Origin of the sequence: Rhodococcus sp. BL-253-APC-6A1W (assembly GCF_012843405.1) — a bacterium.
Taxonomy (GTDB): Bacteria; Actinomycetota; Actinomycetes; order Mycobacteriales; family Mycobacteriaceae; genus Rhodococcus.
In genome coordinates this window covers 114,107-171,777 of the sequence record NZ_JABAFB010000007.1, presented here as the reverse complement: position 1 = coordinate 171,777, position 57,671 = coordinate 114,107, and the positions used below count along the sequence as shown (strand labels likewise).

The 57,671-nt window shown below is 67.9% G+C and carries 52 protein-coding genes and 1 tRNA gene (2 of these 53 running past the window's edge); 21 read left to right on the top strand and 32 right to left on the bottom strand.

The features are described 5' to 3' along the window. Positions 1-530, top strand: partial view of an AI-2E family transporter gene (locus tag HF877_RS12875; protein ID WP_240952345.1) — the end only. The gene continues 697 nt to the left of window position 1, outside the view; only the last 530 of its 1,227 coding nucleotides appear in the window; its start codon lies off the left edge, out of view; it ends in the stop codon at positions 528-530. Positions 531-546: 16 nt separating this feature from the next. On the opposite strand, the gene HF877_RS12870 is transcribed toward HF877_RS12875, so the two are convergent. Together HF877_RS12870 and HF877_RS12865 are read right to left on the bottom strand one after the other, a co-directional pair. Beyond that, on the bottom strand, positions 547-3,525 hold the full coding sequence (locus HF877_RS12870; RefSeq protein ID WP_169621558.1) for an SMC family ATPase: 2,979 nt from the start codon (positions 3,523-3,525) through the stop codon (positions 547-549). Next, positions 3,522-4,706, bottom strand: a complete 1,185-nt coding sequence (locus HF877_RS12865; protein WP_169621557.1) for an exonuclease SbcCD subunit D — start codon at positions 4,704-4,706, stop codon at positions 3,522-3,524. The genes HF877_RS12870 and HF877_RS12865 overlap by 4 nt, the downstream gene beginning before the upstream one ends. Positions 4,707-4,784: 78 nt before the next feature. Here HF877_RS12865 and HF877_RS12860 point away from each other — a divergent pair, with 78 nt between their 5' ends. Both HF877_RS12860 and HF877_RS12855 read left to right on the top strand, forming a co-directional pair. Beyond that, the gene (locus HF877_RS12860; RefSeq protein WP_169621556.1) at positions 4,785-5,948 is read left to right on the top strand and encodes a DNA recombination protein RmuC; all 1,164 of its coding nucleotides are present in this window, start codon (positions 4,785-4,787) and stop codon (positions 5,946-5,948) included. 24 nt (positions 5,949-5,972) lie between these two features. Further along, positions 5,973-6,896: a DUF6542 domain-containing protein gene (locus HF877_RS12855; RefSeq protein WP_169621555.1), complete on the top strand. Its 924-nt coding sequence runs from the start codon at positions 5,973-5,975 to the stop codon at positions 6,894-6,896. Between the two features lie 33 nt (positions 6,897-6,929). On the opposite strand, the gene HF877_RS12850 is transcribed toward HF877_RS12855, so the two are convergent. After that, positions 6,930-7,928 (bottom strand): 4-hydroxy-3-methylbut-2-enyl diphosphate reductase, encoded by a 999-nt coding sequence (locus tag HF877_RS12850; protein ID WP_169621554.1) that lies wholly within the window; start codon positions 7,926-7,928, stop codon positions 6,930-6,932. 78 nt (positions 7,929-8,006) lie between these two features. Here HF877_RS12850 and HF877_RS12845 point away from each other — a divergent pair, with 78 nt between their 5' ends. The 3 genes from HF877_RS12845 to HF877_RS12835 are packed head-to-tail and all read left to right on the top strand — an operon-like array spanning position 8,007 to position 10,215. Then, a complete protein-coding gene (locus tag HF877_RS12845; RefSeq protein ID WP_169621553.1) occupies positions 8,007-8,690 on the top strand; it encodes a lipid droplet-associated protein in 684 nt (227 codons plus the stop codon). Continuing rightward, positions 8,687-9,934, top strand: a complete 1,248-nt coding sequence (xseA, locus tag HF877_RS12840) for an exodeoxyribonuclease VII large subunit (protein WP_169621552.1) — start codon at positions 8,687-8,689, stop codon at positions 9,932-9,934. Before HF877_RS12845 ends, xseA begins: the two co-directional genes overlap by 4 nt. A 26-nt stretch (positions 9,935-9,960) precedes the next feature. Then, positions 9,961-10,215, top strand: coding sequence for an exodeoxyribonuclease VII small subunit (locus HF877_RS12835; protein ID WP_346765138.1), 255 nt, complete (start codon positions 9,961-9,963; stop codon positions 10,213-10,215). Positions 10,216-10,221: 6 nt separating this feature from the next. Here the strand turns inward: HF877_RS12835 and HF877_RS12830 are convergent, their stop codons facing one another. Further along, on the bottom strand, positions 10,222-10,791 hold the full coding sequence (locus HF877_RS12830; protein ID WP_169621550.1) for a DUF4245 domain-containing protein: 570 nt from the start codon (positions 10,789-10,791) through the stop codon (positions 10,222-10,224). Between the two features lie 183 nt (positions 10,792-10,974). Between HF877_RS12830 and glpX the strand changes: the two genes are divergently transcribed. Continuing rightward, positions 10,975-12,012, top strand: coding sequence for a class II fructose-bisphosphatase (glpX, locus tag HF877_RS12825; RefSeq protein ID WP_169621549.1), 1,038 nt, complete (start codon positions 10,975-10,977; stop codon positions 12,010-12,012). A gap of 84 nt (positions 12,013-12,096) precedes the next feature. After that, entirely contained in the window at positions 12,097-13,515 is a 1,419-nt protein-coding gene (locus tag HF877_RS12820) for a class II fumarate hydratase (RefSeq protein WP_169621548.1), read from the top strand. A gap of 21 nt (positions 13,516-13,536) precedes the next feature. On the opposite strand, the gene HF877_RS12815 is transcribed toward HF877_RS12820, so the two are convergent. After that, positions 13,537-14,136, bottom strand: coding sequence for an esterase (locus HF877_RS12815; RefSeq protein WP_169621547.1), 600 nt, complete (start codon positions 14,134-14,136; stop codon positions 13,537-13,539). Between the two features lie 229 nt (positions 14,137-14,365). On the opposite strand from HF877_RS12815, the gene HF877_RS12810 reads away from it, so the two are divergent. Together HF877_RS12810 and HF877_RS12805 are read left to right on the top strand one after the other, a co-directional pair. Continuing rightward, a complete protein-coding gene (locus HF877_RS12810) occupies positions 14,366-14,809 on the top strand; it encodes a limonene-1,2-epoxide hydrolase family protein (protein ID WP_169621546.1) in 444 nt (147 codons plus the stop codon). A gap of 51 nt (positions 14,810-14,860) precedes the next feature. After that, positions 14,861-15,292 carry a carboxymuconolactone decarboxylase family protein gene (locus HF877_RS12805; RefSeq protein WP_169621545.1) on the top strand — a complete coding sequence of 144 codons (432 nt, stop codon included), beginning with the start codon at positions 14,861-14,863 and terminating at the stop codon, positions 15,290-15,292. An 87-nt stretch (positions 15,293-15,379) separates the two neighbouring features. On the opposite strand, the gene HF877_RS12800 is transcribed toward HF877_RS12805, so the two are convergent. The 3 genes from HF877_RS12800 to HF877_RS12790 form a co-directional block, all read right to left on the bottom strand. Next, positions 15,380-16,660 (bottom strand): PhoH family protein, encoded by a 1,281-nt coding sequence (locus HF877_RS12800; RefSeq protein WP_169621709.1) that lies wholly within the window; start codon positions 16,658-16,660, stop codon positions 15,380-15,382. A 329-nt stretch (positions 16,661-16,989) separates the two neighbouring features. Beyond that, positions 16,990-18,285 (bottom strand): serine hydroxymethyltransferase, encoded by a 1,296-nt coding sequence (gene glyA, locus HF877_RS12795; protein WP_169621544.1) that lies wholly within the window; start codon positions 18,283-18,285, stop codon positions 16,990-16,992. 94 nt (positions 18,286-18,379) lie between these two features. Next, positions 18,380-19,570 (bottom strand): DUF885 domain-containing protein, encoded by a 1,191-nt coding sequence (locus HF877_RS12790; RefSeq protein ID WP_169621543.1) that lies wholly within the window; start codon positions 19,568-19,570, stop codon positions 18,380-18,382. Between the two features lie 174 nt (positions 19,571-19,744). On the opposite strand from HF877_RS12790, the gene coaA reads away from it, so the two are divergent. Further along, positions 19,745-20,677, top strand: a complete 933-nt coding sequence (gene coaA, locus HF877_RS12785; protein WP_169621542.1) for a type I pantothenate kinase — start codon at positions 19,745-19,747, stop codon at positions 20,675-20,677. 17 nt (positions 20,678-20,694) lie between these two features. On the opposite strand, the gene HF877_RS12780 is transcribed toward coaA, so the two are convergent. After that, positions 20,695-21,462 (bottom strand): isoprenyl transferase, encoded by a 768-nt coding sequence (locus HF877_RS12780; RefSeq protein ID WP_169621541.1) that lies wholly within the window; start codon positions 21,460-21,462, stop codon positions 20,695-20,697. A gap of 159 nt (positions 21,463-21,621) precedes the next feature. Between HF877_RS12780 and HF877_RS12775 the strand changes: the two genes are divergently transcribed. Continuing rightward, positions 21,622-22,293 (top strand): hemolysin III family protein, encoded by a 672-nt coding sequence (locus HF877_RS12775; RefSeq protein ID WP_169621540.1) that lies wholly within the window; start codon positions 21,622-21,624, stop codon positions 22,291-22,293. Positions 22,294-22,368: 75 nt separating this feature from the next. Then, positions 22,369-23,298, top strand: a complete 930-nt coding sequence (locus tag HF877_RS12770; protein WP_169621539.1) for a mechanosensitive ion channel domain-containing protein — start codon at positions 22,369-22,371, stop codon at positions 23,296-23,298. A gap of 48 nt (positions 23,299-23,346) precedes the next feature. Here HF877_RS12770 and HF877_RS12765 read toward each other — a convergent pair whose 3' ends face one another. After that, positions 23,347-25,431, bottom strand: a complete 2,085-nt coding sequence (locus tag HF877_RS12765; RefSeq protein ID WP_169621538.1) for an ABC transporter permease — start codon at positions 25,429-25,431, stop codon at positions 23,347-23,349. Positions 25,432-25,576: 145 nt separating this feature from the next. On the opposite strand from HF877_RS12765, the gene HF877_RS12760 reads away from it, so the two are divergent. Then, positions 25,577-26,272, top strand: a complete 696-nt coding sequence (locus HF877_RS12760) for a TetR family transcriptional regulator (RefSeq protein ID WP_346765137.1) — start codon at positions 25,577-25,579, stop codon at positions 26,270-26,272. Between the two features lie 19 nt (positions 26,273-26,291). Here the strand turns inward: HF877_RS12760 and HF877_RS12755 are convergent, their stop codons facing one another. The 3 genes from HF877_RS12755 to mca are packed head-to-tail and all read right to left on the bottom strand — an operon-like array spanning position 26,292 to position 29,519. After that, positions 26,292-28,286 carry a thioredoxin domain-containing protein gene (locus tag HF877_RS12755; protein WP_169621537.1) on the bottom strand — a complete coding sequence of 665 codons (1,995 nt, stop codon included), beginning with the start codon at positions 28,284-28,286 and terminating at the stop codon, positions 26,292-26,294. Positions 28,287-28,320: 34 nt separating this feature from the next. After that, a complete protein-coding gene (locus HF877_RS21350; RefSeq protein ID WP_240952340.1) occupies positions 28,321-28,662 on the bottom strand; it encodes a hypothetical protein in 342 nt (113 codons plus the stop codon). Next, positions 28,659-29,519 carry a mycothiol conjugate amidase Mca gene (gene mca, locus HF877_RS12745; RefSeq protein WP_169621707.1) on the bottom strand — a complete coding sequence of 287 codons (861 nt, stop codon included), beginning with the start codon at positions 29,517-29,519 and terminating at the stop codon, positions 28,659-28,661. The genes HF877_RS21350 and mca overlap by 4 nt, the downstream gene beginning before the upstream one ends. A 180-nt stretch (positions 29,520-29,699) precedes the next feature. Here mca and HF877_RS12740 point away from each other — a divergent pair, with 180 nt between their 5' ends. Both HF877_RS12740 and greA read left to right on the top strand, forming a co-directional pair. Next, on the top strand, positions 29,700-30,128 hold the full coding sequence (locus HF877_RS12740; protein WP_169621536.1) for a DUF4307 domain-containing protein: 429 nt from the start codon (positions 29,700-29,702) through the stop codon (positions 30,126-30,128). A 226-nt stretch (positions 30,129-30,354) separates the two neighbouring features. Then, entirely contained in the window at positions 30,355-30,849 is a 495-nt protein-coding gene (gene greA / locus HF877_RS12735) for a transcription elongation factor GreA (RefSeq protein ID WP_072700355.1), read from the top strand. A gap of 75 nt (positions 30,850-30,924) precedes the next feature. Here greA and HF877_RS12730 read toward each other — a convergent pair whose 3' ends face one another. The 7 genes from HF877_RS12730 to HF877_RS21345 form a co-directional block, all read right to left on the bottom strand. Then, entirely contained in the window at positions 30,925-32,283 is a 1,359-nt protein-coding gene (locus HF877_RS12730) for an NlpC/P60 family protein (RefSeq protein ID WP_169621535.1), read from the bottom strand. Between the two features lie 150 nt (positions 32,284-32,433). Then, positions 32,434-34,344: an SEC-C domain-containing protein gene (locus HF877_RS12725; RefSeq protein ID WP_346765136.1), complete on the bottom strand. Its 1,911-nt coding sequence runs from the start codon at positions 34,342-34,344 to the stop codon at positions 32,434-32,436. Positions 34,345-34,452: 108 nt separating this feature from the next. After that, positions 34,453-35,604, bottom strand: a complete 1,152-nt coding sequence (locus HF877_RS12720) for a cystathionine gamma-synthase (RefSeq protein ID WP_169621534.1) — start codon at positions 35,602-35,604, stop codon at positions 34,453-34,455. A 14-nt stretch (positions 35,605-35,618) separates the two neighbouring features. Continuing rightward, the gene (locus HF877_RS12715; protein ID WP_169621533.1) at positions 35,619-37,004 is read right to left on the bottom strand and encodes a cystathionine beta-synthase; all 1,386 of its coding nucleotides are present in this window, start codon (positions 37,002-37,004) and stop codon (positions 35,619-35,621) included. 110 nt (positions 37,005-37,114) lie between these two features. Beyond that, on the bottom strand, positions 37,115-37,966 hold the full coding sequence (locus HF877_RS12710) for a Bax inhibitor-1/YccA family protein (protein WP_169621532.1): 852 nt from the start codon (positions 37,964-37,966) through the stop codon (positions 37,115-37,117). A 118-nt stretch (positions 37,967-38,084) separates the two neighbouring features. Continuing rightward, positions 38,085-39,212, bottom strand: a complete 1,128-nt coding sequence (locus HF877_RS12705) for a methyltransferase (RefSeq protein ID WP_346765135.1) — start codon at positions 39,210-39,212, stop codon at positions 38,085-38,087. Further along, a complete protein-coding gene (locus HF877_RS21345) occupies positions 39,206-39,565 on the bottom strand; it encodes a hypothetical protein (RefSeq protein WP_240952338.1) in 360 nt (119 codons plus the stop codon). The genes HF877_RS12705 and HF877_RS21345 overlap by 7 nt, the downstream gene beginning before the upstream one ends. A gap of 161 nt (positions 39,566-39,726) precedes the next feature. Here HF877_RS21345 and HF877_RS12700 point away from each other — a divergent pair, with 161 nt between their 5' ends. Together HF877_RS12700 and HF877_RS12695 are read left to right on the top strand one after the other, a co-directional pair. After that, on the top strand, positions 39,727-43,212 hold the full coding sequence (locus HF877_RS12700; RefSeq protein ID WP_169621530.1) for a serine/threonine-protein kinase: 3,486 nt from the start codon (positions 39,727-39,729) through the stop codon (positions 43,210-43,212). 115 nt (positions 43,213-43,327) lie between these two features. Then, positions 43,328-44,347 carry a magnesium transporter CorA family protein gene (locus HF877_RS12695; RefSeq protein WP_169621529.1) on the top strand — a complete coding sequence of 340 codons (1,020 nt, stop codon included), beginning with the start codon at positions 43,328-43,330 and terminating at the stop codon, positions 44,345-44,347. Positions 44,348-44,374: 27 nt separating this feature from the next. Here HF877_RS12695 and HF877_RS12690 read toward each other — a convergent pair whose 3' ends face one another. Beyond that, positions 44,375-44,536, bottom strand: coding sequence for a hypothetical protein (locus HF877_RS12690; RefSeq protein ID WP_169621528.1), 162 nt, complete (start codon positions 44,534-44,536; stop codon positions 44,375-44,377). 138 nt (positions 44,537-44,674) lie between these two features. On the opposite strand from HF877_RS12690, the gene HF877_RS12685 reads away from it, so the two are divergent. Beyond that, complete coding sequence (locus tag HF877_RS12685; RefSeq protein WP_169621527.1) at positions 44,675-44,875, top strand: CsbD family protein; 201 nt, start codon at positions 44,675-44,677, stop codon at positions 44,873-44,875. Positions 44,876-44,947: 72 nt separating this feature from the next. On the opposite strand, the gene HF877_RS12680 is transcribed toward HF877_RS12685, so the two are convergent. After that, positions 44,948-45,139: a hypothetical protein gene (locus HF877_RS12680; protein ID WP_169621526.1), complete on the bottom strand. Its 192-nt coding sequence runs from the start codon at positions 45,137-45,139 to the stop codon at positions 44,948-44,950. Between the two features lie 327 nt (positions 45,140-45,466). Continuing rightward, positions 45,467-47,287, bottom strand: a complete 1,821-nt coding sequence (locus HF877_RS12675) for a hypothetical protein (RefSeq protein ID WP_240952335.1) — start codon at positions 47,285-47,287, stop codon at positions 45,467-45,469. 1,150 nt (positions 47,288-48,437) lie between these two features. Here HF877_RS12675 and HF877_RS12670 point away from each other — a divergent pair. Beyond that, entirely contained in the window at positions 48,438-49,184 is a 747-nt protein-coding gene (locus HF877_RS12670; protein ID WP_169621525.1) for a GAF and ANTAR domain-containing protein, read from the top strand. Between the two features lie 163 nt (positions 49,185-49,347). On the opposite strand, the gene HF877_RS12665 is transcribed toward HF877_RS12670, so the two are convergent. Continuing rightward, positions 49,348-51,006: a sensor histidine kinase gene (locus tag HF877_RS12665; RefSeq protein ID WP_169621524.1), complete on the bottom strand. Its 1,659-nt coding sequence runs from the start codon at positions 51,004-51,006 to the stop codon at positions 49,348-49,350. A 385-nt stretch (positions 51,007-51,391) separates the two neighbouring features. Between HF877_RS12665 and HF877_RS21170 the strand changes: the two genes are divergently transcribed. Next, complete coding sequence (locus HF877_RS21170) at positions 51,392-51,946, top strand: hypothetical protein (RefSeq protein WP_206037047.1); 555 nt, start codon at positions 51,392-51,394, stop codon at positions 51,944-51,946. Positions 51,947-52,287: 341 nt separating this feature from the next. Here HF877_RS21170 and HF877_RS12650 read toward each other — a convergent pair. The 8 genes from HF877_RS12650 to HF877_RS12615 all read right to left on the bottom strand — a co-directional run. Continuing rightward, positions 52,288-52,361, bottom strand: a tRNA-Leu gene (locus HF877_RS12650). 12 nt (positions 52,362-52,373) lie between these two features. Next, positions 52,374-53,321: a Ppx/GppA phosphatase family protein gene (locus HF877_RS12645; protein WP_169621705.1), complete on the bottom strand. Its 948-nt coding sequence runs from the start codon at positions 53,319-53,321 to the stop codon at positions 52,374-52,376. A gap of 2 nt (positions 53,322-53,323) precedes the next feature. Next, on the bottom strand, positions 53,324-53,851 hold the full coding sequence (locus tag HF877_RS12640; RefSeq protein WP_169621523.1) for a DUF501 domain-containing protein: 528 nt from the start codon (positions 53,849-53,851) through the stop codon (positions 53,324-53,326). Beyond that, positions 53,848-54,555: a septum formation initiator family protein gene (locus tag HF877_RS12635; RefSeq protein ID WP_169621522.1), complete on the bottom strand. Its 708-nt coding sequence runs from the start codon at positions 54,553-54,555 to the stop codon at positions 53,848-53,850. The genes HF877_RS12640 and HF877_RS12635 overlap by 4 nt, the downstream gene beginning before the upstream one ends. A gap of 8 nt (positions 54,556-54,563) precedes the next feature. Next, positions 54,564-55,850 carry a phosphopyruvate hydratase gene (gene eno, locus HF877_RS12630; protein ID WP_169621521.1) on the bottom strand — a complete coding sequence of 429 codons (1,287 nt, stop codon included), beginning with the start codon at positions 55,848-55,850 and terminating at the stop codon, positions 54,564-54,566. Between the two features lie 139 nt (positions 55,851-55,989). After that, complete coding sequence (locus HF877_RS12625) at positions 55,990-56,751, bottom strand: lytic murein transglycosylase (RefSeq protein ID WP_169621520.1); 762 nt, start codon at positions 56,749-56,751, stop codon at positions 55,990-55,992. 47 nt (positions 56,752-56,798) lie between these two features. Beyond that, positions 56,799-56,993, bottom strand: coding sequence for a sugar transferase (locus tag HF877_RS12620; protein WP_206038763.1), 195 nt, complete (start codon positions 56,991-56,993; stop codon positions 56,799-56,801). Between the two features lie 236 nt (positions 56,994-57,229). After that, positions 57,230-57,671, bottom strand: partial view of an EAL domain-containing protein gene (locus tag HF877_RS12615; protein ID WP_169621704.1) — the 3' portion only. The gene runs 1,325 nt beyond the window's last position; the window shows 442 of its 1,767 coding nt (coding positions 1,326-1,767); its start codon lies beyond the right edge, outside the window; its stop codon occupies positions 57,230-57,232.

Here is a 57,671-nt window from a genome sequence, read left to right as displayed (position 1 = left end):
TTCGCACCCAGGCCGTCGTGAGCCTCATCGACGCGGTGTTCATCGGCATCGGCCTGGTGATCCTCGGTGTACCGCTCGCGCCGGTGCTGGCGATCCTCACGTTCATCGGTGGATTCGTCCCGATCGTGGGTGCCTTCGTTGCCGGTGCCCTGGCCGTGCTGGTCGCGCTCGTCGCCAACGGGTTCACCACGGCTCTCATCGTGCTGGCACTCATCATTGCGGTGCAGCAGATCGAGGGGAACGTCCTGCAGCCCGTTCTCCAGTCGCGGAGCATGAATCTGCACGCGGCCGTGGTGCTGCTCGCGGTCACTGCCGGATCGTCGCTGTTCGGCATCGTCGGTGCGTTCCTGGCGGTGCCGGTGGCTGCGGTCGCCGCCGTCGTGATCCGCTACATCGGCGAGCAGATCGACAGTCGCTCGGCCGAAGTCGATCCGGACGACGCGACGAAAGCTCTGCCCGCTCCCGGCGACGCCTCGGCGCCCGATCCGAACGCCTCCACCGGGCCGGAGCCCGAGCCGGATCAGAAGTGACGGACGCTCCTGCGGGTCAGCTCGCGACCTGAACAGTGGATCCCGACCGGCCGCGGATGACGTGCAGCCGGCTCGGGATCCGCTGCCGCATCTCGTCGACGTGGCTCACCACCCCGACGACCCGGCCGCCGGCGCGCAATTCGTCGAGCACCCCCATCACCGCATCCAGAGAGTCCGCGTCGAGGGTGCCGAACCCTTCGTCGATGAACATCGTGTCGAGGACCACTCCGCCGGCTTCCGCTGCGACGACGTCCGCGAGCCCGAGGGCCAGCGCCAGCGACGCCTGAAACGACTCACCTCCGGACAGGGTTTTCGTCGACCTGACCACGCCGGTGTATTCGTCGTGGATGTCGAGCCCCAGGCCACCGCGTCGACCACGGGTGTCGGCCGCGTCGGAGTGCACGAACTCGTACCGGCCGCCCGACATCCTGCGCAGTCTCTCCGACGCGGCCTCCGCCACCTCCTCGAGACGCGCCGCGAGGACATACGAGCGCAGCGACATCTTCTTGGCATTGGAGCCGCCACCGGCCACGACGTCCGCGAGGTCGGCGAGTTCGGCCTGCTCGTCGCGGAGAGGGACGAGTTTCGCGTACGCCTGCTCGAGACGCGCCGTGTAGGCGTCGATGTCGAGGTACCGGCGGGCCGCCTCGGTGGCGGCAGCGTGCGCCCGGTCGAGCGCGGCAGCGCCCGCGGCGACCGCTGCCCGCGCCCCGGGCACATCGGCCGTCTCGTCTCCGGTGAGAACGGCTATCGCAGGCTCGGCGAGCGTGGCCTGCGCGACCGCCCGTTCGTTGTCGGCCGCTCGGAGCACACGATCGATCTCGTCGATCCGCTCCCCCGGCCGAAGTGCCGCACGTGCGGCGTCGAGGTCGGCGAAACCGGCCTCGGTCGCGGCGGCGAGCGCCGCCGCGGACCGCTGCTCGGCGACCTTCCTGGCATGGGAGGCCGTCGAGCGCGCGTCGAGCAGCGCGGTCGCGGCGGCGGCGAGCTCAGCCGCCCGGCGACGCCTCGGCGTGAGGGAGTCGGCATCACCGACCGCAGCGGTGATGCGGTTGCGGACCTCCGCGGCCTCGGCGGAGAGCACCGCGGTGCGGCGGTCCAGGTCTGCGAGTTCGGCCTCGACGCGGCGGATTCGTTCGTCGAGGTCGGTGGCGAGACGGTGCAGTTCGTCGACCGCGGCGCGACGCCGCACCAGATGTTCGGCGAGCGCTTTCGCCGCGTCGTGTGCGTAAACCGCGTCGGCGTGACGGACGGTGAGATCCTCGACCGGAACGTCGCCGCAACGCTGACGCAGCACCGCAACGGCCCCGGAGATCTCGGTTGCCGCGGTCCGCGCGTCGGCGAGCGCTCGCTCCGCGCGCTGTTCCGCAGCCTGTGCGGCGGCCTCGTCGTTCTTCGTGACCGTGTCCGGCGCCGGGACGGCGGGAGCGGGATGCTCTGTGGCACCGCAGACTTCGCACGGCTCGCCGGCCGTGAGCCGGGCCGCCAGTTCGGCGGCCATTCCCTCGATGCGGCGACGCCGGATGTCGAGATGCGTGTCGCGGGCGTCGTTGAACGCCGAATGCAACGTCAGCACCCGTTGCTGTGCTCGCTCGAGGTCGGTGCCGAGCGCGGCGAGTTCGACTGCGGCACCGAGAGAATCAGCGGCGCGGTCGCGGGCGGAGACAAGTCCCGGGACGGACGCGGCAGCCTGCTCCGACTCACTGACCGCGGCGGCCGCGGCAGCGAGCCGGTCGGGTAACGCAGCGCGCTCGGCGACCAGTGTCGTGTGGTTGTCGCCGAGGGCGCGGCGCCGCTCGGCCACGCGACCCAGGTCCGCCTCGATCGTTGCCACCCGCCGATGCTGCTCGAGCAGATCGTCGAGCCGCGCAACCTCCGCCGACCACTGTTCGCACCGGGGCCGGATCACGGCGCGGTCGGTGTCTGCGGGAACGTCACCGATCTCTGCCAGCAGTGCCCGGCCTTCGTCGTGTTCCTCGAGCGGAGCGCGGGCAGCGCGCGCCGCGTGGGCAGCAGCCTCCGCGTCCGCGACGGCCCGCGCCGCATCGAGATCGACGACCGAGACCGGAACCGCACGGCGCGCGGCGTCGCGCTCGCTGCGCAACCGCTGCCGATCGGGTTCGGAGGCCGTCAGCGTGTCGAGCACTGTGAGGGCGCCGGTGCGGCGATGCAAATTCTGTTCCAGCGCGACGGCGGTGTCGAGCGCGCGGCGGTTCTCCGCGTCGACTTCTCGGGCGCGTTCGAGGACCGCAGCGGCGGCATCGCGAGTGTCGGCGGCTTCGGCGGACAGTCGGTGTGCCCACTCGACCGGGTCCGCGTCGGCTCCCGCCTCGATACCCGCGGCGGCGGCCACCTTCGCGGCCAGAAGATCGACCGTTTTCTGTTGTTCGGCAAGGAGTTTGCCGCCCGTGCCGCGGCGGTCGCGGAACCACTGCTCGACATCCCCGAAGCGGGTCGTGTCGAACAGTCGCTCGAGCAGCTTGCCGCGCTCGTCGCTGCCCGCGCGCAGGAACTTCGCGAACTCACCCTGCGGCAGAAGCACCACCTGGAAGAACTGTTCGGCGCTCATCCCCAGCAAGCCCTTGACGGCGTCACCGATGTCGGGGATCCGGGACAGGTTCTCGCCCTGCCCGTCGAGCCAGGTCAGTGTCGCCTTGGCCTGCTGCTTGACGGTGCCGGTGCCCCGCATCTTGGGACGTTCGTATTCGGGACTGCGTTCGAGGACGATCCGCCGACCCGAGATGGTGGCTTCGAGCCGCACCCGCGGTGCGACACCGGCCGGAGCGTGGTCGGAGAGGAGGCGCCGGCCGTCGGCGCGGGCCCCGGGAACGGTGCCGTACAAGGCGAAGGCCACAGCGTCGAGGATCGATGTCTTGCCCGCGCCCGTCTGTCCGTGGAGGAGAAACAAGCCGTCGGAGCCGAGCTCGTCGAAGTCGATCTCGACGGTGCCGGCGAACGGGCCGAACGCCGTGACCTCGAGCGTGTGGAGTCTCACGCGGGCACATCCGTCCGGGCGCGGTCGGCGCCGGGCAGTACGTCGCCGACGCCCTGCTTGCGGTCGGCGTCGCGCAACGCCTGGCCGATCCACCCGAGCTCACGAGCCGACGGTGCGGAGCGCACGTCGCCGAGGAACGCCTCGGCGATCTGCACGTCGCTGCGACCGCGCACCTTGTCTCGGTAGGTGCCTTCGGAGAAGGACGCGGGACGCTGCCACTCGACGTGTACGGCGTGCGGGAACCGTTCCTGCAGTTTGCGCATCGCGTCGAGGGGACGGACCGGGTCGGTGAGTGTGGCCGAGACGTAGTGCTCGGTCGCTTCGGCGTAGGCGGGATCGCCGAGCAGCGTGTCGAGCGTGCCCGTCAACTTGGTCAGCGGCCGGACCACCGGCAGGTCGATGCGTTCGACGGACCGGAGACCGGTCTCGTCGAGGTCGGCGATCCACACCGCTTTGCGGTGGGTGCGTTCACCGAAGGAATAGGGCAGCGGAGATCCGGAGTACCGGACGTGCTCCGCGACGGTCTGCGGCGAATGCAGATGCCCGAGTGCCACGTAGTCGGCGCCGGCGAACGACGCGGCAGAAACCGTCTCGACACCACCGACGGAGATCGATCGTTCGGACCCGGTCGGCTCGGCACCGACCACGAACGCGTGCGCGAGCACCACGGTGCGCCCTCCACGCTGCGCGGCGTCCTCCCGCACGCGGCGCATCGCGGCATCCAGGATCTCCTGGTGCGAACGCGCTGTGGGCACACCGAGTTCGGCGCGGGTGATCTCGGGCTCGAGATACGGAAGGCCGTAGAACGCGACCGGACCGTGCCGGTCCTCCAGGACGACGGGGTGCTCGATCTGCGACACCCGGGTGATCAGGTGCAGACCGCCGTGCGCGGCGAACGCTGCTCCGGCTCCGAGCCGCACCGGCGAATCGTGGTTGCCCGAGGTGGCGACGATGACCGCACCGGCCGCGCGGATGGCCTCGAAGCCCGCATTGCACACCGCGACCGCGTCGGAACTCGGGATCGAACGGTCGTAGACGTCGCCGGGCACGACGACCACATCGATGTCCTGCTCGGCGACGAGGCCTGCGATCGCGTCGAGGGCACGACGCTGGTCTGCGAGAAGGTCGACACCGTGGAAGGTGCGCCCGATGTGCCAGTCGGAGGTGTGCAGGATGCGCATGGACACCGACGGTAGAGCAGCGTTCCGACACCGCCGGGTTCCGGGCGGGTGTCGGACGGATGCGGCATCATGCGCCACATGACCGCACTCACGGCACTCGGACTGCTCGTGGCCCTCGTTCTCGGCGCCGTTCTCGGGTGGCTCGCCCGCGCTTCGCGCGACGGTGAACGTGCGGCGCGGGCCGAGTCCGAGCTCGCCGCGTTGCGCGGGAACGAAGCACAGCTGAGGCAGTCGCTGGCCGCGGTGAGCGAGGACGCCGCACGGCGCCAGTCCGGTGCGATCGGCGAGCAGGTGTCGCGTCTGGTGGATCCGCTGCACGACGCGGTGGGCGCCCTGGCCCGGCAGGTCGAGCAGGTCGAGCGGAGCCGCGTGCACGCGTATGCCGGGCTCTCCGAGCAGGTCGAAGGGATGCACCGGGTGTCGCAGCTGCTCTCCACCCGGACGCAACAGCTCGTCACCGCGCTCCGGGCACCGCAGGTTCGCGGACGCTGGGGTGAGATCCAGCTCGAGCGCGTCGTCGAACTCGCCGGGATGGTCCGGCACTGCGATTTCGACACGCAGGTCGGCAAGGACGGTGTGCGCCCCGACCTCGTCGTCTACCTGGCGGGCGGCAAACAGATCGTGGTCGATGCGAAGGTGCCGTTCGCCGCCTACCTCGATGCCGCCGAAGCCGATGATCCCGCCGAGCGCACCAAGCACCTGACCCGCCACGCGCGCCAGCTACGCACCCACGTGGACCAGTTGTCCGCCAAGGCCTACTGGGAGTCGTTCGACCCCAGCCCCGAGTTCGTCGTGCTGTTCGTCCCGGGCGATCCGTTTCTCGATGCCGCGCTGGGCGCCGCTCCCGATCTGCTCGAGTACGCCTTCGCGCGGAACGTCATCCTCTCGACCCCCACGACGCTCGTGGCGCTGTTGCGCACCATCGCGCATACCTGGAGGCAGGAGGCGCTGTCCCGCGACGCCGCGACGATCCACCGGCTGGGCCGCGAGTTGTATCAGCGTCTGGGCGCGGTCGGTTCCCATCTCGACCGCCTCGGGTCACAGCTGGGCAAGGCAGTCGAGACCTTCAATGTCACGGTGTCGTCGATGGAGACGAGGGTGGGAGTCACAGCCCGCAAGCTCCACGACTTGGAGATCTTCGACGGCGACGTACCCGAGATACGACGGGTCGACGCCTGGCCGCGCCGGAGCACGCAACAGGGCAGAACGGAATCCGACGGTCCTGTCGACGAAGCAAGCTGACGCCGCCGCGCTAGTGTTTAGCTCGTGTCTGCAACCCAACGTGCCCGCTCGGCGGTGCCGCTCGACACGCGGTCGTTGATTTCGACGGTGCCGGGCGTGCCGTGGTGGGGTGCGCTCACCATCGCGGCGGGGTCCACCGCCGTCGGGATTCTGATCGACGCCGCGCGTGGCAACGAACTCACTTCCGCGTTCACCGCCTTCTACGTGCTCGGATGCATCGCGGCAGTCGTCGCGGTGCGCCATCGTGGGCTGTTCACCGCCATGGCACAACCGCCGCTGCTTCTCATGGTGGCGGTCCCCCTGGGCCAGGAGATCATTTCGACGGGAAGCTCGTCGGGCCTCAAAGACCTCCTGCTCAACGTCGCGTACCCGCTGGTGAACAGGTTCCCGGCCATGCTTCTCGCCACGGTCGTCGCGCTCCTGATCGGCGGTTTCCGCATCTACGCCGCTCAGCAGAGCGCGGGAGGAGCACGTTCGCGTGCCCCGCGGCAGCGCGCACGTTCGGCATCGAGGACACGTGCCGCAGGTCGCCGGACGGCAGATCGCGACAGCGAGCCGAGACGGACACGCAGCGCTCCGCGTACGACTCCCAGGTCCGCCAAGCCCCCGGCTGCGGCGGGCGCCGCGCCCGTGCGCAAGGCACCGCCGCCGACCGCATCGGTACGCGACGTCACCGACAGCCGGGCCGAACCCGCGCCCAGACGCCGCCCTGCCCCGGACGGCGACGGTGCGCGCGCCGTCGACCCCGCGCCGCCCGTCGCACGCACGCCACGGCGCCCGCGTCCGCCTCGCACAGATTTCGTGCCGCCGGCCGACGAGCGCGCCCCGCGCCGCCGTCCGCCGGCAGCCGAGCCGGTCCGCAGGGAGCCGCGTCCGGCCGTCGCACCGCATCCCGCGCCGGCGTACGACCCGCCGCAGGTGCGGTACCGCGACCGCTACGAAGACTGATCCGGGCGGACCGCTACGCGGATCGGCCGACGGTCAGTGGCGCGCCGCGCGCAGCTCGCGCGGCAGGGCGAACACCAATGTCTCGTTGGCCGTGGTCACCGACCGCACGTCGTGGAAACCGTGCTCGTCGAGCAGATCGACGACGCCCTGGACCAGGATCTCGGGCACCGACGCACCCGAGGTGATGCCCACCGTCTCGACGCCCTCGAGCCATGCCGGGTCGACTTCGCGGGCGTAGTCGACCAGGTAGGCCGCACGCGCACCGGCATTGAGCGCCACTTCGACGAGACGCACCGAGTTCGAGGAGTTGCGTGACCCGACGACGATGACGAGGTCGCACTCGGGGGCCATGGCCTTCACCGCGACCTGCCGGTTCTGGGTGGCGTAGCAGATGTCGTCGCTCGGCGGATCCTGCAGCTGCGGGAACTTCTCCCGGAGTCGCTGCACGGTCTGCATCGTCTCGTCCACGCTGAGCGTGGTCTGGGAGAGCCAGATGACCTTCTCCGGGTCACGGATCGTCACAGAATCCACGGCGTCGGGTCCGTCGACGAGCTGGACATGCTCGGGGGCCTCGCCGGCGGTGCCTTCGACCTCTTCGTGGCCCTCGTGGCCGATGAGCAGGATGTCGTAGTCGTCGCGCGCGAACCGCTTGGCTTCCTGGTGGACCTTGGTCACCAAGGGGCAGGTCGCGTCGATGGTGCGGAGTTCACGTTCTGCGGCGGACTGGTGCACTGCCGGTGACACACCGTGTGCCGAGAACACCAGCACCGATCCCGGCGGAACCTCGTCGGTTTCGTCGACGAAGACCACACCACGATCGGCGAGAGTCTCGACGACGTGCCGGTTGTGCACGATTTCCTTGCGGACGTACAGGGGTGCTCCGTACTTGTCGAGGGCCTTCTCGACCGTTTCGACAGCCCTGTCGACACCGGCGCAGTAACCGCGCGGTTCGGCGAGGAGCACTCGTTTGCCCGAGGCCGCGCTATGGGCCGATCGAGTGATCCCGACTTCGAGTGGAACAGACGCAGACATACCACCAGAGTACGGGCCGGGTGATCCCCGGGCCCGGCTCGGCTACCAATCATGCGGTTCATCGGGCAGGCTTGAGGGATGATCCGTCCACCGTTCATGGCACGGGTGGCCGCCGGCATGGCCGTCACCGCCTACGAAGAGACCCTCAAACTGCCGAGTACCGCTGTCTCGCTTCCGATGACGACGGTGAGCCAGATCCTTCAGACGACGATGCGGTTTCAGCAGGTGCTGACGTCGCTGGCGATCAAGGGCGATCATCTTTTCGAATCTCTCGGCGCACGCCCCGAGGAGAACCCGGAGTGGGCGGTGTTCGACGAGTCCGCTCCATCGGACACGAACACCGGCAGCGGCGCAGGTACCGGCACGAACGGTGAGGGGTCGGCCACCCCCGGCCGCTTCGCCCTGTATTCGACACCGCCACCGGTTGCCGACGACGAACCAGCCCCCTCCGCCGCCGAGAAGCCCGCGTCCGAGGGGGCGGCACCGGCGCCGAGGAAGCGTGCGGCGAAGAAGGCCGCCGGCAAGTCTGCCGCTGCGAAATCCACCGCCACGAAGACCGCCGCCACCAAGACCGCCGACGTTCCCGAGATCGTCGAGTATCTCGACTACGACTCGCTGACGCTCGCGCAGTTGCGCGCGCGTCTTCGTACCCTCTCGGCCGAGGATCTCACCGCTCTGCTCGACTACGAGACCGCACACGCGGCGCGCGCCCCGTTCATGACGATGCTGTCGAACCGGGTCACGACCGTGCGTGACAAGTGACGGCGGCGCAATCCGCGGCGCGGCCCAATTCTCCGGAGAATCCGTGGCCGGTCCGCACCGTCTCGCAGAAGGTCGCCGGGTGGATCGATCGGCTCGGCACCATCTGGGTCGAAGGCCAGGTCACCCAGATCAATGCGCGCCCGGGCACCCGGACAGCGTTCCTGACCCTGCGCGATGCCTCCGTCGACATGTCGTTGCCGGTGACGTGCTCCCCTCAGTTGCTGCAGGACTCACCGGTGCCGGTCACCGAGGGCAGCCGCGTCATCATGTTCGGCAAGCTCACCTACTGGGCGGGCCGCGGCACCCTGTCGCTTCGGGTCACGGAGATCCGCGCCGTCGGAATCGGTGAACTGCTCGCCCGCATCGAACGGCTGCGGAGTCTGCTGGCAGCCGAGGGACTGTTCGATCCGCGGCTCAAACGGCCGCTGCCGTTCCTCCCCCGGCGCATCGGTCTGATCACGGGCAGGGCCAGCGCCGCCGAACGCGACGTGGTGTCGGTGGCTCAGCGACGCTGGCCCGCGGTACAGATCGACGTACGGCACACCACTGTGCAAGGCCCGACCGCTGTACCGCAGATCCTGGACGCACTCGAGGCGCTGGACGCGGACCCTGCCGTCGACGTGATCATCCTCGCCCGCGGCGGAGGCAGCGTGGAAGATCTGCTGCCCTTCTCCGACGAGGCGCTGTGCCGGGCCATCGTGGCCTGCACGACCCCCGTGGTCAGTGCCATCGGACACGAGCCCGACAGCCCGCTGTCCGATCACGTCGCCGATCTGCGAGCCGCGACACCCACCGACGCGGCCAAGCGTGTGGTCCCCGATGCCGTCGCGGAGCAGATGCTGGTCGACGAACTGCGGGCCCGCTCGGCGTCGGCGCTGCGCAGCTGGGTGCGGCGGGAAGAACACGTGATCGCGCAACTGCGTGACAGACCGGTGCTGGCCGACCCGTTCCGCGCCCTCGATCGCCGGCACGAGGAGATCGACAGGCTGCGGGAGGCCGGGCGGCGCGACATCGGGCGGACGATCGCGATGGCGTCGTCGACGCTCGAACACATGCGCGCCCGCTTGAGCACGCTGGGACCGGCTGCGACCCTGGCACGCGGGTACGCCGTCGTGCAGCGGGTCGTGCCCGGCGGAACCCCCGAGGTGGTGCGTTCGCTGGGCGAGATGCCCATCGGCACCCAGCTCCGGGTGCGGGTGGCCGACGGCGCCGCCCGGGCTGCGGTCATGGGACACGAAAAATGACGAATACGAGAACTGAGGCAAGAACTGTGGACGACGCCAACGCCGACGTGCGGGAATTCGGCTACGAGCGGGCGCGAGACGAACTGGTCGGCGTCGTGAAGATGCTCGAGCAGGGCGGACTCGATCTCGACGAATCCCTTCAGCTGTGGGAGCGCGGCGAAGCGCTCGCCAAGCGCTGCGAGGAGCATCTTGCCGGTGCCCGTGAACGTGTCGAGAGCGCGCTCGCCCACGCGGACGATCTCGACTCGGACGAGGACGCCGACGAGTACGACGAGGAGTAGGCCCGCTCAGGGCACGATCGGCTCGGCCTGACCCGCGGCGGTGGCCAGGGCAGTCAACTCGGCCTCGTCGCCTGATCCGCCGATCAGGATGCGGACATCTCCGAAGTCGGACACCCACAACGGTTCGACGCCTTCGCCGCCGTAGACGACCCATTCGCGTCCGTCGACCTCGCGGAGGTCGGTGACGGCGCGCGAGCCTCCGGCGACGAACGACACGAGTTCGGTCTGGCCCGCGTTCGACTGGGTGAACCTGACGTACCGGCCTGCCGGCGTGATGTACCCGACGGTGCTCGAGTCGCCGCCTTCGGCGCCGGAGATGATGCTGCGGCTACCCGAGTTGGCCTGCCAGTCGTCCGGGACCTCCGGCTGACGGATCGGGAAGCCGAGTTCCTGCGCGTCGTACTGCAGACCTGCATCGACGTCGAACGACGGCACCGGACCGGCGGTCGGCCCACCCGGACTGAACGAGCACTGGCTGGCGATCGCAGCGATGAGAAGACACAGCGCGACCAACGGAATCAGCGACCAGGCCATGTCGCGGGAGTCGTTCAGGATGCGGGGTTTGTCGGATGCCACGCATCCAGTCTGACAGCCCGATGCCGGGCGTGCCGACGCCGCCCGGGTCCGGCAGCCTGCGCGACCGGCGGTGGTGAGACAATCAGGACGCGATACACGTATCGGATCGTGCGGGCGCCGAACGGCGGCCGCCCACGTGCCGGCGCCCCGCGTCGACCGAAAATCTTCAGGAGGCAGTAGCCCATGACGGCCAGCACCCCATCTCGTCGCGAAGCTCCGGACCGCAACCTCGCACTCGAGTTGGTGCGTGTGACAGAAGCAGCGGCGATGGCTGCGGGTCGCTGGGTGGGACGCGGCGACAAGGAAGGCGGCGACGGAGCCGCCGTCGACGCGATGCGCCACATGGTGAGTTCGGTGTCCATGCAGGGCGTCGTCGTGATCGGCGAGGGCGAGAAGGACGAAGCGCCCATGCTCTACAACGGCGAAGAGGTCGGCAACGGCGACGGCCCGGATTGTGATGTCGCGGTCGACCCGATCGACGGCACCACGCTGATGGCGAAGGGCGCGCCGGGCTCGATCGCGGTGCTCGCGGTCGCCGAGCGCGGCTCGATGTTCGATCCGTCCGCGGTGTTCTACATGAACAAGATCGCCGTGGGCCCCGAGGCTGCCGATGTGATCGATCTGTCCGCCGGCGTCGCGGAGAACATCCGCCGGGTCGCGAAGGCGAAGAACCGCGCGGTCTCCGACACCACCGTCATCATCCTCGACCGTCCGCGGCACGCCGAGATCATTCGTCAGACCCGGGAAACCGGCGCGCGTATCCGGCTCATCTCCGACGGCGACGTCGCCGGTGCGATCGCGACGGCACGGCCGGACTCCGGGGTCGACATGCTGCTCGGCATCGGTGGTACCCCCGAGGGCATCATCGCCGCGGCGGCGCTCCGCTGCATGGGCGGCGAACTGCACGGGCAGCTCGCTCCGACCGACGACGACGAGCGCCAGAAAGCCCTCGACGCCGGCCACGATCTCGACCGGGTCCTCACGACCCGCGAACTCGTCACGGGCGAGAACATCTTCTTCTGCGCGACCGGCGTGACCGACGGCGACCTGCTCAAGGGCGTGCGCTACTACGGTGGCGGCGCGACCACGCAGTCCATCGTCATGCGAAGCAAGTCCGGCACGGTCCGGATGGTCGAGGCGTACCACCGTCTCGAGAAGCTCGGTGAGTTCTCGTCCATCGACTTCCACGGAGTCGAGGGCGCTGCGCCTCCGATGCCCTGATCTCGTCTGTGGTGCGGGGCGGTTCGACGGAGTGTGTCGTCGTGCCGCCCCGCATCGCTGCTGTGCCGGGCATACGGTGGATTCATGACCGACACATCCGAACAGTCTTCCCAGCAGTTCCGCATCGAGCACGACACGATGGGTGAAGTCCGGGTTCCGGTGGATGCCCTGTGGCGGGCCCAGACTCAGCGTGCCGTCGAGAACTTCCCGATCTCGGGTCGCGCACTCGAACCGGCGCAGATCCATGCACTGGGCCTGCTCAAGGGCGCATGCGCCCAGGTCAACAAGGATCTGGGGTTGCTCGATCCCGCGAAGGCCGACGCGATCATCGCCGCCGCGAACGAGATCGCCGCGGGCAAGCACGACGACCAGTTCCCGATCGACGTGTTCCAGACGGGGTCCGGCACCAGCTCGAACATGAACACCAACGAGGTCATCGCGTCCCTGGCGAACCGGGCCGGGGTGGACGTGCACGCCAACGACGACGTCAACATGTCGCAGTCCTCGAACGACACCTTCCCCACTGCGACGCATGTCGCGGCGACCGAAGCGGTCGTGAAGGATCTGATTCCCGCACTCGAACACCTCCGCGCTGCACTGGCCGCGAAATCCGAGGAGTGGCGCACCGTCGTCAAGTCCGGTCGCACGCATCTGATGGATGCCGTGCCCGTGACACTCGGACAGGAATTCGGCGGCTACGCCCGCCAGATCGAAGCGGGAATCGAGCGACTCGGAGCGACGTTGCCGCGGCTCGGTGAACTGCCCATCGGCGGTACCGCGGTGGGCACCGGCCTCAACGCACCCGCGGACTTCGGTGTACGTGTTGTCGCAGAGCTTGTGAAGGCCACGGGCGTCGAGGCGCTCCGGCCCGCACTCGACAGTTTCGAGGCGCAGGCGGCACGCGACGGACTCGTGGAGGCGTCGGGCGCGCTTCGCACGGTCGCGGTGTCACTTACCAAGATCGCGAACGATGTGCGCTGGATGGGGTCCGGCCCGCTGACCGGTCTGGGAGAAATCCGCCTTCCCGATCTGCAGCCGGGCAGTTCCATCATGCCGGGGAAGGTCAATCCGGTTCTCCCGGAAGCGGTTACGCAGGTGGCCGCGCAGGTGGTCGGCAACGATGCCGCAATCGCGTGGGGCGGTGCGGGTGGCGCGTTCGAACTCAACGTCTACATCCCGGTGATGGCCCGCAACCTGCTCGAGTCGATCCGCCTGCTCGCCAACGTCTCCCGGTTGTTTGCCGACCGCTGCATCGAAGGACTCACCGCCAACGTCGAGCGTCTGCGCACCCTCGCCGAGTCGTCACCGTCGATCGTGACGCCGCTCAACTCCGCGATCGGGTACGAGGAGGCCGCGGCTGTGGCGAAGGAGGCACTGAAGGAAGGCAAAACCATCCGCCAAGCCGTGGTGGACCGCGGCCTGATCGGTGAGAGCCTCAGCGAGGAAGAACTCGACCGCCGCCTCGACGTCCTCGCGATGGCGCGCGTCGAACGCGAGAACTGACCCCGCCGGCGCGGGCGCGCGTCATTCCTGGACGACTTCGGTGGCACCGTCGATGTAGGTGATGTAGCCGAACTGGAAATTGCTGCGGAACCCTCCGGGAACGACTTCCTCGTCGCTGATGGGGAAGCCGAGTACGCCGCCCGCGCCGCCGTCTGCCTCCCACGCGACACGGATCTCGCCCCACACGATGTGGGCATCGGTGTCCGGGCTCCAGGCGATGATTCCGCCGTCGAACTCGGCGACGTAGCCGTCACCGACCTCCTCCTGGTTACCGGTCGCATTGCCGAGCGGACTCTCCGCGCCTCCGACCTCCATGTACTTCGCGAGGATCGGTCCGCTGAGTTCGACCTCCTCGCCGTTCGGTCCGGGCACGGCGCTCGACTGGTCGGCGGCCGGTTCGGACGGTTCGCCGGAACCGGTGCTCTCGGCATCCTCGCCGGCGGTGATCGACTCGACCGCGCTCTGCGCCTGCGACCCGACGCTTTCGGCTGCGGATCCGACGGCACTGGTCGCGCTCCCGACCACGTCCGATGCGGAGTTGTCGTCCCCGCAACCGACGGCTACCAGTCCGACGGCAGCAACTGCCGCAGCGATGGACGCACTTCGTCGTGGAATTCTCATGGCGTCGCTCCTCGAAGGCTCGCAGCCCCGACACTCGGCACTGCCGGAAGTTCGGACTCACACCGAGTTCCAGGGTGCCCGATCCCGACGACGAAATTGGCATTTCCGCCGATTCGACGAGCGGTCCCGATCGACGACGCGAGGTCTCGGCTCCCACTAGGCTTCGACGCAACCCGACCCCGGATACCGGGACGCCGACGGATCTCGCGCCATCCGTACAAGGAGACACATGACCGAGAACAGCACGACAATCCCGACCTCCGGCGGCTCCATCGTCACGGTCCAGAGTTTCCTCGACGCGCTGGCGTCGGGGGAACTCGACACCGCGACGGATCTGCTCACCGACGACATCGCATGGCACAACACATCCCTCCCGACCGTGCGCGGCCGCACCCGGGTACGCGGAATGCTCCACGGAATGGCACGTCCGTGGGTCGGGTTCGAGGTCGTGACCCACCACATCGCGACGGACGGGGACGTCGTCCTCACCGAACGGACCGACATCTTCCGATTGGGGCCGGTCGAGATCGGTTTCTGGGTGTGCGGCACCTTCCATCTGCGCGACGGACGGATCGCCGTGTGGGACGACCACTTCTCCCCCGGCAACATGGCGCTGGGAGCACTCCGCGGGCTTGTCCGTGCTGCGGCCGGTCGCCGGGCGGTCGCGGCATAGAATTCTGCGGTCATCGAACCGGTCGGTGACAGGCCGACAAGGAGCAGTGCCATGACCGACGCCGAGTACACCCCGGGTTTCGCAGCGGGACTCGAGATCCGGCGCGAAGTGATGGGAGACGACTTCGTCGAGCGGGCCTTCGGCCGCGCTCGCGGCACCGACTCGGAGGAGATGCAGGAGTTCGTCACAGAACACGCGTGGGGCGCGGTGTGGTCGCGGCCCGGTCTGGATCGACGTAGCCGCAGCCTGCTCAACCTCGGCATGCTCATCGCCCTGCGCGCGGAGAACGAGTTGCGCGGGCACGTTCGCGGCGCCCTGCGCAACGGCCTGTCCCGCACCGAGATCGTCGAATCGGTCATCCACTGCAGCGCGTACTGCGGCGCTCCCGCGGGATTGGCCGCGATGCGCGTGGTCCAAGAAGTCCTCGAAGCCGAATTGGGACCGCTGACCGACACCGACACCGACACCGACGAGACCCGATAGCCGGATGCCCCGTTCCCTCGGCAGGAGGAAACGGGGCATCGGGCCGGTCACCTGTGCGGTGCGCCGCAGGGCCACCGCACGCCGTCTTCACACTCCCGGCGCGAACTCCTCGAGCATGTCGGTCACGAGTGCCGCGATCGGCGACCGCTCGCTGCGTGTCAGGGTGACGTGCGCGAACAGCGGGTGACCCTTGAGCTTTTCGATGACCGCGGCGACACCGTCGTGCCGTCCCACACGGAGGTTGTCGCGCTGGCCGACGTCGTGGGTGAGCACGACGCGTGATCCCGCCCCCAGCCGCGACAGCACCGTCAGCAGAACGTTGCGTTCGAGGGACTGGGCCTCGTCCACGATCACGAACGAGTCGTGCAGCGACCTGCCGCGGATGTGCGTCAGGGGAAGCACTTCCAGCATGCCGCGGCTGATGACCTCGTCCATCACCGCGGGGCTCGCGAGACCTTCGAGGGTGTCGAACACCGCCTGACCCCACGGGTTCATCTTCTCCGCTTCCGATCCCGGCAGGTACCCCAACTCCTGGCCGCCCACGGCGTACAGCGGCCGGAACACCACCACCTTGCGGTGCGAGCGACGCTCGAGCACCGCGTCGAGGCCTGCGGTCAGCGCGAGCGCGGACTTCCCGGTGCCCGCCTTGCCGCCGAGCGAGACGATGCCGATGGACTCGTCCAGCAGCAGGTCCAGCGCGACCCGCTGTTCCGCGGAACGCCCGTGCAACCCGAATGCCTCCCGGTCGCCGCGCACCAACTGGACCCGCTTGTCCGCCGTCACCCTGCCCAGCGCACTCGACGAACCTCCCAGAAGACGAATTCCCGTGTGGCACGGCACGTCCCGAGCCTCATCGAGATCGACGACGCCCTCGGCGAACAACTCGTCGATCACCGTCCGATCCACGTCGAGTTCGGTCATACCGGTCCACCCCGACGGGACGACGTCCTGCGCGCGGTACTCGTCGGCCGTCAGCCCCACGGCACCGGCCTTGACGCGGAGCGGGATGTCCTTGCTGACCAGCGTCACCTCCCGGCCGTCACCCGCCAGATTGAGCGCGCACGCCAGGATCCGCGAATCGTTGGTGTCGGTGCGGAAGCCCGCGGGCAGGACCGCCTGATCGGTGTGGTTGAGCTCGACGTGCAGGGTTCCGCCGGACTCCCCGATGGGAATCGGCTGGTCGAGCCGGCCGTATCGCTGTCGCAGGTCGTCGAGCAGCCGGAGCGATTCGCGGGCGAACCATCCCAGTTCGTGATGGTGACGTTTCCCCTCGAGTTCGCCGATCACGACGAGTGGAAGCACCACTTCGTGCTCGGCGAACCGGGTGACCGCCCAGGGATCGGAAAGCAACACCGATGTGTCCAGCACGTAGGTACGAACGAGGGGTTTCGTCGCTGGGGACGCACTCGGGCGTTCGGAGCGGGGGGAGACGGAGCGTGTTGCGTTCACGTGAGGCTCCTCGGTCTGCACGGCACCGCGGCAGACGTCGTTCGGTGGGCCGGTAGTCCCTGGTGTCGTCACGACCACGAGAGCCTGGTGCCGGCCCCCTCGCTCGGACTGTGTCAGCCACACGATCAGGGACCTCCCGCGTACCCGGCACCTGCGCCGACTACACCCCCGACGCTAAACCCGACACGCCCCCTCCGCCGGGTAGCGGAGGGGGCGTGTCGATGAAAATTACGTTAACGCGGAACCGGTCAGACGAGCTTCCAGTCTTCGAGTCCCTGGTACAGCGGCAGATCCTGCGCGAGCTTGCTCACGCGAGCCCGCAGCGCGTCCTTGTCCGCGTCGCCGACGAGCGTCTGCGCGATGATGTCGGCAACCTCGGTGAACTGCGCGTCGCCGAAGCCCCGGGTCGCGAGCGCGGGGGTTCCGATGCGCAGGCCGGACGTGACCATCGGGGGCCGCGGGTCGAACGGCACGGCGTTCCGGTTGACGGTGATGCCGACCTCGTGGAGGAGGTCCTCACCCTGCTGGCCGTCGAGCTGCGAGTTCCGCAGGTCCACGAGCACCAGATGCACGTCGGTGCCTCCGGTGAGCACGGAGATGCCCTTGTCGGCGACGTCGGGCTGCGACAGGCGGTCGGCCAGGATCCGCGCGCCGGACAGGGTGCGCTGCTGGCGGTCCTTGAACTCGTCGCTCGCGGCGATCTTCAAGGAGACGGCCTTCGCGGCGATGGCGTGCATGAGCGGTCCGCCCTGCTGGCCGGGGAACACCGCGGAGTTGAGCTTCTTGGCCCACTCCTTCTTTGCGAGGATCAGGCCCGAGCGCGGACCGCCGAGCGTCTTGTGCACGGTCGTGGAGACGACGTCCGCGTAGGGCACGGGCGACGGGTGCAGGCCTGCGGCGACCAGTCCCGCGAAGTGCGCCATGTCCACCCACAGGTAGGCACCGACCTCGTCGGCGATCGCGCGGAACGCAGCGAAGTCTTCGTGGCGGGGGTAGGCGGACCAGCCGGCGACGATGACCTTCGGCTTTTCGCGCAGGGCGATGTCGCGCACCTCGTCCATGTCGATGCGGTGGTCTTCCTTGCTGACCCCGTAGGACGCGACGTCGTACAGCTTGCCGGAGAAGTTCAGCTTCATGCCGTGCGTGAGGTGACCGCCGTGCGCGAGGTCGAGCCCGAGCAGCTTCTCTCCGGGGTTCATCAGGGCCATGAGCACCGCGGCGTTGGCCTGGGCGCCCGAGTGGGGCTGCACGTTGGCGAATTCCGCACCGAAGAGTTCCTTGGCGCGGTTGCGGGCGAGGTCTTCGATGATGTCGACGTTCTCGCAGCCACCGTAATAGCGCCGGCCGGGGTAGCCCTCGGCGTACTTGTTGGTCAGGACGCTGCCCTGAGCCTGCAGGACGGCGCGCGGCACGAAGTTCTCCGACGCGATCATCTCGAGGGTGTCGCGCTGGCGCGACAACTCCCCTGCCATGGCCTCGGCGACCTCGGGATCGAGGTCGGCGAGTGCGGCGGTGTTCATGTCGTTGCCGGGCACAGCGGTCATCGAGAATTCTCCAAGCGAAGGGCGGCAGGATACGTATTCCAGTCTACGAACCCCGTCGACCCCGTCGGACGGCGGACCCCGGTCGAGACGCAGGTCACCGCAGGCTGCTGGGCACGAGAGGTTCGTCGAGAAGCCGGCGGAACCGCTCGGCACGGTCCGCTCCGGCAGGAGCCCGGTCGAGCCACCCGCCCAGCAGGCGGTATCCCTCGACATACGTACTGATGTAGGCACGCCACAACGGAGACGACAGGAATCGCAGCGCCTGCCGGGCACGTTGCGGGCTCGACAGCGACCAGCGCTCGAGGAACCCGGCGACCTCGTCGACGTCGCGGCCACGGTCGTGCAGGAGAAGCGCCGCGTCCTGCCGCACCGACAGCAGGCCCGCCGACGCGTCGTGCAGTTGTTCCGCGAGTTCGCCGTCGAACCGAAGGCCGAGATCGGCGTAGATGTCCTGCGCCCACTTGCCCCAGCCCGGTCCGACGATCGCGTCGAGCGCGAGGTCGGCGAGACCTTCTGCCATCAGGCACTGAGGGGTGTTGACGAGGAACAGCGTCTGCTCGGCCTGGCCGGCCGCGACGAGTCCGGCCTCCTTGCGGCAGTGCTCGGTGTGGTGCCCCGGGTACGACTCGTGGGCGATCAGGTGCGGCAGGTGCGGCATATGTTGCTCGAGGTCGGAGTTGATCGCCACCCGCGACCGGTAGTCGCCGAGGTAGTAGTTGAATCCGGACCACGGCTTGTCGCCGACGACCTCGTACTCGACTCGTTCGGTGTCGGGCAGGGGATACACCGCGCGCACCTTCTCGCGCAGCGCACCGGAGAAAGCCTCCACACACTCTGCGAGGCGATCGGCGGGCACCACCTCGGATGCGCGGTGTGCCTGGAGACGTTCGGCCAGCGGCCCCGGGCCGGGGAGAAGGGCGTCGAGGCGCCGGTGCGCGTCGCGATAGTCGTCCTCGTTGCCGGGGGCGATCCGCACGTCGAAGTACGCCTCGACTTCGTCGACGAATCCGATGTCCTCACCTGCGAACTTGCGGGCGGAACACTCCATCGCGCGCAGGTGCACCTCGAGAAATCGGGTGCGCTCCTCCGGCAACGATGCCGACGGAAGTTCCTCGCGCAGACGACGTGCCGTGTGGGATAGGTCACGGGGATCGGGCCGGGGGGCGTTCTCGATCCGCCGGCGCAGTTCCGGATTCCCGGTATACGCATCGACGAATCCCTCCTCGAGGCGGTCGAAAGACAGCCCCAGCAGCAGGTATTCGGTAACGACGTCGTCCGTTCGCATAACGTGCAACCCTAGTCCCCCACTCGTCCTCCGGAGGCGGTCCGGGGCGCACGACGGGACCCCGACGAGGCATCGCGCTGTGTCTGCGAGCACAATTCGTTCCATGGACATGCATCGCCGCTCCTGCTCCGTGGGAGGTACCGACGAGTCACCCGTCGTCGAGGGACGGTGCCGATGGCTCGCCTGAGCGAACCCAGCCCCTACATCGAGTTCGATCGGAAGCAGTGGCGCACACTGCGGAAGTCGACGCCGCTCGTCCTCACCGAGGACGAATTGATCGGGCTCCGGGGACTCGGCGAGCAGATCGACCTCGCCGAGGTCGCGGAGGTGTATCTTCCCCTCGCCCGCCTGATCCATTTGCAGGTGGCCGCGCGTCAGCGGCTGTTCGCCGCGACCGCCACCTTCCTCGGAGAGAAGCACCCGGACCAGCAGGTGCCCTTCGTGATCGGTGTTGCGGGATCGGTCGCGGTGGGCAAGTCCACCACCGCGCGCGTGCTGCAGGCGCTGCTCGCGCGCTGGGAACACCATCCGCGGGTGGACCTGGTGACCACCGACGGATTCCTGTATTCGTCGAAAGAACTGATGCGGCGCAACATCATGCACCGCAAGGGCTTTCCCGAGAGCTACGACCGGCGCAAACTCCTTCGGTTCGTCACCGAGGTCAAATCCGGTGCCGAGGAAGTCACGGCGCCGATCTATTCACACATCTCGTACGACATCATTCCCGGCCAGTACCACATCGTCCGGCAGCCCGACATCCTCATCATCGAGGGCCTCAACGTGCTGCAGACCGGGCCCCGGCTGATGGTCTCCGACCTCTTCGACTTCTCGATCTATGTCGACGCCCGCCTCGAAGACATCGAACAGTGGTACGTAGAGCGGTTTCTCGCGCTCCGGAAGACGTCGTTCGCCGATCCCCAGGCGCACTTCCACCACTACGCGAACTTCTCCGATCGCGATGCGATCAGCGCCGCGAAAGAGATCTGGCACTCGATCAATCTGCCGAACCTGGTGGAGAACATTCTGCCGACCCGTCCCCGCGCGACGCTGGTGCTGCGCAAGGATTCCGACCACTCGATCAACAGGCTGCGACTGCGCAAGCTGTGACGGCCGGGGGCGCGGACTCAGATGCCGAAGCGCCGGTGCCGGGCCGCGTAGTCGCGCAGTGCGCGAAGGAAATCGACGCGCCGGAACTCCGGCCAGTACGCCTCGGTGAACCAGATCTCGGAATAGGCGCTCTGCCACAGCAGGAAGCCCGAGAGGCGCTGCTCCCCCGAGGTGCGGATGACGAGATCGGGATCGGGTTGCCCGGAGGTGTAGAGGTGGTCGTCGACAGCTTCGACGGTCACCGATTCGATGAGATCGGTGCCGGTGAGACCCTCGGCATTCTTCGTGCGCAGCAGAGACTGCACTGCGTCCACGATCTCCTGCCGGCCGCCGTATCCGACGGCCACGTTGACATGCGTCCCGGTGCGTCCAGCGGTGCTCGCGGCCGCGTCGCGAAGCCTCTTCGCGTGGTCCTCCGGCAGCAGATCGGGCGCCCCGACGATCTTCACGCTCCAGTTCTGGCCCGGCGCCGAGATCTCCTCGACGACGTCGGCGATGATTTCCAGAAGGACGTCGAGTTCTTCCGGGTCGCGGCGCAGGTTCTCGGTCGAAAGCAGGTAGATCGTCGCCGTGTCGATCCCGGCCGCGTCACACCAGCCGAGTAGTTCGGCGATCTTCTTCGCGCCTTCACGGTGACCGTGGCTGACATCGGTGAACCCGTTCTCCCGGGCCCACCGGCGGTTCCCGTCGCACATCACCGCGACATGACACGGGCGCTGTGCGCCCTCCAGTTGCCTGAGCAACCGGCGCTCGTAGAGTCGGTACAACACGCCTCGAGCGCTCACCCCGTCATCACCACGTGGGTCACATTACGCCCACCCGAGTGACGGGTCGCGGCGGTGGTCACACTGCCGGTCGCGACGCTTCCACAGGCGGTATCGTGACCTCGAACTCGACCTACGGCACCGTAGGTTACCTGCGAGTCGAGAAGGTGGGGCGTCCTCATGACGGCTTTCGGCATCGAAGAACTGCCGGTCAAACCCCGTATGCGGGGATGGATTCACCTGTGGGCTTTCACGATCGCCGTGGTCGCAGGGATCACCCTCGTCCTCGCGTCGGTCTTCCTCGCCGATCGGCCGGACGCGGTGTGGCCGACCGCGATCTACAGCGCTACGGTCTGCGGCGTCTTCGGAGTGAGCGCGCTCTATCACCGGGTCCATTGGACCGATCCCGGCGCGCGCATGTGGATGAAGCGAGCCGACCACTCGATGATCTTCGTCTTCATCGCCGGGAGTTACACGCCGTTCGCCGTGCTGGCGTTGCCCGCCGAGACCGGCCGGACCCTCCTCGTCGTGGTGTGGGCGGGAGCGCTCGCGGGCGTGGCACTGAAGATGCTCTGGCCCACCGCGCCCCGATGGGTCGGCGTTCCCCTCTACCTGCTGCTCGGCTGGGCCATCGTGCCGGTCGCGGGCGACCTGGTCGACGAGGCGGGACTGGTGCCGATGCTGCTCCTGCTGGCAGGCGGTCTGCTCTACAGCGCAGGAGCCGTTCTCTATGCGACGAAATGGCCGGATCCCTGGCCCTCGACGTTCGGGTATCACGAGTTCTTCCATGCCGCGACGGTGCTCGCCGCGCTCTGTCATGCCGTCGCGGTGTGGCTCGTCGTGTTCGGCTGAGCGCTCCCGCTGGGCTCACGTGTCACATCTCACAGCAGGCGCCCCACAAGTCACAGATTTGTACACTCGCGAACAATGTCTATGCCGAACCTGCCCGGCTGGAGCCTGGCCTTCGAACTGACCGAGACCAACCGCGAGTGGCTCATCGAACGCCCGTTGGCGATCGTAAGCTACATCGTCGCGGCGATCGTGCTCCGCTTCGTGTTGCACCGCCTGATCGACCGGATGACCAAGCCTCGCGACCCCTCGAAGGGGCCACGGCTCTCGATCCTCAAGCCGCTGCAGCAACGCGCAGGCAAGGCCGTCGGCGACCCGCACGCGCGCGAACGCCGGACGCAGCGCGCGCAGACCATCGGCTCGGTCTTCAAATCGGGTGTGTCGATCATCGTGCTGGTCTGGGCGGTGTTGCAGACGCTCGACAGTCTCGGCTTCAACGTCGCACCGTTCATCGCCTCCGCCGGCATCGCGGGCGTTGCGCTCGGTTTCGGTGCACAGAACCTGGTCCGCGACTTCATCTCCGGAATGTTCATGCTTCTCGAGGACCAGTACGGCGTGGGCGACGTGGTGGACGTGGGCGACGCCGTGGGCACGGTGGAATCGGTGGGTCTGCGTGTGACCACGATCCGCGACATCGACGGCACCCTGTGGTTCTGCCGCAACGGCGAAATCCTCAGGGTCGGCAACATGAGCCAGGGACACGCGGTCGCCGTGGTCGACATCCCGATCGCGCCGACGGCCAACGTGCACCGGGCCTGTCAGGTGGCGCTGCGTGCGGTGCTCGACCGGGTCGAGGGCGACGACATCGTGGCCGACGTGCTCGACAAGCCCGAATTGCTCGGGGTCAACTCTGTGAGCGCCGGTGTCGTGACGCTGCGGCTGACGGTGCGGGTGCGTGCCGGCAAGCAGTGGGGCGTACGTCGCTCGCTCACCCGTGCCGTACTCGAGGCGTTCGATAAGGAGGACATCGACTCGGCGTCGGTGATGCTCACGCCCGCACACACCTGACCGGCGACGCGCGGGTGCGCATCGCCGGCCGGGGTGGGACAACCGGGGTCAGGCGTCGACGGCCTGCTTCCGTGCGGCCGACCGCGCCCGCACGGCGTCGATCACGACGACGCACACGAGCGAGGCCGCACCCCAGATGGCGAAGGTGACGAGGTGGCTTCCGACCGTGTCGCCGCCGAAGTAGAGAATCGACCGGACGGACTCCACGGCGGCCGGCATCGGCAGCACCGCGTGCAGCGTCGTGAAGATCTCCGGCGTCATGTACACCGACAGCGCACCGTTGGACGCGGGGACACCCAGGAACATGAGGATGGCTACCGCCGGGAGCACCGCCAGCAGCCCGAACAGTCGAGCCGGAACCGCGGTGAACAGCGCCGTCGAGAAGATCGCGACGATACCCGTGGCGAACAGCTGCCAGAAGTGGCCGTCGACGGCTCCCACGATCGGGTCGGCAATGACCCAGATGACAGCCGACATGAACACCGACCATCCGGCGGCGATGGGCAGAAGCCGACGCAGGCGCATCGCCGCGGGCTGTGCGCTGCTCGCCACCACGACGAGCATGAACCCGGACATGATCCAGCCCATCGCGACGTAGAGCGTCACCGTCCCCATGGAGTCGGCACCCGGCAGCGGCGCGAGGTTCTCGACGGTGAGCGGCATCTGGGAACCGGCGGCCACCTGACCGAAGACCGTCGTCACGACCTGCTGCTGACTCACACCCGCGGCTTCGTTGGTGACGAGGGTCGCGGTGGGCGACGTCGCGGACGGGAGGACGTAGGCGGCGATGGCCGTCCGGTCCTGGACGGCGGCGCGCGCTGCGTCCACCGAGTCGGATGCCTTGAGGGCGAACAGGCCGGTCATGTTCTCTTCCAGACCCGCAACCACCTGCTCGGCCTGCTCGGTGGTCGCGGCCACCACCGTTACGGGCATGTCGCGCGGAGCCGGCTGGTACATCGCACCCAGCATGAACGAGAGCATCATCACGACCATGCCCAGCGGGAAGAACGCCAGCGTCACATAGCGGACGCGGTTGCTGGCCGGACGCGGTCCGGCGGTCAGCGACGGCAGCGTGATCTCGGGGTCGCCCGCGTCAGGGTTGCGACGACGCTTCAGCGCGTCGACGCCCACGGTCGCGACGAGCGCGAGTAGGGCTCCGACGGCGAGAACCAGCAAGTGACCGCCGAGGCCGTCACCTCCGAAGTACAGGGCCGAACGCAGCGCTTCACCGGTGGCCGCGGTCGGCAGGAAACCGTGCAGCGTCGCGTACAGCCCCGGCAGCGCATGCACCGACATGCCCATGTTGGATGCCGGAACGCCGAGGACCATCAGGAACAACATGCCGGCGATGACGGCCATCGGTCCGAGGATGCGGGTGAGGAACAACTGCACCGCACCGACCGCGAAGACGGACAGCCACGAGATGCCCAGGACTGCGGCGGTGTTGCCCTCGACCGCGCCGAGGACCGGGCCGGCCACGAGCCACACGAGGAAGGCGATGAGGGCGGACCATCCCGCGAGCAACGGGACCACACGTCGGATCCGCAGGAGTTCCGGAGAGTTCGACAGCATGACGCTCAACGGCATGTAGCCCGCGAGCATGAGTGCGGTGGCCATGAACATCGCCGCCAGTCCGGCGGTGTCGTGCGCAGGCAGCGGAGCGAGATCCTCCACCACGAGATCGAGGCCCTGTCCCAGCACCGGCGGCGCGAGCAGGCCGCTGACCATGGAGGACTGCGAGGCACCGGCGGCACCGGCCGTGTACACCGTCGCGGTGCCGTTCTCGGCGAGTGCCACCGCACCCGACACCTCACGGGCGAGGACGAGATCGCGAGCGGCGTCGGCGCCGGAGACGACACGGACGTCCACAGCGTCGGGGTCGGCGTCCTCGAGGGCGCGAGCGAACTGCTCCGCTTGCTGGGCCGGCCCGGCCACGGCGATCGGCATGTTGTTGGGGGCAGGCGAGTGCATCGCGGCCAGGTAGCCCGTGATCATCATCGAGACCATCACGAACGGCAGCAGGATCATCGCGACGTAGCGGCCGATGTGTTCCTTGCGAGCACGTGCGAGGTCGGCCTCGTCGGCGTCACCTCCCGGCGGGCCGCTCTTCTCGGGCGCGAGTGTGTCGGTCAATTCGTATCTCCTCGGGTGTCCGGGCTGACGCGGCTCCCGGTGTGCTCCAGAAATACGCTGCCCGACTTAAAAAGTTACGCGGCATGTCTTAAACTCGACAAGCCGAACGTTGGTGACCTTCGTCCCATCGGCACTGGGCACACTGGTGACCCGACACAGAAAGGCGGCGGCAACGACCGTGGGCACATACGGCGACCAGGCACGACAGGCGCTCCTCGATTCGGCCGAGGAACTCTTCGCCACGTTCGGAGTGGACGCGGTGTCGAACCGGCGCATCGCCGAGCACGCCGGCAACGCGAACCATTCCGCCGTCAGCTACCACTTCGGCAGTCGCGACGCTCTCGTGCGCGCGACGATGATGCGGTATTCGGAGGACGCGCGACGTCGGCGGCGGGAACTCGTCGAGTTGCTCGGTCCGGAGCCGGGACTACGAGACCTGTTGAGCTGCCTCATCGTTCCGTTGACGGACCAGCTGGCTTCGCTTCCCTCCCCGAGTTGGCGAGCGCGATTTCTCCGGCAACTGCGCACGGTGCCCTCCATGGTCGCGACCGTGGCCGCGAACACGACGGCGGACCCGGACATCGTCCACCTCATCGGCCGGGCGCGTGCGACCGTGTCGGATCTTCCCGCGTCGGTCATCACCGGCCGGTCGTGGCTTCTCGGGCACATGGTGATCGACGCGTGCGCCGAGTACGAAGAACGTCTCGAGCGCGAATCCGTCGAGCCGAACTGGACCGGCTTCGCCTACTTCCTCGTCGACGCGTGCGCGGGCATGCTCGAGGCACCCGTGACCAGCGAAGGCGACTTCCTCGGCTCCCGGGCCGAGTCCACCTGGGCATGACGAGCGCGTCGCGCGTCGTTCACGAGGCCGCGAGTACGTCCAGGAGATCGGGCACCGACGTCACCGGACGGTCGCACACGAACCCCCGGCACACGTAGGCGGTGGGTACGCCGTCGACGAGCGGCCTGTCCACGAGCAGCGGTGACGAGCCCGGATCACCGCCCACGACGATCGCGCCACCGGGTGCGGCGTGCCGTGCGGCCCGCAGGAGGTCGCCGCCGCCGGTGACGGCGATCTGGAGAGGCCCTCGAACGGCCGCCTCCGCCACGGTCAGCCAATGGCCCGCCGACCGGGGGGCACGCTCGAGCAGTATCGACGCGGCGGCCAGGGACGCATGGGCAGCGGTGGCGTACCGGCCGTCACCGTCCTCGAGTGCCGACATCGACAGCAACGCCTCGGCGATCAGCGACGCGCCCGCCGGAGTCGCGCCGTCCATCGGATCTCGCGGCCGCGCGACGAGTGTCGTGGCGTCGTGTGCGGTGTCGAACCAGCTACCCGATTTCTCCTGGTCGGCGAAGGCGGCCAGAGCAGTATCGGCGAGCCCGCGGGCGGGAGCGAGCCAGCTCGCATCGCCGGTTGCCTGGTGCAGCGCGACGAGCGCGGTGACGAATGCTCCGTAATCCTCGAGCACCCCGGCAGGCTCACCCACCACCCCACCGAGCGATGCCCGTCGCAGACGGCCGTCCACCAGGTGCCGGTCCAGCAGCGTCCGGGCGCACGTCGCGGCGGCCTCGATCCACTCGGTGACGCCGAAGGCCACTCCCGCCTCGGCGAGCGCGGTGACGGCGAAACCGTTCCAGACGGTGACGACCTTGTCGTCGCGGGCTGGTTGCGGCCTGGTCTGCCTCGACAGGAACAGCCGTTCGCGCACCCGCGCGAACCGCTCCGCGTCGTCGGGATCGTCGCGCAACTGCAGCACGGAGGTGCCGGCTTCGAAGGTTCCCTCCCGAGTCACGGAGAAGACGTGCGCCGCCCAGGCGCCGTCGTCCGGCCCGAGCACCTCGGCGAGCTGCGCGGGTGCCCACGCGTAGGTGAGGCCTTCGATGCCGTCGGTGTCGGCGTCGAGCGCCGAGGCGAAGCCGCCTTCGGCGGTCAGCAGGTCGCGCAGGAGAAAGGTGGCGGTCTCCTCCGCTACCCGCCGGAAGAGCACCGCACCGGTAACCCGGGCGAGATGGGCGTAGAACCGCAGCAGCAGCGCGTTGTCGTAGAGCATCTTCTCGAAGTGCGGCACCACCCAGCCGGCGTCGACGCTGTAGCGCGCGAATCCGCCCCCGAGCTGGTCGTAGATACCGCCGCGCGCCATCGCCTCCGCGGTACGGGAGACGAGATCGAGCGTGTCGGTGCGGCGCGTGCGCTCGTACCCGCGCAGGAGACCTTCGAGCAGATTCGACGGCGGAAACTTCGGCGCTCCCCCGAATCCGCCGTGTTCGCGGTCCTCGTCACGCGCGACCGCCGACACGGCGGCGTCGAGCAGTGCGGCGTCGACTCTGCCCGCGCCGGGCGGTAGTCCACCGCTGCTGCGCTGCAACTCCCCGACGATCGCGGCCGCGGCCTTTCCGACGTCGTCGCGTCGCTGGTGCCACGTGTCGGTGATCGCGTGGAGCAGCTGCTGGAAGGACGGCATCCCCCCGCGCGGCGTGCTCGGGTAGTAGGTGCCGCAATAGAACGGCGCACCGTCGGGAGTGAGAAAGCACGTCATCGGCCATCCGCCCTGCCCGGTGGTCGCGACGGTCGCGTTCATGTAGATCGCGTCGAGGTCGGGACGTTCCTCCCGGTCGACCTTGACGCACACGAAGTGCTCGTTCATGACCGCAGCGGTCGCCTCGTCCTCGAAGGACTCGTGCGCCATGACGTGACACCAGTGGCACGCGGCGTAGCCGATGGACAGGAGTATCGGCACGTCGCGCTCACGCGCTTCCGCGAGTGCCGCCTCGCCCCACTCGTGCCAGTCGACCGGGTTACCGGCGTGCTGCCGCAGGTAGGGACTCAGTGAATCCGCAAGGAGATTCGCCATTCCCCCACGTTACGTCGAAGCGCGGGCGACGACGTCAGTTCGACGCGGTGGGAGGCGTGCGATCCGGATCCGCCGGCGACTCCGTCTTTCCGAGCTCGACGGCGGTGGCTCCCGTCGTGGTGGACGGAGATGCCGCATCGCCGGCCTGCACGACGCCCGGCAGGGTGCCGTCGTCCACCAGCTGGTCGGGCTCGGGATTCTCCGGCTCGAAGGTCTCGGGCAGCTTGCCGAGACGCTTGTTCATGTTCCAGATCAGCAGGGCCGTCGCGATCAGCAGCACCACGACCAGCGCGAGACCGAAAGGCGACGCCTTGCCGAACTCGGGACCGGTCGGGTCCTGTGCCAGGACCGCGACCGCCAGCGTGTCTACCGTCATTTCACCCGTCCGTCCTCGATGCCCGCGAACAGATCCGTCTCGGGAATCTGCGTGACCACGCGGGTCTTGGCCAACTCGAACTCCTCCGTCGGCCAGACCTTCTGCTGGATGTCCAACGGCACCGCGAAGAAGGAGCCGTTGGGATCGATCTGCGTGGCGTGTGCCCGCAGCGCATCGTCACGCTGCGGGAAGTAGTCACCACAGGTTATCTGGGTTGTCACCCGGGCCATGAGGTCGCCCTGCTCGGTCTTCCACCGGCTGAGCCATTCGTCCATCGGGAACTTCTCGCCGCGACGCACGTACTCGTCGCGGAAGAGCTCGATCCGCTTGCGGATGAAGCCGTGCGAGTAGTAGAGCTTGGCCACTTCCCACGGCTCACCGAGTTCGGGATGGAACTCGGGGTCCGCTGCGGCGTCGAACGCGGCGACCGACACCTCGTGGCACCGGATGTGGTCCGGGTGCGGGTAGCCGCCGTTCTCGTCGTAGGTGGTCATCACGTGGGGCCGGAACTCGCGGATGACCTTGACGAGCCTGCGTACCGGTTCGTCGAGCGGGATCGCCGCGAAGCTGCCTTCGGGCACCGGGGGCTTGGGGTCTCCCTCGGGCAGCCCGGAGTCGACGAAGCCGAGCCAGAGTTGCTGAACGCCCAGGATGCGGGCGGCTTCGGCCATCTCCTCGCGTCGCACTTCGCTCATCCGGTCGCGGACGCCCGCGACGTCCATCGCCGGATTGAGGATGTCACCGCGTTCGCCGCCAGTGAGCGTGACGACGAGAACATCGTGACCCTCTGCCGCATAACGCGCCATCGTGGCCGCACCCTTGCTCGACTCGTCATCGGGATGGGCATGCACGGCCATGAGCCGTAGTCCGCTCACGTGTTTTCCTCCACCTCACGTCTTGTGCATGGTCGTGACCGCACCGGCGACCGCCTCGCGGGCCTTTCGGGTCCTTCCCCTATAGTTCCACCTGATAATCCCTCCGTCAGCCGTGACCCCGCGGCACCGCCCGCCCGCCTGCACGGGCTCGAAGGCAAAGTGATGAGCAACACCACCACGACCGACCGTTACCCCTCCGATCGCTACCCCTCGAAGAAGGGGTCGATGCGGGGCAGACGCTGGGGCTTCACCGCGGCGGGTCTCGTCGCGGGCCTGCTGCTCGCGTTCGTGTTGTTCCAGAACAACTCGGCGCCGATCGAGTCGGAGATCGTGGCGTTCGATGTCGTCGACGATCACGCCATCGACGTGCAACTCAAGGTCACCCGCGACGATCCCACGCAAGACGCGGTGTGCGTCATCCGCGCGCGGTCGAAAGACGGCAGCGAGACGGGCCGGCGCGAGGTTCTGATCCCCGCATCCGATTCCCCCACCGTCGTCCTCACGTCGCGGATCACCACCACGCAACGCCCCGGAATGGCCGACGAGTACGGCTGCAGCACGGACGCCCCGGACTACCTGCGCGCGCCCTGAGTTTCATCGCTCTCAGCAGCGGTTTTCCCGGCACCTCACCGCGATGGTGCTAGAATATCGGGATACACGGTTCCACCCATTGGGGCCGTGTATTGCTGCATAGAAGCACAGTGCGGCCCTGCTCACCTGCATACCAGGGGGGATTGCGGGGGTCGTGCTCGTAGTCGTTGCACGTGCACGACTTGTCCACGGAGCCGGGGGCTCCAACCCGAAGGAAGTGATCGAGATGACCGAGACCCAGGTGACCTGGCTGACCCAGGAGTCGTACGACCGACTCAAGGCCGAACTTGACCAGCTCATCGCCAATCGTCCCGTCATCGCGGCCGAGATCAACGAGCGTCGCGAAGAGGGTGACCTCAAGGAGAACGGCGGCTACCACGCGGCGCGCGAAGAGCAAGGCCAGCAGGAAGCCCGCATCCGTCAGCTCCAGGAGTTGCTCAGCGCCGCCAAGGTGGGAGTGGCACCGACTCAGTCCGGTGTCGCACTCCCCGGTTCGGTCGTCACCGTCTACTACGACGGTGACGAGACCGACACGGAAACGTTCCTGATCGCGACGCGCGAAGAAGGCGCCCGCAACGGCGACCTCGAGACCTACTCCCCCGGTTCGCCCATCGGTGGCGCGCTGATCTCGGCGAAGGTCGGCGAGACCCGCGAGTACACGCTGCCCAACGGCAACACCATGAAGGTGACGCTCGTCAGCGCGGAGCCGTACCAGGGCTGATCCCTGAGTCGCACAAAAAGGACCAGGCCGGATTTTCCGGCCTGGTCCTTGTCGTTTCCGGCGAACTGCCGACTCTCAGATGATGCGGCGTGCCTTCATATCCGGGAAGACCGCGCCGACGCGGACGACGTCTCCGGTGGTGGGTGCGTGCACCATCTGTCCTCCACCGATGTAGATCGCCACGTGTCCCGGACCGCCTGCCTGCCAGTTTCCGAACAGCAGGTCGCCCGGCTGCGCGAGTTGGAGCGGAATCTCGGTGCCGACGCGCCACTGCGTCTCGGATGTGCGCGGGAGCGTCATTCCGGTCGCCGCGAACACCGCGTGCGACGTCAGTCCCGAGCAGTCGAACCCGCCGCCCGACGGGCCGTGGATGTTGCCGCCGCCCCAGACGTACGGAAGGCCGAGGAACTTGAACGCGAGGTCGACGATGCGATTGCCGGTGTCGGTCGAGCCACCGATCCCCAGCCCCAGGAACGGCGAGAGCATGCGCGCGAAGACCGGTTCCGACGCGCGGATCTTCGCGACGTAGGGCTTGGTCTGATTTTCGTAGTCGGGATGCCCGGACGGCATACCCCCGGATCGGCGCACGGCGCCGACTCCCGCGTTGTAGGCGGCGAGCGTCAGGTCGAGGGTGTCGCCCTGGACGAGTCCGCGCCGCTTCCAGTCGTCGATGAGCTTGTAGTTGTCGCAGAGCAGGTTGCCCGAGGCCATCACGGGGTCGGCGATGCCGAGAATGTCGGCTCTGCCGTCGCCGTCGACATCTTTGCCGTATTGATCCCAGGTTCCGGGCATGAACTGCCCGGGCCCCTTGGCGCCCACCGGTGAGACGGGTGCGGTGGACCCGTACCGGAATCCGTTCTCCGCCGAGTAGAGCGCGGCCAGCACCGGTGCGGTGACACCGTCACAGAGCGCACCTGCCTTCTTCAGCCACGGAGCGAATACCGCGATCGCGCCGATCGGGGCGAGCGTCGTGCCGGGGAGGGTCGCCGGCATCGACGGGAGGGTGACCCCGCCGCCACCTCCGGGAGCCGCGGATCCCGTGCCCGGACCGGGATTCGGCGCGAGAGGCGGAGGCGGAAGCGGAAGGGACGGTGTCACTCCGAACGGCGTCGGCCGAGCGGCAGGCGGTGCCGGTACGAGTGGCGGCGCGGGTTCCAGTGCGGCTGCCGCCTCGGCGGGAAGGTGCGGCTCGATGGCCTCCGCGACCGACTGCGTTGCGTCTGCGACGGCCTGTTGCGCACTCTCCTGCATCGGCTCGGGCAGCGCGGCCACCAAGTCCTGAACACCTGTATCCGTTGCCGGAGCCGCAGCTTCGAAAGACTCGATTACCTGTGTGGCCTGGTCCTTTACTTCCGCTGGTATGTCGGCTCCCTGCACGAGTGCGCTTGCTGCCGTGGCCACCGCCACGATGACCGCAGACGGGTCGACTGACATCCACAACCCCCACATCCCGATGACCGAACACCCTCACCGTACTTGTGACGCCCGTCACCGGTACGAATACTGCTACTTCATATCACATATATTCGAGAACAGGTTTCAGTTTTGGGGCTGGTGAGATCACTGGGACGGGAGGGCTGAGAGTTACTCGTCCACGGAGGCGAAAAAGTCGGCCGCGTCGGCCCCGGTGAGGGCCTCGACGAGGTCCACCGCGTCCACCGGATCGTCGCCGAGCATCTCGAGCAGCACCTCGCGCTGCTCTTCCGTGACCACCTCCGCGCCGCCCGGCATCACGTGCAACTCGCCGGCAGGAAGGACCCGCGCGCACAGCAGCGTCCCGGCCGGGAGTTCGCCCGTGATCGTCGGCACGTGGACCTCGGTTACGGTGTCGCTCCGGGCATCTCGCAAGGCCATGCCCTCGCCTGGACGGACGTCGAGCACCTCGAACACCGACCGCGCGACACCGGTCCACCGCCGCGCCAGCTCCGCCTCGTCCTCGGGAAGAAGCACACCCCGGCGCTCGACGAAGTCCGCGAAAGCTCCCGCCTCATGGAGGAGTACGTCGTCGACCAACGGGTCGTGGACGGCATCGGCGACCGCGTTGTCGTCTCCGTATCCGGCGCGCGCCTCCGCCAGCGCGACCCGCTCGTCGGCCCACGACGGATCGAGCGCGTGCATGGTCGCCTTGACGTACAGCCATTCCGCCCGCTCCGAGAGCGGATGATCCGCCTTGCCGAGATGGCACACCTTGTACTTCCGGCCCGACCCGCACCAGCACCGGTCGTTGCGCCCCAGGCCTGGTCGCTCGACAGGCTGAAAGTGCTGGAGCACGTCGTAGAGCGGATGCTCGTCCCCGCCCGGAATCCGGGAGAGCAGCGACAGGCCGCGTACCGCGTCCCCCCGATCCGACGCATAGCGAGCCAGATCGAACAACGCGAGGTCGAACTCGCCGCCCTCGTCGGCGGACTTCTCGTACAGTCGCTCGGCGTCCGTGATCCGGCCGTCGGCCTCGGCCGCACGCGCGGCGAACCAGTACGCGGCAGCGGCCGATCGGCGGGGCGCATGATCGAGCAGCCACAACGCGGCTTGTTCGATGGACGCGGGAGCGAACTCCTCGCCGATCAACTCGTCCAGTACGGTCTCGGCGATCTCGGGGTCTGCCAGGACCGCGAACAAACCGGATTTGCCCTCTGCGAAACGTTCTTCGAGATCGGCATCGTCACCGGAGTCGATCGCGTCGACGAGCGATGCGAACAGAGCGACACCCGGGACCGCGTCGACGGGGATACCGAGCTGGTCGGCGTACTCGTCGAACATCGTCCTGCTGATGTACCCCTCGAAATCGAACCCTTCGGGAGCAACGAGGTCACCCGACCGCTCCAGACCGGCCGCTTCGATCGCCTCGGTCAACGGCGGGGCCGGTTCGGTGAACGCCGACGGGGTGTCGGCCAGCACCTGGAGAAGCTCGTCGTCGAGACTCGCGGCGGCGCCGTCGGCGCTCCGGCGTCCGAGGACGGCGAGCAGAGCGGGCACGGGAGTGGGATCGGCGACAACCGGCACCAGCGAGAGCCTGCCACCACCGGCGGTGAGCGCCACGAGATCACCCGGGGACCGGCCCGCGAACGTCCCGCGCGGAAACAGCAGGACTTCCGGCGGCAGCGGATCGTCGTAGGTCACGCCGCGCTCGGCGAGGCGGTCGCGTTGCTCGTCCACCGCGACGAGTTCGAAGTCGTCGTGCTCGGAGACGAGCAGCAGCAACGGTTCGACGTCGTCGACAGCGATGAGGTCACGGGTGATCTCGTCGGCCGAGAGCCGATGAGTGAAGACACGTCCTTCGAACAACGCATCGAGAGCCGCGAACCGGCCGTCGGGCAGAGACAGGACGAGGGGATGGGGGGGTAGCTCCTCGAGGTCCTGAACCAGGGCGTCGGCCTGGCCCAGACCCGCATCCTCGAGGTGCTCGGCCAGCTCTTCGGTAGCGAGGGGACCGTTCATCCTCAGTACCTCGAGAGCGGCGTGCATCAGGGCGTCTTCGGGGGCTGCACTGTCCGTCACGTTCGTGATCGTACGGGGTCGGCCACCTGGTCGGCGCCACGTCGGTATCGACGGCGAAAGGCGCCCCGAAGGGCGCCTTTCGTCGTGGTGATGCCGGGAGAAGCAGGATCAGCCGAGAGCCTGCTCGACGTCGGCCAGCAGGTCGGCGGCGTCTTCGATACCGACCGAGAGACGGACGAGATCGTCCGGAACCTCGAGCGCGGAACCGGCGGTCGACGCATGCGTCATCGCACCCGGGTGCTCGATGAGCGATTCCACCCCGCCGAGCGACTCGGCGAGCGTGAAGATCTCGGTGCGCTTGCAGAAGTCCAGGGCCGCCTGTCGGCCGCCGGCGAGTCGTACGGAGATCATGCCGCCGAAACGGCGCATCTGAGCGGCCGCGTACTCGTGACCCGGATGGTCGTCGAGACCGGGGTAGAGCACCTTGGTGACGGACTTGTGACCCGACAGCAGTTCGACGATCTTCTCCGCGTTGTCGCAGTGCCGCTCCATGCGGACGGCAAGGGTCTTGATGCCCCGCAGGGTCAGGAAGGCGTCGAACGGACCGGGCACCGCGCCCGCACCGTTCTGCAGGAATGCGAACGCGGTGTCGAGTTCCTCGTCGTTCGTGACCAGGGCGCCGCCGACCACATCGGAGTGACCGCCGATGTACTTGGTGGTCGAGTGGAGCACGACGTCGGCACCGAGCGTGAGCGGCTGCTGCAGGTACGGCGAGGCGAAGGTGTTGTCCACGACGAGCTTGGCGCCGCCCTCGTGTGCGACGCCGGCGAGAGCCTCGATGTCACCGATGTTGAGCAACGGGTTGGTCGGGGTCTCGAGCCACACCAGCTTCGTCTCGGGACGGAGTGCGGCCCGGACGCCGTCCGCGTCGTTGACGGAGACCGGCGTGTACTCGATGCCCCACTGCGTGAACACCTTGTCGATGAGCCGGAACGTGCCACCGTAGGCGTCGTTCGGGATCACGAGGTGGTCGCCGGGGCGCAGCACCGACCGCAGGAGGCAGTCGGTGGCGGCCATACCCGAGCCGAAAGCCCGCCCGTACGTGCCGCTTTCGAGCGCCGCCAGATTGGCTTCGAGGGGACGGCGGGTGGGGTTACCGGTGCGCGCGTACTCGAAACCGTTCCGCATCTCGCCGACGCCGTCCTGCGCGAAGGTCGACGACGCGTAGATGGGGACGTTGACGGCACCGGTCTGCGGGTCGGGTTCGAAGCCCGCATGGATGGCGCGGGTGGCGAAACCGTGCTGATTCTGATCGGTCATGAAGTATCTGTGTCCTATCGGCCTTGGGAGATGAATCCGAGGAGGTCGTGCCGCGTGATGACGCCGACGGGCTTGCCGTCGTCGATGACCATGAGCGCATCGGTGTCGCCGAACGCCTTCGTCGCGTCGGCAACGGACTCGCCGACGCCGATGTTGGGCAGCGGCGCACTCATGTGCTTCGCGACCGGGTCGGCGAGGTTCGCACGACCTTCGAAGACGGCGCTGAGCAATTCCCGCTCGCTGACGGACCCGGCGACCTCACCGGCGGTGACGGGCGGCTCCGCGCCGACGACGGGCATCTGGGACACGCCGTACTCACGGAGGATCTCGATCGCGTCGCGGACCGTCTCGGAGGGATGGGTGTGCACGAGATCGGGCAGGTCACCGGACTTGCCCCGCAGCACGTCGCCGACGGTGGAGGCGTCGGGCTTGCCGTCGAGCGGCGCGCGCAGGAAGCCGTAGCTGGCCATCCACTTGTCGTTGAAGATCTTCGCCAGGTAACCGCGACCGCCGTCGGGCAGCAGCACGACCACCACCGCGTCGGGGCCTTCCCGCTCGGCGACCTGCAGCGCGGCGACCATGGCCATGCCGCACGAGCCACCGACGAGCAGACCCTCTTCCCGGGCGAGCCGGCGAGTCATCTCGAACGAGTCCGCGTCGGAGACGGCGATGATCTCGTCGGGGATGGACGCGTCGTACGCGCTGGGCCAGAAGTCTTCGCCCACGCCCTCGACGAGGTAGGGGCGGCCGGTTCCGCCCGAGTACACCGAGCCCTCGGGGTCGACGCCGACGACCTTGACCTTGCCGTCCGAGACCTCTTTGAGGTAGCGGCCCGCACCGGAGATGGTGCCACCGGTACCGACGCCCGCGACGAAGTGCGTGATCTTGCCGTCGGTGTCGGCCCAGATCTCGGGGCCGGTGCTCTCGTAGTGGCTTTCCGGGCCGGCGGGGTTGGAGTACTGGTTGGGCTTCCAGCCTCCCGGCAGTTCGGCGGCGAGCCGGTCGGAGACGTTGTAGTAGCTGTCGGGATGCTCCGGCGGCACAGCGGTCGGGCACACGACCACTTCTGCGCCGTACGCGCGGAGCACGTTGCGCTTCTCCTCGCCTACCTTGTCGGGGCACACGAACACGCATTTGTATCCGCGCTGCTGGGCGACGAGGGCAAGGCCGATGCCGGTGTTACCGGAGGTGGGCTCGACGATGGTGCCGCCCGGCTTCAGTTCGCCCGAGGCTTCGGCAGCGTCGATCATCTTCACCGCGATGCGGTCCTTGGAGCTACCGCCGGGGTTGAGGTATTCGACTTTCGCTGCCACCAGGCCGGACCCCGGTTTCACCACGGAGTTGAGTTTGACGAGTGGGGTGTTTCCGATGAGGTCGACGACCGAATCCGCAATGCGCATGTCCCCATGATCCCACGACCGCCTCCGGCGCTGCGGGGACGGTCGCGGGGATGCTCGATACGAACGAAGGCCCCGGGCGCATCGCCCGGGGCCTTCGTTCGTGGTTGTTGCTAGTCGTTCTGGAAGTAGCTCAGCAGACGCAGGATCTCGACGTAGAGCCACACCAGGGTCACGGTGAGGCCGAGGGCGACGCCCCACGCGGCCTTCTCCGGAGCCTGGGCGCGGATCAGCTGATCGGCGGAGTCGAAGTCCAGCAGGAAGCTGAACGCCGCGATGCCGATGCACACGAGGCTGAAGATGATGGCCAGCGGGCCACCGTCACGCAGCCCGAGGCCGCCGTCGATGAAGAAGCCCGCGATGATGTTGCCCAGCGCGAGGATCAGGACACCGACGAGAGCGCCGACGATCATCCTGGTCAGACGCGGCGTGACCCGGATCGCGCCCGTGCGGTACACGACGAGCATGCCGAAGAAGACACCGAACGTGCCGAGGACGGCCTGAGCGATGAGTGTCGAGCCACCGGCGCCACCGAACGTGATGTCGGTGAACATGAACGACAGCGCGCCGAGGAAGAAGCCCTCCGCCACGGCGTACGCGAGCACGATCGCCGGATTGTCCATCTTGCGGCCGAAGGTGGCTACGAGCACCAGGACGAGACCGAGGAGACCGCCGCCGATGACGAACGGTGCGGCCAGGCCGGTGTTCATGGTGACGAGGACGTAGGAGATCAGCGCAGAGACGGTGAGCACGCCGAGCGTGATACCGGTCTTGGTGACGACGTCGTCGATGGTCATCGACCGCTCGGTCGTAGGCCGCGCCCACGGGTCCGTAGGCGAATACTGCGGCTGGTCGAATTGCTGGGTGACCTGCGCGGCGCCTGCCGACGCAGAGCCGAAACTGGCGTATCCGCCGCCCTCTTGCTTGGGCAGGTTACGGAACACCGGGTTACTGGTGGTGCGCACCGTGCACTTCCCTTCTGGTGGTCGCTTCTGTCCGCTCAACGCGTAAGCCGGGGCAGAAGTTCCCTCCCTCCGACCGCTGTGACGGTCGCCGCAGAGCAGACCCCGGACGAATCGGACTCTACCGGGTGCGCACCGATCGAGTCACGGTGAACTTGGGGTTGCGGCCCTCGACACTCGTGGCGCCGACCACCCGTTTCAGGATGGGGCGGTAGCGCAGGTGCGAGTTGTACACCGTCCACATCTCTCCTCCCGGACGCAGGATGCGACCCGCCGCGGCGAACATCTTCTCCGCGGCGCCGGTGTGGACGGCCGCACCGATGTGGAAGGGCGGGTTGCACACCACGAGGTCGACGGAGGCGTCGGGCAGCGAGCCTGCGACGTCGTCGCGCAGCGCATCGACGCGGTCGGCGACGCCGTTCGCGGATGCGGTCGCCGCGGCCGAGTCCACCGCGGCGGCCGACTGATCGGTGGCGATCACCCGCATGTCCGGGTGCTGCCGCGCGAGCACGGTCGCCAGGATGCCGGTGCCGCATCCGAGGTCCACGGCGACGGATGCGTCCGGTGCCGTTCGCGGCAGGAAGTCGAGGAGGAAGCGGGTGCCGATATCCAGTCGCGGGCCGGCGAACGCGGCGCCGTGCGCGACGACGACCAGGTCGAGTTCGGGGAGGGTTTCCCGTACCGGATAGGTGCTCGGGCCCGGGATCGGCCCGCGCGCGGTGACCACGCGCGACTTCTGCCTCCCCCGTGACGCCCGGACCTCGGCGAAAGATCGTGCGAGCACGTCGTTCATGGCGACGGTGATGTGCTTGTCCCGGCCACCGGCGAAGACGACGACTTCCGGGTCGGCGTGCCGGGCGATCGCTTCGGCTGTCTCGGTGAGCGCGCCGAGCGAACGCGGCAGGCGCAGGAGCACGACGCGGGCGCCGCGGAGGAGTTGTTCGTCCAGACCGTGTGACGCGTACCGGTCTGCGAGGTTCTCACGGGAAGCGTTGGCGGCCAGGGCGCGCTCGGCCACGATCGAATCCTGATGGACGCGCAGGCCGGATGCCTCGTAGCGGACCGCCGCGCCGAGGGTCAGGGCACCGTACTGGTCGTCGATCACGACGACGGTGCCGTCGGGAGCCGCCTCGAGGGCCGGGCAGGCTTCGTCGAGGATCAGCCGGTCCGCGGCATCGACAGCGAACAGATTGGGCGCTTCCACATCCGGGAAGCGCCGCAACCTGTCGAACAGCGGGTCTGTCAGCACTCGCCCTTGCCGGCGTTCTCGATGGCGCGGAGCGTGTCTGCCTGCTGCTCTACGTCGAGCTCCTGCCACTGCGGGAGCTGCTGCTGCGCATCCGCGACGGCCTGCGCTGCCTGGGCACGATCCTGTCCCCATTCCTCGAGCTCGTCGAGGTACGGAACGAGAGCGTCGCAGTTCTCGTCGTAGCTGTTGCCGAGCTGCACACCTGCACCACCCTGCGCCGACGAGGCGCTCGTGGTGGTTGTGGTGGTCGTGGTGGTGGTCTCGTCGGCCGATGCGGTTCCGTCCGAGGATCCGCACGCCGACGCGAGCAGGACCACGCCTGCGCCGAACAGCGCCGCGACAGTCTTCTTCATTGATGTCCCACTTCTGATAGCAGTGTTGTTGGACCGGTCCGTTGGCATCGTTGCCAGGGTCCGGTCGGATCACGGTAAACGAGGGCGTGCGAACGATCCGCGTCGGGAGTGCACATTTCGGGACTACGCTGAAGAAACGGCCCCGCGAGGTGATCGAAACGATGCCCGATTACGAGTTGATCTCCACCCAGCGCGCCCCGGCGCCGACGGTGGACACTGCCGAAATCGTGCGTTCGCTGGCCGATGCGGGATTCACCGACGCCGAAGAAATCGGCCGCGGCGGTTTCGGAATCGTCTTCCGCTGCCGACAGGAGTCGCTGGACCGGACGGTCGCGGTGAAGGTGCTCCGCACGACCCTCGATCCCGACAACCTCGAACGATTCCTGCGGGAACAGCGCGCGATGGGCCGGCTCTCGGGCCACCCGAACATCGTCAACGTGCTGCAGGCCGGGACCACGGACTCGAACCAGCCTTACCTGGTGATGCACTACCACCCGCACGACTCGCTCGACACGCGGATCCGCAAGCACGGCCCGTTGCCGTGGCCGGAGGCGATACGGATCGGCGTGAAAGTCGCCGGAGCACTCGAGACCGCCCACCGTGCAGACGTCCTGCACCGGGACGTCAAGCCCGGCAACATCCTCATCACCGAATACGGCGAGCCCCAGCTCACCGACTTCGGCATCGCGCACGTGGGGGGCGGCTTCCGCACGACACCCGGGATGATCACCGGATCGCCCGCGTTCACCGCCCCCGAGGTCCTGCGCGGCGGGCAGCCGACACCGGCGTCGGATCTGTACGGGCTCGCCGCCACCTTGTTCTGCGCGATCACAGGTCACGCGGCCTTCGAACGCAAGGTGGGTGAGCGGGTCGTCGCCCAGTTCGTGCGGATGACGTCCGAGCCCGTCCCGGACCTTCGGGGCTCCGGTATCCCGGATGATCTGTGCGTCGCCCTCGAGAGCGGAATGGCGCCCGACCCCGAGGATCGTCCGGCGTCCGCCGCGGAGTTCGGTGAGCTTCTCCGTGCAATCGAGTGGCGTCACGGTCTGAAGGTCGACGACATGGCGCTGCCCTCGTCGCCGCCTGCGGATCTCACGGACGCGCGGGCGGACGCACCTCCGGAGACGGGCCACCCGCCTACCGCTGCCGTCACGCCGCGGTCGACTGCCCCCGCCACCCGTTTCCGTCCTCCGCTGCCTGCCCGGCCGCTCGTCCACCGAACCCGCTTGCTTCGACTGCTCCGCTCCGGGCAGAGTCGGCGGCTCACTGCCATCCACGGCCCGACCGGATTCGGGAAGTCGACTCTCGCGGCGCAATGGCGGGACGTGCTCACAGCCGAAGGTGTTCCCGTCGCGTGGCTCACCGTGGACAGCGACGACAACGACGTCACCTGGTTTCTCGCGCACCTGATCGAAGCCGTCAAGCAACTCCACCCCGCGCTCGCCCGCGACCTCGCGCAGATTCTGCAGGCGCACGGTGACGAGGCGACCCGTTACGTCCTGAGTACGCTCATCGACGAGATCTTCCGGACCGGTGAGCCGACGACGCTCGTGGTCGACGACTGGCATCGTGTCACCTCACAGGAAACCGTTGCGGCTCTCGAACTTCTGATCGAGCAAGGGCCACCGAACCTGCACGTCGTCGTCACCAGCCGCAGCCGGGCCGGATTACCGCTCAGCCGCATGCGCGTGCGCGACGAGCTGCTGGAAGTCGACTCGGCCGCATTGCGTTTCGACGACCAGGAGTCCGAGGCGTTTCTTCGCGACGTCGGGGGCCTGCATCTGTCTCCCGACGACGTACAGCGATTGAACAACACCACCGAAGGCTGGGCCGCTGCCCTGCAACTCGCGTCGTTGTCGTTGCGGGACAGCGACGATCCGTCGGCCATGATCGAGAATCTGAGCGGTCGCCACCACGCGATCGGTGAATACCTCGCCGAGAACGTACTTTCCACGCTCGAGCCGGAGATGTACGAGTTCCTCACGGCGATTTCGGTCACGCACTCCATCTGTGCCGGACTCGCCACAGCACTGACCGGCGAGCCGCACAGCCAGGCGATGCTCGAGGACGCGGAACAACGCGACTTGTTCCTTCGTCCGGTGGACGACGAACGCGTCTGGTTCCGCTTCCATCACCTGTTCCGCGAGTTCCTGCGCCGACGCCTCGAACGCGACCATCCCGAGCGCATCCCCGCACTGCACCGCGCCGCCGCGCAGTGGTGCGCGCGGCACCACCTGATCCGCGAGTCCGTCGACCACGCGCTCGCCGCCGGTGACACGGCATTCGCGGTGGATCTGGTGGCCACGGACGGCATGTCCCTGATGGAGCAGGGGCATATGGGCACTCTCCTGGCCCAGATCGACAAGCTGCCACCTCGGGCGGTCGCCGACGACCCCCGTCTGCTGTTGAGTCGAAGCTGGGCCGACGCTGCGCTGCAGCGGTTCTCGGAGGCACGGGGGGCGCTTGCCGCCATTCCGGCCGCATGCGCCCGAAGCACTCTCCCCTCGTCCGAACTCGATGCGCTCCTCGTCGAGACCCGCGTGGCCGAAGCGGCGCTCCTGATGAACGCCGATCAGGTCCGGGGGATCGCAGAGTTGGTGGAACCGGTCCTCGCCGAACCCCAGGATGCCCGTCCCTGGGCGGTAGGCTCCGCGTCCGTCCTCGCGTCCTACGCGGACCTCCTGTGTTTCGAATTCGACAGTGCGCGGCGCCGTCAGGAGTGGGCCCGGCCTTACCACGAGCGCGCACGCGGGCAGTTCGCGTCGATCTACGGGATGTGCCTGTGCGGCATGGCCGCGAACGAACAACTCGACGTTGCGGGCGCCGAGGAGTACTTCCGCAGGGCATTGCGCGCGGCTCGGAACAGCAGCGGAATCCACAGCCACGCGGGTCGGCTGTCGGCTGCGATGCTCGGCGAGATGATGTACGAGCAGGGACGAATCACTGAGGCGGAAGCCTTGCTCGACGAGAGCAAATTACTCGGAATCGAGGGTGGCATAGCCGATTTCATGATGGCTCGCTTTGCCACCGCAGCTCGGCTGAAGTTACTGCGCGGAGACAGGGATGCCGCCCTCGAACTGCTCGACGAAGGACTTCGGGCGGCGTCGACACACGAACTTCCGCGCCTGCGAGCACGAATCGAGAACGAACGTCTGCGTTTGGGTTTCGACCCCGAGGTACCGCCGCACCGAACGATGCCGGATCCCGATACGCCCCTCGCGGTGGGACCGGAAGAGGTCACCGCGCAATACGAGGACGCTACCGCGATCCGTCTGCTCTACCGCACCGGCGAGCCGGCCGCCGTGGCCGAATCCGTGGAGTGGGCGCGGTGGTGGCAACGCCGGACCGCAGGCCGTCGCCCGCGGACTCACATGAGTTACACCCGGCTCGTCGTGGCATGCCTCCACGCCGCCGGGCGGTACGAGGAAGCGGAGCGAACCGTTGCGCCGCTCGTCGCGCTGTGCGGGGAGCGCGGATTGGTGCGGCATCTCATCGACGGTGGCCCGCACGTGGTCGCGGTGCTCCAGTCGTTGCAGGACAGGGTGCGCACCGGCACGCTGCCCGGAGGGTGGCCCATCGTCGACGAGGCATTCCTCGCCGAAATGCTCCGACTGGCCGACGCCGGAGGTGTCAGCACCCGAATGTGACGGCCGGAACGGTTGCACGCAGGGACACGCGCCCCGTCGTCACCCGCGACGAACCGGTTCGAGAACACGGGCTCGACCCTGCACACACCGGGAGCGAGTCGGGCAGACTGCGAGAATGACCACCATCCACGACGGCCAGGTCCGCACACGGGTGTGGCGCAGCGGAAAAGTCGAGGGTGACAACGTCCCGTTCGCCGACATCTCGGACTACCTGCAGGACCCCGACTGCCTCGTATGGGTGGATCTTCTCGATCCGAAACCGGAGAGACTGTTCGCGCTGGCGGAGGAGCTGAGCTTCGACCCCCACGCGGTGGAAGATGCGCTCGCGCGCGGCGAACGCACCAAAGCGACGCGCTATGCGACGCACACCTTCCTCACCGTCTACGCCACGCACCTCGCGACCGGCCCTGATCCCGCGGTGGAGGCGTACGAATCCCGGCTGAGCACGACGCGGATCTCGGCATTCCTTCTGCCCGGGTGCCTGGTCACCGTCCGTAGCCGCGGCCCGTTCGACATGGACGATGTGGTGACCCGCTGGGACGCAAACCCCGACCTGCTGAAATTCGGCACCGCTGCGTTGCTGCACGGCCTGCTCGACGTGGTCGTCGACGGGCAATTCGACACCATCCGTGACCTCGACGACGCGATCGAGGAGATCGAGGACGGGTTGTTCGCCGACGAGGCCCAGCCGAAGCAGATCCAGCGGGCTGTCTACAGGCTCCGCAAGGAACTGGTTCAGCTGCGCAGGGTCGTGCTGCCGATGCGAGAGGTCGTCAACGCGGTGATGCACTTTCGCGCCGAACACGGTATCACGCCCGGGCTGGACGGTTGGTACACCGACCTCTACGACCACGTTCTCCGTGCCACGGAATGGACCGAATCGCTACGCGACATGGTCACGACCGTCTTCGAGACGAATCTGTCGCTGCAGGATGCCCGTCTCAACACCGTCATGAAGAAGCTGACCGGCTGGGCCGCGATCATCGCGGTGCCGACCGCTGTGACCGGCTGGTTCGGGATGAACGTGCCGTTTCCCGGCTCGGGAGAGGAAATGGGCGTCCTCGCGGTCGCTGTCATCGTCTTCTTCTCCGCAGCCGTGCTGTTCGTGCTGTTCAAACGCCGCGACTGGCTCTAGGCCGACCGGTCTCCGCTCGGGCGATCGCTAGAGGAAGACCATGATCAGCGCGATGATCAGCGCAATGATCACCAGCACCGTGACCACGCGCCACACCGCCGCTGCCCCGCCACCGGACCGGTTGCGCGTCAGTTCGGGATCGGCATCGGGGGCATCGCCGATGGGGTCGCCGCTGTTCGGGTCGGACATTTTCTCCTCCTCATGGGTCTACCCAGGCAGTGTTACACGGTCGGCCGCATTCGGCGCCGCTTGCCGGTTCGCGGTTTCGCTGCGTGCCGGCCGGGTATCCGGAGAGAGAACCGTCCGTCAAACAAGGAGGACCGACCGATGGCCGATTTCATCGACAAGGCGAAGCACAAGGCAGAAGAACTGGCCGGCAAGGCCAAGGAGCACGGTGGCAAGGCCACCAACGATCGTGATCTCGAGGCCGAAGGCAAGGGCCAGCAGACCAAGGGCGGCATGAAGCAGGCCGGTGACAAGGTCACCGACGCCGCAGACGACGTCAAGAGGTCGTTCAAGCAGGACTGACATCCCTGCCGACATCCGGGCCGGGGGCCGCGCATCGTGCGCGGCCCCCGGCCCGTTTCGCGTGGGACAACCTCAGGACGCGCCCTCGGTGTCGTCGAAGAAGTGCCAGGTTCCGTCTTCGTCGTTCTGGGCCTCCATCCGCCAGCCGAGTTCGCTGTTGTCGGCACGCTTGTCGACGAACCACGCGTGCGCGTCATCGGCACTGGCGATTTCCTTGGTCTCGACGATGTCGCCCTTGGGATCGATCACTCTGTAATTAGCCATGCCCGAGTACTTCCCGGCGGAGCCCCGGCCCTAAACCTCCTTTTCCTCCCCGCTCGCGCCGCCCCGCTCCCGCCGTGTCGCACAGCGGGACCGCGACCCAGGGGTGTAGGGTGGAGAAATCGCACGGCTCGCAGCCTCCGAGCTATCTTCTTCGGACGGGCCTCGATGATCTTCTTCGATCTGCACCCGAGTACCCGCGCATACACCGCGCGACCTCGCTGTTTGCACCTCGTCGCTCCCCTTCGGCCGGAGTTGTCCGCGCCGAACCCGAAAGGACCACCATGAGTAGCTACACCGAAGCCAACAATCCCTTGTTCCTGCAGCCGGTCAACCCGAACGAGCCGGAGCAGGTCGAGCCTGTCGCGCCTGCCGCGCAGGTCGGCCCCTACGACTACAGCTCGATCTTCTCCGGTCGCCCCTGACGGCCTGCGGTGTCGCGAACTCCACGAGAGCTCGCGACACCGGTTCGCCGTGCCCGTCGTTCTGATCGGCTGCCGCGGTGAGAACGTCGATGTGGTTGTACCCGGGAAGGGTGATCGCCACAGCGTTCGGATGGTTCGACGCCGGGAGCGTGATTCCACCGCTCCCGCGCAACGTGAGGACCGGGTTCCTCGTCACCCCGTCGCGGTACAGATGATGCGCCGCAAACGACGGGGCCGTACTCTGCGCGAGATCCGACGGTAAGCGCATCGGGAAGTACCACTCGGTGAAATCCAACGGCGGCTCGGACAGGTTGCGCGCCAACTCGTTTATCGATGTCACCTCACCGGCCCGAGAGGTATACCGGCTTTCCTCCGGCAACGACGCTTCGGTACCCACCTCGTCGTAATCGAGCCACCGGTAGATCACCTCGGGGTCGCCGTATACCGCCGGCGACGCCTTCGGGGCGTCCCCGAAGGATCCCGATTCGAGTATCTCCGGAGTGGACGGCACCGGGAACACCTTGTCCTGCACGGGCCCTCCGGTCATGAACCCGACACTCGCCTGCAAGAACCCCAGCGGCTGTGAGTTGTCGTCCAGGAGGGCGCCGAGCACCGCTTCATTGGTGGCGTTGAGCGTCCGCACATCGGGTACACCCGTCGCGAACATCTCCGGATCCTTCGCCAGCAACGTACGCAGCGTCCAGTTCACGTTCGCGTTGTCGGGCATCCGCGACACGATGTCGTTGACCCCGTCGGGGTCCAACCGTGCCGCAAGCCCTGCCAGCGCAAGGGTATTCGTGGTTTCGGGGTTGATGACCGCGGGAAGTTGCAGGACCGGACTCGCCGTGGAGGCCGCTCCGAGGAAGATCTCGAGCGGTGCGGCCAATGCTTCGGGTACGTCGGGTTGCTGCCCGGAACTCGGGAACGGCGCGCCCGCACGAATAACGGTATCGAGCGCGAAATAGCCCGAGCACTGGTTGTAGCCGGCGTCGTCGGTGGTGGCAGGGTCGGCGTCGAAATCCCATTCCGCGAAGTAGCCGGTGATGAAACCGCCCATCGAGTGCCCACCGCAGAGCACCTTCTCCTTGCGGACCTTCTGGTCCGGAAACTCGTGTCGCAGAAGGTCGTACTGGTCGCGCAGGGTCTGCTCGAGACCCACATGTGCGAGCCACGCGACATCCGACCCTGTCGCATGTCCTTCGAAGCGTGCGCCGTCGATCTCGGCGTCGCGGAAGTAGTAGTCGGTGGCCGTATCCAGATCGCCCGTCTCGAGCGCGGCGCGCATCCCGACGTGGTCCTCGAGACAGTTGGAGCGCCGGTCGAGGGCCCAGAACTCGACGTGCAGGCCGCGCTCTGAGGCCGCCACCACCGTATTGCGAGCCACACTCTCGAATGCCCCTGCGCCCTCGAAGATTCCGGGCTGTGCGACGAAGATGCGATCGGCATCCCCGGACTCGACGGGGCCGTCGACCGACCGCCACCGCAGATACGACAGTCGGTCGCACTCCGGTGGGTGCGGCCCCACCTCCGGCGGTAACGGCACGGCGATGGACACGACCGACCCCGCAACCTTCTCGGCGAGCGGCGCTGTGGACAGGTACGGAACCTCGGTCCGGTCTCCGGCCTGCGCGTGGGCCACCCCCGGGAGGACCACCATGCCGGCACCGGCCGTCGCCGCGAGCAGCACCGACATCGACGCCCGCGCGACCGCATCCACGATCTTCATGTGTCCCCCCACCGAGTCCCTCGGATCGAACCGCACCGGGTGGCGTATGGCAACCCCGCCGTCCGGAATCTGTCGATTCCACCACGGTGGGTGCGACGGTGACGTGGAATACCGCATTCGGCGGCAGCGCTTCGCAGGTTCGGTCAGGCGCGGCGCTCCGGGACGGTCCCGGCCCCCGGCCGGGTGGCTCGTCGGCCGACCCGGACCCCGGCCGGGGTCGAACGATCCCGGAGCGCGCGTCGTATTACCCGTTCACCTTCGCCGAAGGTCCCTATCGGTAAGGCCGTTCGTCCTCAATCCTGACGACCTTCGGCGCGAATACGTATTGCCGGCCCAGATTTCCCCGCAGGGTGACGGAGGCGGCCGGCTGGGGATATGAGATTCCGGCGTCACTTGCCCGTGTTCGAACGGCCGTGATCACTCGACCCGCGGTTGCGCCGCCTGCGGAGGAAGTTCGACACCGCCAACAACGATTTCGACGTCTTCGTCGGGTGCCCTTTTCGGCGCTGCAGAACACCGGCAACGAGAGACAAACCCCCGGCGACCAGCGGAACTGCCAGCGAGAGCAGCACCCATCGACGGACCGGCTTACTGAGCAGAGCCCACATGTGAAGTCCTTTCACCCATACGCCGCCTCGTCGATCGAGGCGACGGTCGTGCCATCCATGGACGGCCGACGTCTTTCCCTCTTATCTATGCCCAGAGTGCCCTCCACCTATTCCCTCCTGCGGCGATGAAGATCATCCGGCACAACGCAATCGGATTCGGCGTCACGGCAGGCGAAAGCCCCCTCGAGGGCCCGGCACGGAAAGATCGGCGCCCCTTCCGCTCGGGTACGATTCCCCGGGGTTAAAGAGAAGCCCTTGATCGTCAATCGTGTCCGCGGTGTCGAGTGCGAGTTTTCGAACCGGCGGGATCGGGTCTGTTTCAGGAGAAACCCTTCAATGAGAGTTGTTCCCGCGTCGAATGCTCGGCCGGTCTCCCCTCCCCGCGGTCCAGGGGGAATCGGGGCTTCGGATCGCCGTGCGTCGCGTCACCGGTGGTGCCCGCCGAGCACAGTCGGCCGACACCCGTGTTCGTCTGAGCCGGTAGAGATCTCGAGTGCTTCCGAGTGCATGCACCGAGATTCCGGTCGCCCGGTGGTTACCGCATGACGGACCACGACGGGAACGGATCCTCGACCGTCACCCCGGCGTCGAACAACGCCGATCCCGCAACTGTGTTCACTGCCCTGGCCGAGATCCTGTACGGCGGCGCCGACGCTTCCGAGGTGTACTCGGCGATCTGCGTGGCCGCAACCCTGCTCGTGCCCGGCTGTGACCACGCGAGCGTGATGCTGCGCCGCAACGGAGAGTTCGTCCTCGTCGCCGCCAGCGACGATGTCGCTGCGGCCATCGATTCCCACGAGCGGCACCTCGGTGAGGGACCCTGCCTGGACGCGATCGAGGAAGAGGTTCCGCAGATCGAGGCAGATCTGCGGAACGGCTCGTCGTGGCCCGCACTCGCCCGGGCGGTGGTCGAGTCCACCCCCGTGCGCGGAGCAATGGGTTTCCGGTTGCTGATCGACGAACGGAAGGTCGGGGCACTGAATCTGTTCTCGGATACTGTCGGCGCGTTCACTTCCGCGGCCGCGGCCGACCATGCCAGCATGCTGGCGGCGTTCGCCTCGGTCACTGCCACCGCAGTCGGCCGCGGCGAAGACATCGACTCGCTGCGTAGCGGTTTGGTGAGCAATCGGGAGATCGGCAAAGCAGTCGGCCTCGTGATGGCGGCCCAGGACCTCACAGCCGACGAGGCGTTCGACCTTCTGCGGCGCACGTCGCAGCAAGTCAATCTCAAGGTTGCGGATCTGGCCCGCACCGTCGTCGAGAATCATTCCGTCGGCAAGGACCGCTGAGCCCCGACGGCGGCGTGAGCTACTGCTCTGAACTCACGCCGCCTGGGTCCGACCACCCGCCCGGGCAGATGTCAAACCTCTCTCTCCGGTACCCCGCCCTCACTGCACGGAAACCCGCGGGATCGACAGCACCGCCATGTCCCCCGGCGGCGCCGGAACTGCGCTAGGAGCGCGCCGCGCCGGGCAGGCCCGCGGGGTGAACGGCTCCCGATGGTCCCAGCTCGGTCTGGGTTTTCGCGCCGACGAGTGTGAAGCACACGCGGGCTCCCTCCGTCCACGTGGTGTCGATCCAGATGTTGCCCCCGTGGTAGTCGACGATCTTTCGGCATACGGCCAGACCGATACCGGTCCCGGTGTAGACGTCCCGGGCATGCAAGCGCTGGAAGATGACGAAGACTTTTTCCGCGAATTCGGCGGGGATACCGATGCCGTTGTCGCTGACGGAGAACTCCCAGCCGGCCGCGTCGTCCTCCGCGTCCACCCTCTCGCACGTGATCCGGACGACGGGAGTCCGGTCGGGATGCCGGAACTTGATCGCATTGGCCAGCAGGTTCTGCCAAAGCATCGTCAGCAGGGTGGGGTCACCGGTCAGCTCGGGCATCTTCTCGGGCCGCTCGATGCGGGCCTGTGCCTCGTCGATCATGATCGCGAGATTGGACTGCGCCTTGTCCAAGGTCTTGTCCAGGTCCACGCGCAGACGCGCGTCGTTGACCCGGCCCACGCGGGAGAACGCCAGCAGGTCGTTGATGAGGACCTGCATACGTTTCGCCCCGTCGACCGCGAAGGCGATGTACTGGGCACCCCGGTCGTCGAGTTTGTCTCCGTAGCGCTTCTCGAGCAACTGGCAGAAGGAGGCAACCTTGCGCAGCGGTTCCTGCAGGTCGTGCGACGCAACGTAGGCGAACTGCTCCAGTTCGGTGTTGGAGCGTCGAAGCTCGTCGGCCTGGGCATCGAGATCGGCGGTCTGACGAGCTAGCTTGTCCTGCTGCCGGCGTGCATCGGTCAATGCCTGGGCGATGTGCCCGCGCATCGCCTCCACGTCCGTCGCAAGGTCCCGGATGTCCTTCGGGCCCTGCGGGTAGATGTGCTGATCGAAGTTCCCGTCACCGGCAACCCGCCGCGTCGCCGCCCGGAGCCGGAGAAGTGGCGTGGCGACCAGGTTGTGCACGAGCACGACCATGAGTGCGCCGGTGAACAGGAAACCGACCACCATCGCCACGAGGACAGAATTGCGGACGGTGCGGGCTTGCACGAGCCCCTCGTAACCGTCCGCCTGAGCCTGGACGAGGATCGTGTTCTGGTCCTCGAATTGGGAGCGCAGCACGTCGAAGGCGGCACGTCCGCGTTCGATCTCCGCGATATCGGTTCGCTCGGTCCCGCTCGGCGGTGCATCCACGAGCGGCTCTGCGTACTCGGCACGCCATGCCGCCGCATTCGAGGTGATGGTGTCGAGGTTGGCGAGCGCATCGTCGTGGCCGGCCATCAGGGTGCGCAGCCGCTCCACGGAGTTCCGCTCGGCCTCGAGCCCGGTGAGGTACGGCTCGAGAAAGCCCGGGTCTCCGGTGAGGGCATAACCACGCGCTCCGGTCTCCTGGTTGAGCAGAGCAGACTGGAACCGGTACGCCTCGACCTGTGCCGGCTGGATGTCCACGACCAACTGGTCGGTGATCCGGGCGGTCCGGTCGATGAAGTAGGTACCGATAACCGTGCCCACCAGAAGGAACACCGCCAGGGCTGCGAACGCAACCTGGAACCAGCCCTGGACAGTCATCCGGGAACGGATCTGTTCGCTCTTGGGTTCGGGTAACGAAGGATCTCTCATGCTCGCTTAGGTCCTGTTCTTTCCACTTCGCGCCGCACACCGGTCCGATGTCCGCGTGCGTTTCCGATCCGAGCGAGACGGGACGACCCTGCACGCGGCAGGGGTACCGACATCGAGAACACCGCCGTAGCGTACTGGGAGGAATCGGACACGGGTAATCGCACGGCATCGATGGTCTTTTCCTGCCCGTCCGAACGAATTGCAGCCGGACACGCTCGGGTCCCGGGCGGCTCGGGACCGATCCCGGCCGGCGTCCGGGCATGAGCGGACGAGCCACAACGGGATCGCGACGAGCGGAGCGTCACCGTGCCCGAATTGCCGCCATCATCATCGAACCGAGGACGCGAGCACGACCACGTGGCATCGTTGAAGAGCGGGTACCTGCATGTTCACCGAGCACCACACCGTAGGCCTGGAGGCCACCATGCTCATTCTCCTCGGACTCGGTCTCCTGCTCGCAGCCGTCGTCGTCGGGGTTGTCGGCGTATTGACCAACGGCGGCGAGGAACACACGATCACCGACGGGTTCTCCGTCTTCGGCTACGAGGTCACCGGCTCCACCGGGACCCTGTTCCTCTACGGCATCGTCGTGGGCGCTGTCGGCCTGCTCGGGCTGGCTCTGCTCATGTCCGGGGCGCGGCGATCGTCCCGGCGTACCAGAACTGCCCGCCGCGAGGCGAAGGACGCCCGCAAAGAAGCAGCGAAAGCACAAAAGGACCGGGATCGCATCGCGGAACAGAACAGCACGCTCGTCTCGGATGCGAATACCGCCCGCACCACACCTGCCACCGACACCGCGTCCACCACCGGCACCGCACCCACCACCGGGACGACACCCAGCACCGGGACGACACCCAGCGGAACGACATCACCCACCGACACGACGTCGCACGGAGCCCATCAACGCGGCGCGCGGTACACGGGAGAAGAACGGCCCTGAACGCCCCTGGAGGCGCCATGGGCACCGAGTCCTGTCCATCGGCGAAGTCGACGCCCGCACACGCCTGAGCATCGACGCGCGCCGCTTCCACGAACGGGGAAGGCGCATATCGTCCGCCGCAACGAAGTACTTCGGGTCGCCGCGAACGTTGCTGCTACACCGAAGCTCCGACGCCCAAGGATCGGCAGGGGCGCTTTGTGTGCGGGACGACACCGACGACACCAACTCGTTCGCGGTCGGTGGACTCAGTCGTCGGACGACGGCCCCGGTCCGGTCGTGGCGTACCGGGCGGCGATGGTGCGGACCGCCTCGTCGACCACCTGGGCGACGGTACACATAGGTGCCCCCAGTGGGACTCGAACCCACACTTGGCGGATTTTAAGTCCGCTGCCTCTGCCAATTGGGCTATAGGGGCGTCCGGAACACCCTAGCGCGTGACGGACTGGGCGATCCCGTCCAGGATGTCGTGCTCGCTCACAACGAGTTCGGTGATGCCGGCGCGGCGTCGGAGTTCGTCGGCGAGGACGGTGGTGACGATTGCGCCGCCGCCGATGACGTCCACCCGGCCGGGGTGCATCGGCCCGAGAGCAGCACGTTTCTCGCGGGTCGCGGCGAGCAGTCCGTCGCACACCTGCCGGAGGCGGTCGAACCCGACGGTCGACAGATGCACCCTGTCGGGATCGTAGGTGTCGAGGTCGTTGCCGAGCGCGGCAAGGGTGGTCATGGTGCCTGCGACTCCGACCCAGGTACGGGCGCGCTCGACCGGAACGTGCGCGAGCGCCTCTGCGATCTTTGCCGCGGCGATCTCCCGCGCCTCCGAGACCTGCTCGGCGGTGGGCGGATCGTCGTGCAGACACCTCTCCGTGAGGCGCACGCACCCGATGTCGGTGGAATACGCTGCGTGAACACCGTTCTCGTCGCCCAGCACCACCTCGGTGGAGCCGCCACCCAGATCGACGACGACGAAAGGTCCCCTGGCGGCATCGAGTTCACCGACGGCACCGGCGAAGGACAAACGCGCCTCTTCGTCCCCGGTGATGACTTCGGCTTCGGCGCCGGGAATCACGGCTCCGAGCACCTCGCGGGTCATGGAGAAGAAGTCTTCCCGATTCTGCGCGTCGCGTGTCGCCGATGTCGCGACCATCCGCACCCCGGTCGCACCGGTGTCGCGAATGATGCCGGCGTACTCGGTGAGCGCCACACGGGTTCGCTCGATCGCCTCGGGAGCGAGACGGCCCGTCGCATCGACGCCCTGCCCCAACCGGACGACGCGCATCAGCCGGGTGACATCGGTGAGGGTGCCGTCGTCGGCGATGTCCGCGACGAGCAGGCGAATGGAGTTGGTCCCGCAGTCGATGCCCGCTACGCGAGACACGCTCACTGCGCTTCCCCACGGAGTTCGGCGTAGGTGGGCCAGTCGGCAGGAACAGCGGTGCCGCGCAATCCGGCGTCTGCGGCGAGGGCGACGGATTCGTCGCCGAGCCGGTTGAGACCCGGGCCCTTCGCGAGCGAATGTGCGATCAGAACGTGCAGGCACTTGACCCGATCGGGCATGCCTCCGCCGGTGAAATCGGTACCCAGCGACTCGATGGCGTTACGTTCGGCGAGGTACGACTCGTGGGCACGCCGGTACGAGGACGCGAGTTCGGGATCGGTGCCGAGCCGTTCGGTCATTTCCCGCATCACACCTGCGGACTCCTGCCGGCTCGCTTCCGCGGTGAGGCGGGGATCGGTCAGGTAGTACAGCGTCGGGAACGGTGTGCCGTCCGGCAGCTTCGGCGCGGTTTTGACCACGCCGGGCACGCCGTCGGGGCAACGGTAGGCGATGGCCAGGACGCCGCGGGGTTCGCGCCCGAGCTGTGCTGCGACGGCGTCGAGGTCTTCCTGCGTCACTGAATCGGTCACCCGGGGATATCTCCTGGTTCTGGGGGTGCCACAGGCATCGGCTGCGGCAGTGGTTCGGTTTCGGGTTCGGGAGGCGGTTCGGCCACCGAACGCCACAGGTCGCTGTACCAGGCTCCGGTGGTCGGCGACTCCGGTTCTTCTTCTTCGAGTTCGGGCGGCACGTCGCCGGGCAACTGCACCATGTACGGAATGTCGCCGGGCATCACGAAGCGCAACCGCTCACGTGCCTGCGCCCGGATCCACGCCGGGTCTTCGATGTGCGCCTTCATCTCTTCGAGCGCGGCGATCTCCGTCTCGAGCTGCTCCCGTTCGCGAGCGAGCTGCTCGGCTTCGGAGCGCTGGCTCACGTACGTGCGCAACGGCACCGCGAGCGTCAATGCGAGCGCACACACGACCAGCGCGAGGATGGCCGCGCGCCCCGTGGACAGACCGAGAAAGGTGCGTTCCCGGTGGTCCCGGCGCGCGGCGTCGGTCGCACCGACCCGGGTGGGCCGGGCGCGACCGGAGGCTCCGGAACGCCCGCGACCGGGCGACGAATGGACGGGGTCCTCGCGTCCGGCCGGACGGGCTCCGGCGCTCTCGGTACCGCTGTCGACCGGAGCGGTAGATCCCGTGGGGCGTGCCCGGCTGGGCCGCCGCGCACTTGCCGCACCTTCGGTGCGGGCTCGACGGGCGCCGGGCCGGGATCTACCGCGCTGGTTCATACCGGATTTCAGCCCTCGAGGTTGAACCGCGGGAAGGCGACTTCGCCCGCGTAACGGGCAGCGTCCCCGAGGGACTCCTCGATGCGCAGCAGCTGGTTGTACTTCGCCACGCGCTCGGACCGTGCCGGTGCACCGGTCTTGATCTGGCCGCTGCCGACCGCAACTGCGAGGTCGGCGATGGTGGTGTCCTCGGTCTCGCCGGAACGGTGGCTCATCATCGTCTTGTACCCGTTGCGGTGCGCGAGATCCACGGCATCGAGAGTCTCGGTGAGAGTGCCGATCTGGTTCACCTTCACGAGCAGCGCGTTGGCGGCACCCTTGACGATGCCTTCTTCGAGCCGCTCGGGGTTGGTGACGAAGAGGTCGTCGCCGACGAGCTGCAGCTTGCCGCCGAGCTTGTCGGTGAGCGCGACCCAGCCGTCCCAGTCGTCCTCGCTGAGCGGATCCTCGACGGAGACGAGCGGGTACGCGGCGAGCAGTTCGGCGTAGAAATCAGCCATCTCGTCGGCGGTGCGGTTCTTGCCCTCGAACGCGTAGCCGGTGCCCTCGGTGTAGAACTCGGTGGCGGCGACGTCCAGTGCCAGAGCGACATCGGTGCCGAGCTTGAGACCGGTCTTCGCGACGGCCTCGCTGATCAGGTCGAGCGCTTCCTTGGTGCCTGCGACGTCCGGCGCGAAACCGCCCTCGTCGCCGAGCCCGGTGGCCAGCCCCCTGCTCTTGAGCACGGACTTGAGCGAGTGGTACACCTCCGCACCCCAGCGCAGCGATTCCTTGAACGTGGGCGCGCCGATCGGAGCGACCATGAACTCCTGGACGTCGACTCCGGTGTCGGCGTGTGCGCCACCGTTGAGGATGTTCATCATCGGCACGGGCAGGATGTGCGCGTTCGGGCCGCCGAGGTAACGGAACAGCTCGAGGCCCGCAGATTCGGCACCGGCCTTGGCAACGGCGAGCGACGCTCCGAGAAGTGCGTTGGCGCCGAGACGACCCTTGTCGGGCGTGCCGTCGGCATCGAGAAGCGCCTGGTCGACGGTGCGCTGTTCGGTTGCGTCGAGTCCGATGATCGCCGGAGCGATCTCTTCGAGGACCGATTCGACGGCCTTCTCGACACCCTTGCCTCCGTAACGGTCGCCACCGTCACGCAGTTCGACGGCTTCGTGCTCACCTGTGGAGGCCCCGGAGGGTACCGCAGCGCGGGCGAAACTTCCGTCCTCGAGCAGCACCTCGACCTCGACCGTCGGGTTGCCCCGGGAGTCGAGGATTTCGCGGGCTCCTACCTGCTCAATGATGGCCACTGGCTGATTCTCCTTCGATGGACTTCACGCTGCGGTGTCTGCACGCTGGGGACAGCCTAACCGGCGCGACCAGGGTGTGAGGCACAGGCGCGCGTCTGGGACGCGGCCGCGACCCGCCTGGACCGTGCTCGACGGTCTGCTACGGACGTACGCCCACACCGTACGCAGCCGCGCGGTCGCGTACGAGCGTCATGTACTCCCCCGAAAGGTTGTAGGCCATCAGAGCCCGCGTCCACCCTTCCGCACTGTCGAGATCGCCGCCGCGCTCGCACAGGTAGCGTCCCGCGCTGAGAGCGGCGTCGTCGATGTTGTCCGGGTCCGCCACGCCGTCCCCGTTGGCGTCCACACCCCACCGCTCCCATGTCTCGGGGATGAACTGCATCGGGCCCATGGCCCGGTCCAGCAGTGGGTCGCCGTCGAGCCTGCCGCCGTCGGTGTCGCGGATTTCGGCGAGGCCGGGGCTTCCGTCGAGCGGCACACCGCGGATCTCGGGTGTCGCGGTGCCGTCGGGGGCGAGGGACGCGCCGCCGTGCCGCCCGTGCCGGCTCTCGACGCTGCCGATCCCGGCGAGGGTCGTCCAGGCCAGGCCGCACTCGGGCCGCGTCGCGGCCAGCACCGCTGCGGCGTGTCCGTACGCTTCGAGCGCCACCACCGGGATGTCGAGCGCGTCGGCCTGCGGTTGCGCCCACTCCCTCAGCAGTCCCGCGGTGCGCCCGGGACCTGCGAAGTCGATGGACGGAACTTCCGTACCACGCGCGGGCGGCACTCCGTCCGGGACGGCGATCCGGGGCTCCTGCGGCACGGTGAGGCTGACACCCACGGCAAGGAGGACGACCACCCCGAAGATGCCGAAGAGAGCGAACGGCCAGGGGGAACGACGTCGGCGCGGGGCTTGGTACACACCTCCATCCTCCACACGTCGGATCGGACGGCGCGCGATCGGCGCCGTCAGTAGGCGCCGTCCCTGCGCAGGACTGCGCCGACGGTACGACGGAGGATCGACAGATCCATGGTGAAACTCCAGTTCTCCACGTACCGGAGGTCGGCGCGGACGGACTCCTCCCGGGAGAGGTCGCTGCGTGATGCGCGGATCGTCGTGCGCCTTGAACAGCACGCCGGCTCCCGCATCGAGTTCGAGAACATCGTGCAGTCGCTGTTCCGCGCCCGGCACCATGCTCCGGAACGTGTACATCGTGAACCGCGCTCCGCGGGTCTGCCGATACAGCACCCGTTCCGGGACGGGTCTGCTCGTCTCGATCCGGTCCCGTGCCGGCTTCCTGTGACGCGCTTTCCTTCGGTGAGCCGCTTCGGCCGTAGTCGCCTCGGCCCCGGCGGTGCCCGTCGGAACAACGCGCAACAACAAACCATTTGTTTCCAGGTCACCGGGCCCGGAACCCACCGCTCCCCCGCCCCGTCGCCCAGGGCAGGTCGATGTACCCGGCCCTCACCATGCCCTCCACCACCTCGGACGGCTTCGGAGCGCTGAGCAGAAAGCCTTGTCCCCGTCTGCATCCCAGCTCGAGGAGATAGGGCACCGCCCCCTCCGCCTCGATACCTTCGGCCACGAGGTCCAGACCGAACGACGTCGCGAGCCCGGCGATGGAATTGACGATGACCCGGTCACCTTCGCTGCGATGAAGATTCTGGACGAAGCCCTTGTCGATCTTGAGCGTGTCCACCGGCAGCGACTTGAGGTGACCGAGCGAGCTGTATCCGGTGCCGAAGTCGTCGATCGCGATCCGGACTCCCCGCCGTTCGAGCCGCGAGAGGGTCGCCCTGGTTCGCCGCAGGTCGCCGACCACGACGTTCTCGGTGATTTCG

What these genes read in the sequence shown, in the direction of transcription:
- HF877_RS12755 (WP_169621537.1), bottom strand. Translation starts at nt 28,286, where the DNA reads ATGGCGAATCTCCTTGCGGATTCACTGAGTCCCTACCTGCGGCAGCAC.
- HF877_RS12730 (WP_169621535.1), bottom strand. Translation starts at nt 32,283, where the DNA reads ATGTCAGTCGACCCGTCTGCGGTCATCGTGGCGGTGGCCACGGCAGCA.
- HF877_RS12720 (WP_169621534.1), bottom strand. Translation starts at nt 35,604, where the DNA reads ATGACCGATCAGAATCAGCACGGTTTCGCCACCCGCGCCATCCATGCG.
- glyA (WP_169621544.1), bottom strand. Translation starts at nt 18,285, where the DNA reads ATGACCGCTGTGCCCGGCAACGACATGAACACCGCCGCACTCGCCGAC.
- HF877_RS12815 (WP_169621547.1), bottom strand. Translation starts at nt 14,136, where the DNA reads ATGAGAATTCCACGACGAAGTGCGTCCATCGCTGCGGCAGTTGCTGCC.
- HF877_RS12685 (WP_169621527.1), top strand. Translation starts at nt 44,675, where the DNA reads ATGGCCGATTTCATCGACAAGGCGAAGCACAAGGCAGAAGAACTGGCC.
- HF877_RS12810 (WP_169621546.1), top strand. Translation starts at nt 14,366, where the DNA reads ATGACCGAGAACAGCACGACAATCCCGACCTCCGGCGGCTCCATCGTC.
- HF877_RS12670 (WP_169621525.1), top strand. Translation starts at nt 48,438, where the DNA reads ATGACGGACCACGACGGGAACGGATCCTCGACCGTCACCCCGGCGTCG.
- HF877_RS12865 (WP_169621557.1), bottom strand. Translation starts at nt 4,706, where the DNA reads ATGCGCATCCTGCACACCTCCGACTGGCACATCGGGCGCACCTTCCAC.
- HF877_RS12690 (WP_169621528.1), bottom strand. Translation starts at nt 44,536, where the DNA reads ATGTCCGACCCGAACAGCGGCGACCCCATCGGCGATGCCCCCGATGCC.
- HF877_RS12675 (WP_240952335.1), bottom strand. Translation starts at nt 47,287, where the DNA reads ATGAAGATCGTGGATGCGGTCGCGCGGGCGTCGATGTCGGTGCTGCTC.
- HF877_RS12665 (WP_169621524.1), bottom strand. Translation starts at nt 51,006, where the DNA reads ATGAGAGATCCTTCGTTACCCGAACCCAAGAGCGAACAGATCCGTTCC.
- HF877_RS12620 (WP_206038763.1), bottom strand. Translation starts at nt 56,993, where the DNA reads ATGTTCTCGAACTCGATGCGGGAGCCGGCGTGCTGTTCAAGGCGCACG.
- HF877_RS12680 (WP_169621526.1), bottom strand. Translation starts at nt 45,139, where the DNA reads ATGGCTAATTACAGAGTGATCGATCCCAAGGGCGACATCGTCGAGACC.
- HF877_RS12805 (WP_169621545.1), top strand. Translation starts at nt 14,861, where the DNA reads ATGACCGACGCCGAGTACACCCCGGGTTTCGCAGCGGGACTCGAGATC.
- HF877_RS12715 (WP_169621533.1), bottom strand. Translation starts at nt 37,004, where the DNA reads ATGCGCATTGCGGATTCGGTCGTCGACCTCATCGGAAACACCCCACTC.
- HF877_RS12860 (WP_169621556.1), top strand. Translation starts at nt 4,785, where the DNA reads ATGACCGCACTCACGGCACTCGGACTGCTCGTGGCCCTCGTTCTCGGC.
- HF877_RS12770 (WP_169621539.1), top strand. Translation starts at nt 22,369, where the DNA reads ATGTCTATGCCGAACCTGCCCGGCTGGAGCCTGGCCTTCGAACTGACC.
- mca (WP_169621707.1), bottom strand. Translation starts at nt 29,519, where the DNA reads ATGGCCGTGCATGCCCATCCCGATGACGAGTCGAGCAAGGGTGCGGCC.
- HF877_RS12820 (WP_169621548.1), top strand. Translation starts at nt 12,097, where the DNA reads ATGACCGACACATCCGAACAGTCTTCCCAGCAGTTCCGCATCGAGCAC.
- HF877_RS12635 (WP_169621522.1), bottom strand. Translation starts at nt 54,555, where the DNA reads ATGAACCAGCGCGGTAGATCCCGGCCCGGCGCCCGTCGAGCCCGCACC.
- HF877_RS12790 (WP_169621543.1), bottom strand. Translation starts at nt 19,570, where the DNA reads ATGCGAACGGACGACGTCGTTACCGAATACCTGCTGCTGGGGCTGTCT.
- HF877_RS12740 (WP_169621536.1), top strand. Translation starts at nt 29,700, where the DNA reads ATGAGCAACACCACCACGACCGACCGTTACCCCTCCGATCGCTACCCC.
- HF877_RS21345 (WP_240952338.1), bottom strand. Translation starts at nt 39,565, where the DNA reads ATGAAGAAGACTGTCGCGGCGCTGTTCGGCGCAGGCGTGGTCCTGCTC.
- HF877_RS21170 (WP_206037047.1), top strand. Translation starts at nt 51,392, where the DNA reads ATGTTCACCGAGCACCACACCGTAGGCCTGGAGGCCACCATGCTCATT.
- greA (WP_072700355.1), top strand. Translation starts at nt 30,355, where the DNA reads ATGACCGAGACCCAGGTGACCTGGCTGACCCAGGAGTCGTACGACCGA.
- HF877_RS12845 (WP_169621553.1), top strand. Translation starts at nt 8,007, where the DNA reads ATGATCCGTCCACCGTTCATGGCACGGGTGGCCGCCGGCATGGCCGTC.
- HF877_RS12850 (WP_169621554.1), bottom strand. Translation starts at nt 7,928, where the DNA reads ATGTCTGCGTCTGTTCCACTCGAAGTCGGGATCACTCGATCGGCCCAT.
- HF877_RS12775 (WP_169621540.1), top strand. Translation starts at nt 21,622, where the DNA reads ATGACGGCTTTCGGCATCGAAGAACTGCCGGTCAAACCCCGTATGCGG.
- HF877_RS12695 (WP_169621529.1), top strand. Translation starts at nt 43,328, where the DNA reads ATGACCACCATCCACGACGGCCAGGTCCGCACACGGGTGTGGCGCAGC.
- coaA (WP_169621542.1), top strand. Translation starts at nt 19,745, where the DNA reads ATGGCTCGCCTGAGCGAACCCAGCCCCTACATCGAGTTCGATCGGAAG.
- HF877_RS12700 (WP_169621530.1), top strand. Translation starts at nt 39,727, where the DNA reads ATGCCCGATTACGAGTTGATCTCCACCCAGCGCGCCCCGGCGCCGACG.
- HF877_RS21350 (WP_240952340.1), bottom strand. Translation starts at nt 28,662, where the DNA reads ATGACGGTAGACACGCTGGCGGTCGCGGTCCTGGCACAGGACCCGACC.
- glpX (WP_169621549.1), top strand. Translation starts at nt 10,975, where the DNA reads ATGACGGCCAGCACCCCATCTCGTCGCGAAGCTCCGGACCGCAACCTC.